We start from the raw sequence: 57522 nt of genomic DNA on the forward strand, positions 1-57522 counted from the left end.
CCGACAGTGGTCGTCGCTCCGTCTTCGGTCAGCGCGCCGGCATTCACATTGTGCGCCACAGGCACGTCGTCGACGATGGTGACGGTGACGGAGCTGGCGCCATGGGTGCCGCCAATGCCGTCGACCGCGACCGCGACAGTATCGGTCAGCGTGTTGTTGCCGTTGCCGGCAGCGTGGGTCTGCGCGGCATTGAGCGTGTAGCTGTAGGAGAAATCGGCTGACTTGCCGTCCGCCGCTACCGTCACGCCGGTGATCTTGAACGTGCCTTCGCCGGTGTTGATGGTCTGGTTGAGCCAGGCATTCAGCGCATGGGTCTGGCCGCCGATGGTCACCGTGGCGATGCCGTCGCTCGCCGTGACCTTGAACGCGCCGGTGTCGGTCTCCTTGTTGGTCGCAGCCTGCGAGCCACCCGCATCCAGACCGGCCTCGTACACGACGCTGGCGGCGCCATTAGCATTGGCATCGTTGCTCGGCGTTACCACGACCGTGGCGTTGTCGTCGGCGCCGTTGATGTTGAACGTGATGGTCTTGGTATCGGCATCGCTGTCCTTGTCGGTCAGCGTATAGTTGAACGATACGCTGATCGTCTGGCCGTCATGCAGCGCCTGCGTGGCGGGCTTGCTGTTGTCCAGCACGAAGCTCCAGGTGCCGTTGGCATTCTGCGTCAGCGTGCCGTAGTCGCCCAGGTTGACGGCGCCGCCGTTCAGCGTGGCCGTCGCCGTGCCCCAGCTGACCGGGTTCGCGGCCGCCGGGCCGTCGGCGCCGAAGATGTTGCCGTAGTCGCTACTCACGTTGCCGCCGACAGTGGTCGTCGCTCCGTCTTCGGTCAGCGCGCCGGCATTCACATTGTGCGCCACAGGCACGTCGTCGACGATCCGGACCGATAGCGTGTCCGGAGCCGAGACGTCTCCGTCGGTGTCGGTCACCGTCACCGGCAGGTCCTCGAAGATGAAATCGATGCCCACGAGGGGATGGGTCTCGCTGTGGACCAACGTATAGGTGTAGCTCACCTGGCCGGTGGCGGCGTCGTACCCAGTGATGGTCAGCGTGTTGCCAAACGGTGTGATGACGCTGATCGGATTCGATCCGCTGTCAGCCAGGGCGGTGCCGGGGATATCGTGGCCGGCGATTGTGAGCTTGCCGATGCCGTCGGGCGAGGTGATGGTGAAGGTGCCGGTACCAACCTCGCTGGCGTCGGCATCTGAGGTCAGGCCGTGTTCGTACACGATGGTGTCGCCGCCACCGACGGAAGGCGTCAGGTCGGTGATCGACGGCGTTGAGTCGGGCAGGAGGCTCGCAAACAGCTCGCGATGATCCGGCTGCCCAAATTGCAGGTCCGTCGGCGGCAGGAGCGCCGAAAGGCCGAAGCCGTCGCCGATCCCGCCGGCAGGCTGTTCGAAATTGCCGCCGGCGCTCGAGGTCGAACCTCCCGGACCCGCCGAGATGGAACCATCCGTGCCGAAGGCGACATCGACATGGCTCGCTTCCAGCGCTGCGATCAAGGCCACGCGCGGCACTTCGACTTCGCCGATGATGAAGGTCGGCACATTCAGGGCACCGTCCTTGATGACGATGACCGAGCCGTCCGCCTGCTCGAGCACGAGGTTGTGACCGTCGACCTTGATGTTGTCGATCGAGACATTGGCGGGAAGCTTTACGACGTTGCTTGCGTCCGCGACGTATTCGTGCGGGGCATTTGCCGCTGGCGGAGCAGCCGCGGGCGCGCCGCCGCCGACATCGACCGGCACAGGCTCGGCTGCGGCCGGTGCTGTTTGAGCCGGAGCGGCCGCTTGCTCGGCCGGCGCGGCCTGGGCCACCAACTGGATCGAGGCCGTCAGGTCGTGGTGATCGTTGGAGACGGAATGCTCGTCCCACGAGTTCGAAACGTTGTCCAATTCAATACTGGTCGCCATAGCTTAAACCCCTCCGGCATTTCCCGGAAAGAGACAGGTGGCGGCTTGACTTTGCAACGGTCCGTCAATCCATTCTATATATTTGGATATGCGTTCGATGACTTTTTTTACGCTTGGTAAACTGTGAACATATAATCTGTTATATCATGCCTGGAATGCACGGCGCCTTGTCGCGAGTAACGCGAAAAACTTGGTAAATATAAGTATAAATACGTATAAAATTTTACACAAAATAGCAAAATCACTTTGCGGGAAAGTTATCCACCTTCCTTTCCAGTAATTTGAGACAAGATTGGTAGCGTCCACGGTCAAAGGTGGGCGTCATGAAAAAACAAAAGAATGCTCCGGGGAAGCGCGAACTCAAGTTGCTTCTGCTGGCACTGGGGATAGCCGGCTCGGCGCAGCCGGCCCTTGCCGGGCCAGCCGTCAGGGATTTCCTGCCCGAAACAGCACTGCTTGCGACGGTCCAGGCGCCGTCTGGTCTCGGTGGCATTTCGCTGCAAAGGTACCGGCCCTGGCAGCCGGCCGCCCCCTACCGGATCAGCCTCGTCCTGAACGGCTACAGTCCCGTTCCGGCGCAAGACGGGTCCGCCGCCGCGATGGCGCAGGAAGCCAGGGGTGTCGACCCGATTCAGACTGCGTCGATTATCCCGGGGGTGTTCGGATCGGTTGCGCTGTCCATGCGCAATTTTCCGGTTTCGGCGCGCTGGGCACCGGTCTACCAGGCCATAGTCGATTGCACCGCGGGCAGTCCCTGTGATCACGAGAGCCCGGCTTTCGTGGCCATGGTCTCGGCTGCCCAAGGCAAGGGGTTCGTCGAGAAACTGTCGTTCATCAACAGCGGCATCAACCACCTGATCGCCTACAGGAAGGACAGTGTCGTTTATGGCAAGCTCGACTACTGGGCGAAGCCTTCGGAAATCCTCGCCAATCGCGCCGGTGACTGCGAGGACTTCGCAATCCTCAAGATGACGGCGTTGCTGAGGGCCGGCATTCCGGCACGCAGCATGTCGCTCGTCGTTCTCCAGGACCGCAAGCGAGGTTTCTTCCACGCCGTGCTTGCGGTGAGCACTGCAAGCGGCGCTTACATTCTCGACAGTCTCGACAATACGGTGCTCAAGGACAGCGCGCTTCCGGACTATCAGCCCCTGTACTCGTTCAGCACCGACCGGGCATGGATCCATGGATCCAGACCGGGGGCCGCGCAGATGGCCGACGTCAAGGGCGGTTTCGAAACCGTCGCGCCTGGCGAAGGCGCGCAGACGGAAGTCAAGTAAAGACAACGCGCGGTCGCTTTTTGTCCTGGCCGAATGCCCAGAGCAATTCCAGGAAAAGTGCATAGGGCTTTCCGCCGGGAATTGCGCCAAGACAAAGAGATGGAACGGCGAAACGATAAGCCGCTCTAACCGTTGAAGACAAAAGCCATCAGCAATTCCAGGTCCAGCGCCGGCGCCCGCACCACGTTCAATTGGCCTCGGTAACGGCGCTCGCCGGCGCCGATCACAAATCCGCTCGCAACGGCAACGTCGCCGTTGGTGTCGAGGCGCGCGAATATATCCGCCACGTTGAGATCCAGCGCCAGCTTCAGGTCCTGCCGCGTGTCTCCGTCGAACGCCGTCGGCAACTGCCGTTTGACCAGTTGCTGGAACGGCGCATTGAACGTCACGATCTTCTTCGTCGATGCCAAGGCGAAAGCCGGCGACGGACAGGCAAGCAGAATGGCGTTTACCGTCCTGATCGACGCAAGCCTGTGCAAATTCAGGTTTTCGTGTCCCAACGCGCGTATGCAGGCCACCCGAATTGCCGAGGTCAGGTTTCCTTTCTCCGCGTGACTTTCGGCGATCTCGTCGACCAGCATGCCGATGGTGCATTTGCGGCTCTCGGCCATCTGTTTCAGCGAAAGCCAGAAAGCCCGTTCCAGACGGATGCCGCGCCTTGTGCCGCCGCGCGCCACGACGCGGAACTCGAGCTCGAAATCGTCTGTCGGGAGCGGCAGAAGCAGACGGTCTTTCGGGGGCGGGGGAGAGATGGCACTAGCGCTCACTCATTGCCTCCTGACGTGCTTTGTTGATCGGCTTCAGCAGGTAGCTCAGGATCGTCTTGCGCCCGGTCTTGATATCCACGGAACAGATCATGCCGGGGATGATCGAATATGCCTTTCCGTCTCGCTCCAGTGTCGATTTGTCGGTTGAAACGCGCACCTGATAATAGGGCTCGCCCGTCTTCTGATCGACCAGGCTGTCGGCGGTTATGTTGGAAACCTTGCCTTCGATACCGCCAAAGATCGAAAAATCGTAAGCCGTGACTTTTATCAGGGCATCCTGATCGGGGCGGATAAAGGCGACATCGCGGGGCGAAACACGCGCTTCGACCAGCAATGTCTCGGAAGTGGGGACGATGCCGGCTACGACAGTACCGGGCTGGACGAAGGCGCCGACGGTGTTCAGTTCCATCGTGTTGACGATACCGTCCACCGGAGAACGGATATCCGTTCTCGCGACTTTGTCAGTCGCGCCGCGAATGGTTTCGTCCACCACCGAAAGATCGGCCAAGGCCTGCGTCAGGTCATCGAGTGCTTCCTGCTTCAACTGCAGCCCGAGTTCCTCGACCTGGAGCTGCGCCTCGGTGATCGCCGACTTGGCTTTCTTTATCGTCTCGCCGGCCAGGTTCAATTGGCCGTTGAGTTCGGTTTGCTCCTGCTCGACCTTGAGTTGCTCGGTCCTTGCCATCAGACCTTTCTTGACCATCGCCTCGACCAGCTTCGCCTGCTGGTCGCTCACAGCCAGGTTTTTTGTCAGGCGGTCGACATTGGCGTTCGCCTCGTCGAGTTCCTTTTCGCGCTGGTCGAGGCGCGATTTGAGCACGGACAGCTTGTTGTCGAAGTTTTCGCGCCGGGCAACGAGGAGATTTTGCTCGTTGTCGCAGATTTCCGGCGCCACCGACTGAATGTCCTGCGGACACGGAAACGATCCGGTGATGCTGCCGCTCTGTTCGTATTTGAGCCTGGCGATGCGTGTTTGCAGGGCCCGCGCCTTGGCTTGCTGTTCGCCGAGGCTGGACGTGTTCAAAGTATTGTCGAGACGAATGATGAGGTCGTTCTTCCTGACGACCTGCCCCACCTTGACAGCGATTTCCTGAACGACGCCCGGCTCGCTGGCTTGGATGACCTGGGTCTTGGAGGCCGGTATGACCTTGCCATCGCCACGCGCGATCTCGTCGACCTCGGCGAATGATGACCAAGCGACAAAGGCGACGAAGAGCGCCGCTATGATGAATATGGACGCCGTCGCAAAAAGCGGCGGGCGGTCTTCCCTGGCAAGCATTTCCTACGCCTCGTTATCATATCGGTTTCAGCCCGATATAATTTGTTCATTCAGGAATTCGTTCTCTGCAGCGCCTGAATGACTTGTTCTTTTGGTCCATCGGCAACGATCTTTCCTTGCTCGACAACAATAAGGCGATCAGCCAATTCGAGCATGCTGAAGCGATGCGTCGAGACGATCAGCGTCGTGTCGCGGTCAAATGCTGTCTTGAGTTGTTTGATCAGCTGTCGTTCCGAAGCCAGATCCATCGAGCCGGACGGTTCATCCAGGAAGACGATCTTCGGCTTGGTCAAAAGCAGCCGGGCAATCGCCACCGTCTGTCTCTGCCCGCCGGAAAGATTGGTGCCTCGCTCGCCGACATTCATGTCGTAGCCACGCGGATGGCGAGAGACGAACTCGTCGACGCCTGCGGCTTTTGCGGCTTCGATAATCTGTTCGTCGGTCGCCTCGGGAGATGCCATGAGCAGGTTCTCCTTCACCGTGCCCGAAAACAGATCGCCAGCTTGCGCAACGATGCCCACTGCGGCGCGCACCTCCGAAGGGTGATACTGGCGGATGTCGATGCCATCCAGCAGCAGCTCGCCGGAACTCGGCAGGAAAAGCCTTCCGATCAGGCGTCCCATCGTCGTCTTGCCTGACCCGATGCGGCCGATGATGCCAATACGCTCCCCCGGCTTCACCGAGAAGTTCAGGCCGGACAGAACCTCGTTTTCCGATCCGGGATAGACGAAGCCGACATTCTTGAACGTCATCGCTCCATTGCGGATCGGGCGATTGACAAAGCCCACCGTGTCCGGCCGGTCCTCCGGCTGGGACATGATGGAATTCACCATTCTCAAGGAGAGCATGGCCTGGCGAAATCTCGACAAGGTGATCGCGATCTGACCGAGCGGAGCCACGGCCCGGCTCGCCAGCATCACCGTTCCGATGATGGCTCCTGTCGAAACGTGCCCTTCCGAAAAGGCATAGGCTCCGGCCACGACCAGGGCGACCGTCACAAGCTGCTGGATGGCCTGGGTGATGTTGCCGGCCGCCGCCGAGAGCTGCTTGATCTTCTCGGAGGTGTTGGCCGCATTCTTCGAATGCTCGCCCCACTTCCTCAGCAAATAGGCTTCGGCGCGCAGGGATTTGATTGTTTCCAGCGTGGAGATGGACTCGACCAGCAAGGCCTGGCGCTGGGATGCTTCGTTCATCGAGGCGGCGACCCGCTTGCCGATGCGACGTTGCGTGACGAGGCCGACGATTACCGACGCCACGAATGCCAAGGCCGGTATGACGACCAACCAGCCGCCGATCGCGTAGATGACCAGCAGGAAGATGAAGACGAAGGCCGTGTCGATGAAGACGCTGATGGTGTTGGAGGTGAAGAACTCCCTGACGAACTCATATTGAGTGACACGGTTGGCATATTCGCCTGTCGAGCCCGGGCGCGCGGACAAGGATGAATTCAGCACCTTCTCGAACAGCAGATACGATATCCGCAGGTCCGCCTTGCGCCCGGCATAGTCGATGAGCGAGGCCCGGGCCGTCTTCAGCATCAGGTCGAAGAGAATGACGGCGCCGATACCGATCGCCAGCACCCAGAGCGTCGATATCGCCTTGTTCGGCAATATGCGGTCATAGACGTTCATGGTGAAGATTGGCGAGGCGATGGCCAGCAGGTTGATGAAGATCGCCGACAGCACGACCTTCGAATAGGTGCGCCAGAAAGCGCCCATCGTTCCCGTCAGCCAATGGCGCCGTTCGATCTGCTGCGCCGACCCGACCTTCATGCCTTCGGTGGCGTTGGCATAGGTGATCGAGAAGGATACGCCGCCACTGATGTAACTTGCGGCCAGTTCGGATTTGCCGACGGTCGTGCGCCCGTCTTCCTGCGGCGCCGTGAGATACCCGTCGCCGTCGATTTCCGCCAGCAGGGCGATCGGCAACTGACTGACACGGAAGAGAATTGCCGGAAGATCGACGCGGCCGCGCAAGAAGTCGCGATGGTTGAATTCGCGGGTCTCGAGACCGATGCGTTCGGCAAGATGCCTGATCTCGGCGACCTCGATGCGCGTGTCCGAAATCGGCACCCCGGCAAACAGCACGGTCTCCGCGCTCGGCCTGCCGAGATAGGCGGCGACCGCCGAAAAGCAGGCCTTGAATGCCTCCTTGGGCGACAGAATGTTTGGCTGCTGATTCACGACCCGCCCGCCAGGACCCTCAACCCTCGTTACACCGGCTCATTTCTTCCTGACCGGGGCAAGGATGTCGAAGGGTATATCGTTCGTCTGTTCCGACGGGGTCCGGGCATAGGTTTCGGTATCCGCGGTCGCCGGAACGGCAAATTCATCCTTGGCGTAGGCCGTGGCCTGCTTTGGCGGATGGATGTCCATCGTTTTCAGCAACTGCCCGGTCGCCGCCAGAAGCCGATATTGGGCAAAGAGGGATGCGTAGGACGCGGTGTCGGCCAGCGTGGCTGTGTTGAACCGCGTATTCTGCGCATCCAGCACGTCGAGCAGCGAGCGCTGTCCGACCTTGAACTGCTCGCGATAAGAGGCAACCAGCTTCTCGTTGGCTGCGGCTTGCAGCTTCAGGGTCTTTGCCAGGTCGGCTTGCCGGAAGCGGCGATCCCACGACGTGCGAACGGCCTCTTCGATCTCCCGCAGAACCTGATGCAGCCCAAGCCGCTGCTCGCTGGCGCGGCGGATTTGCTCCTGCTCATTCGCCTTGTCGATGCCGCCCCGGTACAGGTTCCAACGCAGCACCAGCCGTGCCTGCAAGTCGGACGTGTCTCCATTGTCGCCGTCAATGTCGTATCCGGCCCGGGCAGTGCCTTCGGCGACGATCGAAGGGCCGTATTTCGCCCGAGCGGCGTCAACCTGCGAGGCGGCGGCGGCAATATCGCTATTGGCCATGTGGACGCGCGGATTGTTTTCCCGCGCAATGCCCAGCGCGTCGTCCAGGGACCTTGGCAGCGCGGAGGAAACATCGCCTGGCCGCGAGGCATTGGTCAGCGGTTTCCCGACGGTCTTGAAGAAGCGTATCCTCGAGGCCTCGAGTTCCTCTGAGGCTTCCTGCATGCGGGCCTTGGCCGCGAACAACCGCTCCTCGGCCTGTTGCCTGTCGGCTTCGTTCAACCCGCCGCCTGCTATGCCTTCCCTGATGTCGTGGAGAATCGCTTGATGAAAGCCCAGATTCTTCTTTGCCTCGGCCACGATCGAGCCCTGAAGCATGTATTCCAGGTAATCCTGGACAACCGAAAGTCCGATGAACTCGGATCGCTCCAGCACGCGGAACGAGGCGCCATCGACTCGTGAGGCCTGACGGTTGAGTTCGGCTCGCCTTGCGCCGCTATCATAGAGCGTTTGCGAAACCGTCAGATCGGTCTCCGCGGGATAAAGCGCGTCGTGCTCGATGGAGAGCGCGCGGCGGGTGGAGTTGTCCAGGCGGCGAGCGCCGGTAGATGCCTCCAGGTCGACGCTTGGGAGATAGAGCCCCTTTGCCTGCCGCAGCTCGAACTCGATCGCCTCGCGGTTTTCGATGGCCTGGCCGATTTCCGGATTGGATTCAACCGCAACCGCCATGGCTTCCTTGAGTGTCAGCGCATGCGTGCCCCAGCTCAGCATGGTAGCCGCCATCAAGAGGCCAACGCCCATGGCCTTGGTTGACAGACCTGTCGTTTTCATTTTCCCACCCGCGTTTCCCCGCGCTTTTTAAGAGCGCCCCAGCCGGGCTCGGCGCCTGGCTTTGTTCGCTATCTTACAAATTAACGTGGACGTTTCATTATTAAGCTGTGACTAAATGATAGATTTTGGGCAGACGGCCAAAAAATGTAGCAAAAATAGCACACATTTGAGATGTTGGCGGGATCAAGTGCCGGTGTCGAAACTTGAAGCACCGCAACAAGATATGGAATGTATGCAAATAAGGTTGCTCTTGCGGAGGCAATAAGGGCACCCTCATCAATTCGGGTGCAGTAGGGGCTGGTCCGGCCCATCCCGACTGCCAACATCTCGCGCCTGGCGCGGCGTTTTGAGCAGGGCCGATTCGGTGCGTGCTCAGTCTCAATGAATGTCTGCGCTTGGCTGGGGTTCTTGGAAGCTTTTCGAACTTTCTGGATCGCGCCGGCAGCCCGAGTTGCAGTTGCTTATGGACAAGGTGGGTCAGTAGATTCGACCTTCGGGTAAGAGGCGTCGACCTCTGGCACGTGTGCCTTGCTGATAGCGCGCGTCAGCACGAGCGCTTAAGCATTCCCAACGACAGCTTTGCGCCCATGCAGGCAGCAGCATACGTCAAAACAACGCTTAAAGCGTGTCGTCTGAATCCGTTTCGACGTGACGCTCGGCTCTGCCGCCCCATTCCTCGGGCGCGACATCGGCGATCGTTTGCGAGAAGGTCCAGGCGTGACCGGCGAGATCGCGGCAGGAATATTGCCGTTCGCCATAGGGGTAGCTCGTCGGCGCGGTCAGCGCCATGGCGCCACGGCGCATCGCGCGGCGGTGGTGCGCATCGACATCCTCGACACGCACCATGACCGAGAATTCCTCGGGCGGCGGCACGGATCCGCCGCTCTTCAGGGTTATGACCACGACGGCGCCGTCACGGAAGCCGAGTTGGGCGCGATGATTGCCGATCGTCAGCCGCAATTCGAATCCGAAGGCTTCGCAGAGCCAACGACTCGCCGCCTCCACGTCTGAGTAGGCAAGCACCGGTATGACCGTATTGGCAGGCATGGAGCGGTTCTGCATGGGCGAGCCTCCTTCCGGCGTCGATGACGGCAGCGCCGAGTTTCAATTATAGGGCGACCGGCATTGCTGCCGAGGGCCGTCATAGGGCTGGTAGCTGTTATCCCAGGCGCGGTAGGAGCGGTAGCGATCGTAGCACCAGCGCACATGGGCGGCCGCCAGGCGCGCCGCGGGGGGCGGGGGTGGCGCGACCGTGGCGGCCCCCACGCCGGCCGCGAAGGCGGCGGCCGGGAACCAGTAGCCATTGTAGTAGCGGTAGCCGGGCCGCACCCGCCAATAGCCCCGGTAACCATTGTAGTAATAGGCGCCGCCGACGACGTAGAAGCCGCGCCGGTACCAGATCGGCGTTGCCTGGCTCGTCACGGACGTCGGCGCTGCCGGCGCCGCAAGCGGCATGGCCTCGGCCGGCGAGGCAAGGGCCGTAGCGCTGAGCATCACGCCGCACAAAGCAGTGATCGTTCTGTTCATCGATTGTCTCCTCTGGTCTGGTGTGGTCACTGGCGCCGCAGCGCCCGCAACTCGGTGATCGACAATGCTTTGTCGCCGTCGGTGTCCGCCTGCAGCAGCCTGTCGGGGAGGGCAGCCGTAAATTCGTCGCGCGAGATCTTTCCGTCGCCGTTGCGGTCCATGCGGCTTGCTTCGGCCTGCAGGCCGGTGAACCGTGCAGCCTGCACATCGCGCTTCGACTTGATCTCTTCGATTGCCGCCCGCACCTCGCCAGGCTCGAGCACGCCATTGTGATTGGCGTCCAACCGGTCGAACATCCGCGCCCGCGCTGCCTGGATTTCGCTGAACTCGAGCTTTCGGTCGCCATTGGTGTCGATGCGTCGGAACGCCTCCCTGGCGCCCTGGTCGGCAGCGAACGCGCTGCAGCCGCACAGAAGCAGTCCCGCAAGGGCGGTCACGATCTTGGTCATCTGGGTCTCCGCTGTAATCGACGGCCCGCCGCGGACCGTCCTTGCAGCGTCTCCTACGCAGGCATTCGATGACTCCTACGCGCCGCCTGCGTTTTTTTCGCGAGTTCGACGCTCGGGACACTGACGCTAAGTGGGCCAACGAAAAAATCCGGCCGCCGGCGTAGGAGTGCGAGCCGGGCTGCGTATTGACCGACAGTCGCTCACCCCGCGACGTCACAATCGAAAGGGACAACTCATGAAACGCTCAGCGATCTTTGCGTGCCTGCTTCTAGGCCTCACGCCGATCTGCGCCGCCGCGGCGCAGGACATCCCCGGCCAACGCATCCTCCAGCGCCTCGACACCAATAGCGACGGCGCGATCTCGAAGGACGAGATCCTTGCCGCCCGCGAACGCATCTTCAAGAGGCTCGACCGCAACGGCGACGGAATCATCGACGAGAAGGAGGTCGAAACCGCCCGGCAGGCCGTAGAAGACCGCGCCGAAGCGGCCGAGGCCCACCTCGGCAATCGTTTGCGGCGCATGGACAGGAATGGTGACGGCAAGGTCACCGAGAACGAGTTTCAGGCGAGCACGCCGCTCTTCGATCTCGCCGACCGCAACGGCGACGGCAGGCTCTCCGCCGACGAGATCGCGACCATTCGCAACATCGTCTCCGCTCACGCCAACTGACGCGCGACCTGGAAGGAAAAACGTGACATGATTTCCATAGCGAAACTTGCACTGCTAAGCCTCGGCGCAGCGGTGGTCTGGTCGGCGGCTTCCCCTGCCTCGGCGGAAGACTGGACACGCAAGACCGCCCGTGGCGGCGAGTTGAGCCGCAGTGTCAGCCGGGACGGCAACATCTATACCGGCTCGACGACGCGAATTGGACCGAACGGCGGCACTTACACGTCCGGTTCCACTTGCAAGGCCGGCGTTGTTGACCGCTGCTCCAGGAGCTATTCTGCCACGGGGCCGAACGGCAAGACCGTTTCGGGCCAGCGCTATTCCGCGGCCGGGCCGTTTCGCGGCCGTTCGGTCGGCAGCTTCACGGGCCCGAACGGCAATACGGTCCGCGGCTTTCGCCGCTGGCGCCGCTGACATCTGGTGAGGGACTTGACGTCGGAATTCGCCCTTCTGCCGAGCCGGATCGTCGCGGTTTTCGTCCTCGCCGTCGATGCTTCGTCAACCGGTGCCGGCCGCCGTGCCGGGTGAAGCGTCCCGCGGCGATGACGAGCTTCTGGCCCACATCGCCGCGGGCGGTCAGGCGGCTTTGTCCGAGCTCATGGCCCGCCATGGCCGTGGGCTGCGGACGTTCGCCACGCGCTATCTCGGCCATGCCGCCGATGCCGAGGATGTGGTGCAGGAGGTGTTCGTGACCGTCTGGAAGCAGGCCGCGCGCTTCGATCCCGGCAGAGGACGCGCCTCGACGTGGCTCTACCGGATCACGGCCAACCGCTGCATCGACCAGCGCCGGCGCCGCGCGCTGCGCAACTTCTTCGGGCTGGACGACATCGGCGAGGAGCCCGCCACGCCGGAAGTAAATGCCGAGACCGCGACGGCCGCTAGGCAGGAACTGGCGATCGTGCGCAATGGCCTGTCTCGCTTGCCGGAGCGCCAGCGGATGGCGCTGCTTCTGAGGGCCGTGGGCGAGCTTGACATCGGCGGAATAGCCGAGGTGATGGGCACCAGCGCGGGTTCGGTCGAGCAACTGCTCGTGCGCGGGCGTCGCACGCTCAAGGATCATTTGGCAGATGCGGCCCAGGGCCGCGAAAGGAAGTCCTCATGACACGCGAGGAATTCGAGAAGAACCGGCGCCGCTTCGGCGACGATATCGATGCCTGGCCGGCACCCTTGAGGGGACCGGCTCTGGCGTTCATGGCGCTTGACGGCGATGCCGGCGCCGACGCGGCACTCGACAGGCTCGTGCGGCAGGCCGCGCTGGTCGAGAGCGACGATGATGCTCTGGCGCGCGAGGTGATGGCACGGATCCAGCGTGGCGCGGCGCGGCCGTCCCTGCTCCTGCGCTTCCTTGTTGCGCCGGCGGGCCTCGCCACTTGCACCGCCGCTGTCCTCGTCGCCGCGACGGTCGCCGGCTACCAGGTGGCGCGCCTTCAGGACCAGCCCCAGGATTCCGAACTTCTGGCGCTCGCTGCGGGCGCCAGGCTTGCAGATGATGGAGGGTCGGCGATCGCGGCCGACCCGGGCGAGGGGGACCAGCTATGACCAAGCGCTCATGGATCTGGGCGGCCGTGCTGGTTGTGCTCGCGCTGTCGCTTGCCCTCAACTTCTTCTTCATCGGCTATGCCGCGCATGGCCTGCGCCAAGCGGCCGTTGCGCGCGAGTTGCTGGCGGAGGTCGCGGGCGCCTACTCGCCAGAGGTGCGCAAGGAATTCCGCACGGTCATGCGCGACAACCGCGCCCGCACGTTCGAAGCGCTGCGGCAGCTGCGCGCGGCGCGCGCTGACCTGACGGCGGCCGAGAAGGCGCGGCCCTTCGACGAAGCGGCGGTCAGCCAGGCGATGGCCGCGGTGCGCGCCGCCACGACCAATCTTCAGGCAACGGTGCAGGATTATCTGCTTGCCGCCATGAAGAACGTCAATGCGAAGCCGGCCGGCGGCGGATGAGCGGTCGCCGCACTCGCGGCACAATTGCCGTGACCTATTTCAACATCGGAAACACGATGACGGTCCAATGCGGCACGACGGGCTTGTCCTGATATTGCTCTGGCGCGAGCTGGTCGCCGGCCTGCGTGCGATGCGGCGCCGCGATCTTGCCTGGATTGCGTTCGGCGGCAGTGGTCTTCCGGCCTATGCGGTCGCCAATATCGTGATCGCCTTGGATACTGGGGCGCCGAAACTCCGCCACGACCAACTTCTATGGACTGTCGGCCTGCCACTTGCCTTGGCGGTGCTCGGAGTGCTCGCCGGCAAAGCGGTGTCCGAGCTCTGCCTTCAACGCGCCTTCGCGCCCTTCCTCAGGGCGCTGCCGCTTGCGCCCGGCAGCGCTGCCATATGGCCGGCGTGGCGACGCTCGTGCTCGCAGCACCGCTCGTGCTGTTGGTTGCCGTTTCGGCCGGCCTTGCCTGCGCTGTGATTGGCAAGCCGTTGGCGCTCGCCGGGGGCTTGGGCGCTGCGATCATCGATGCCAGGTCGAGTACAAGCGGCTCGAGGATCGGCTGCACGCCATGTATCTCGACAAGCTCGATGGCCGCATCGACAACGCGTTCTATGACCGGATGTCAGCACATGGCGAACCGAACAGACGCGGCTGTTTCCCGAGATAGAGCGCCATGGTAGCGCCGAAGAATCATACATGGAGGACGGCATCCGGCTGTTGGAACTGGCGCGCAATGCCTGCCGACTGTCTGTGAAACAGCCTGTGCACGAGAAAAAGCGACTCTTGAATCTCGTGCTGTCGAACTGCCAATGGGACAAAGGCGAGGGTCACGCCGTATTCAGGCAACCCTTTGATCTACTTGCGGAAACGGTCGCGTCCGGAGCAGCAACTAGCGCACAGCAAACAGCGTTGCCGACGGGGAGTCCAGTTTGGCTGGGGCGCCAGGATTCGAACCTGGGAATGTCGGTACCAAAAACCGATGCCTTACCACTTGGCGACGCCCCAGTAGCCGTCAGAGTCGCTGTGCGGGCGCGTTATTAGCAGAGCAGCCGAAAAGCACAATGCTTATGAGCGACCGCGAAGGCACTCAGCTGACCAGCAGTGCGATTGCCGCCAGATGATCCACAAACGGACTATACGGACCACACAGCCAACTCGTTGCCGGCTGGGTCGACAAAGTGGAAGCGTCGGCCGCCCGGGAATGCGAATATCGGCTTGACGATCGTTCCGCCGGCGCTTTCGACCGCGCCAAGGGTTTCTTCCAGATTCTCACTGTAAAGCACGGGCAGCGGCTTGGCCGGCGCTTCTTCTGCATCGGCCTGAAAACCTCCGTCCAGCCCCTCGGCAAAGGCCGAATAGGTTGGTCCATAGTCGGTGAACGACCAGCCAAAGGCGGCACTATAGAAGCCTTTCATCCGGTCCAGCGTGCCGCCGGTCGCCGGCATTTCCAGATAGTCCAGTTTTCCAGGCTGTTTCATGAGGCACCTCTTTGTTCCCTTTATGTTCTAAACATCGAACCGTGAGGTGGCAAGTCTTTTTGACGCATCCCGGAGGATGGCTTTTTCTTAATCGATTGTAGCGGCGAAACGGCTTGCCGGGGCGCTTGCCTTTCGCACTGCAGCATCATATCGCTCCAAAGTCGGACACGGGCGGAAGTTTCCGTTTCGCCAATCTTTCCAGTCTCCTGCAACCGGAGAGCAAAGCATGACCAAATGGGTTTTCACCTTTGGCGATGGTGCGGCGGAAGGCCGTGCCGGCGACAGGAATCTGCTGGGCGGCAAGGGCGCCAATCTGGCCGAGATGTGCAGCCTGGGCCTGCCGGTGCCGCCGGGCTTCACGATCACCACCGAGGTCTGCAATGCCTACTATGCCAATGGCCGTACCTATCCGGCCGGATTGGAAGCCGACGTCGCCGTCGCGCTCGACCATATCGGCCGGCTGACCGGCCGCCGGTTCGGCGACCCGTCGAAGCTGCTCCTGGTTTCGGTGCGTTCCGGCGCCCGGGCGTCGATGCCCGGCATGATGGACACCGTGCTCAATCTCGGATTGAACGACGAGACGGTCGAGGCGCTGGCCTCCGATTCCGGCGATGCGCGATTTGCCTATGACAGCTACCGCCGTTTCATCCAGATGTATTCCGATGTCGTCATGGGCCTCGATCACGAGGTATTCGAGGAAATCCTGGAAGACCAGAAAGCCAGCCTCGGCCATGAGCTCGACACCGAGCTGACGGCCATCGAATGGCAAGGCGTCATCGCGCTCTACAAGGCCAAGGTCGAGGAAGAGCTGGGCAAGCCGTTCCCGCAGGATCCGCACGAGCAGCTCTGGGGCGCGATCGGCGCGGTGTTTTCGAGCTGGATGAACAACCGCGCCATCACCTACCGGCGCCTGCACGATATTCCCGAAAGCTGGGGCACGGCGGTCAATGTCCAGGCCATGGTGTTCGGCAATATGGGTGAGACCTCGGCCACCGGCGTTGCCTTCACCCGCAACCCGTCGACCGGCGAAAAGCAGCTCTATGGCGAGTTCCTGGTCAACGCGCAGGGCGAGGATGTCGTTGCCGGCATCCGCACACCGCAGAACATCACCGAGGCGGCGCGCATCGCTGCGGGCTCCGACAAGCCGTCACTGCAGAAGCTGATGCCGGACGCCTTCCGGTCCTTCGTCACCATCTCCGACAGCCTGGAAAAGCACTACCGCGACATGCAGGACCTCGAATTCACCATCGAGCGCGGCAAATTGTGGATGCTGCAGACAAGGTCCGGCAAGCGGACCGCCAAAGCGGCGCTCAGGATCGCCGTCGAGATGGCCAGGGACAGGCTGATCACCAAGGAAGAGGCGGTCGCGCGCATCGATCCGGCTTCGCTCGACCAGTTGCTGCACCCGACCATCGACCCAGAAGCCGCGCGCGACGTGATCGGTGTCGGCCTGCCGGCGTCTCCCGGGGCCGCCACCGGCGAGATCGTCTTTTCCTCCGGCGATGCCGAGGATCTCAAGGCGCAAGGGCGCAAGGCGATCCTGGTGCGCATAGAGACCAGTCCGGAAGATATCCACGGCATGCATGCGGCCGAGGGTATCCTGACCACGCGCGGCGGCATGACCAGCCACGCCGCGGTGGTCGCGCGCGGCATGGGCAAGCCTTGTGTGTCCGGCGCCGGCTCGCTGCGTGTCGATTACAGGGCCGGCACGCTGATCTCGATGGGACAGACCTTCCGCAAGGGTGACATCATCACCATCGACGGCGGCAACGGCCAGGTGCTCAAGGGCGCCGTGGCGATGCTGCAGCCGGAACTGTCAGGCGATTTCGCCGCCATCATGGAGTGGGCGGACGCGGTGCGCCGCATGAAGGTGCGCACCAACGCCGAAACGCCGCTCGACGCCCGCATGGCGCGCTCCTTCGGCGCCGAAGGCATAGGGCTATGCCGCACCGAGCACATGTTCTTCGACGGCGCCCGCATCGTCGCCATGCGCGAGATGATCCTGGCCGACACCGAGAAGGACCGGCGCGCCGCGTTGGCCAAGCTTCTGCCCATGCAGCGCTCGGATTTCCTGGAACTGTTCGAGATCATGGCCGGCCTGCCGGTGACGATCCGCCTGCTCGATCCGCCGCTGCACGAATTCCTGCCCAAGACCGAGGCCGAAATCGCCGAAGTCGCGGCCGTGATGAATGTGTCGCCCGACAAGCTTAGGCAGCGCACCGAGGCGCTGCACGAATTCAACCCGATGCTCGGCCATCGCGGCTGCCGGTTGGCCGTGTCTTACCCCGAGATCGCCGAAATGCAGGCGCGCGCCATTTTCGAGGCGGCCGTCGAGGCCGGCAAGAAAGCCGGCGCACTGGTGGTGCCCGAGATCATGGTGCCGCTGGTCGGCCTGGTGAAGGAACTCGATTATGTGAAGGCGCGCATCGATGCGGTCGCCAAGAGCGTCATGGACGAGAGCGGCGTCAAGATTGATTACCTCACTGGGACCATGATTGAGCTCCCCCGCGCGGCGATCCGCGCCCATGTCATCGCCGAGACGGCCGAGTTCTTCTCCTTCGGTACCAACGACCTCACCCAGACAACCTTCGGCATCTCGCGCGACGATGCGGCCTCCTTCCTGGAAACCTACCGCCAGAAGGGCATCATCGAGCAGGATCCGTTCGTCTCTCTCGACATTGACGGTGTCGGTGAACTGGTGCGCATGGCGGCGCAAAAGGGCAGGGCGACGCGGCCCAGCATCAAGCTTGGCATCTGCGGCGAGCATGGCGGTGATCCTTCGTCGATCCGCTTCTGCGAGGAGGTCGGGCTCGACTACGTCTCCTGCTCACCCTATCGCGTGCCGATCGCCAGGCTGGCTGCGGCGCAGGCCGCTGTGCAGGCGGCAAAGGTAGGACACGGATAGACCGGTACGAAGCTTGCGGTTTGTATGAAAACTCACGCGGACGTACTGGCGACATGAGCGCAATCTCGACATTGTTTGCGATCAATTTGCGGATGACCGCCAATTGTCTCCGGAAACAGACGTTTTAGATGTCACCCGCTCCGTTCCGCTCGATCCTGATTATTCAAACGAAGTTCATAGGCGATATCGTCCTCGCCTCGACGCTCGCCGGAAACCTGCAGCTCGAATTTCCCGGTGCCAGGATCGTGTTCCTCTGCGAAGCCCACTTCGAGAGCTTCGTGGTTGCGCATGGCATCGCTTCCGAGGTGGTTGCGTTCAGGCGAGCCCGCATTCGAGGCAACCCGCTGGAGCGTGGAAAAGAGCTCTATGCCGTGGTGCGGGCGCTGCGCCGCTTCCATTTCGACCTGACGATCGATTTGACCGATTCCAAGACCTCTCGGGTCGTCAGCGGCTTCGTCAACGCCAGGACACGTATCGGCTACAATCCTCCCGAGAGGCCGCTGAAGCTGTTGGAGAGGCAGCCCGCCAATGTGTTTGCCAGACCATTTGGGTTTGGCGGCCAGCATTTTGTCTATCGCTACCTCTCCCCGCTTGAAGCGCTCGGCATCGATCTGCGCGTGACGGTACCGAGCATCCAGCCGTTGCCGTCCGAGGCCGCGAAAGCCTTGGTGCTTCTGGACGGGCACCATATCCACTCGAACGCCTTCGTCGCCGTCCATGCGGGCGCGAGTTTCAAGGGCCGGCAATGGCAGCCGGAACGGTTTGCCCAGGCGATTGACGAGATTGCGGCCGAAACCGGACTGGGTGTCGTCCTGGTGGGAGGGCCTGACGAACGTGAAACCGCCGCACGGATCGTTACCGGGACGGCGGCGCCGGTGGTCGATCTGGTTGGAGCGCTGTCACTCGAGAGCCTGCTGGCGGTCCTGGAACGGGCCCGGCTGTTTCTCGGCAACGAAAGCGGCCCTATGCACATGGCCGCTGCCGCGGGCACCCCGGTTGTCGGCCTTTTCGGCCTGACGCATCCGGCACGCTGGGGACCTGTCGGCGTGCCCAGCATCGTGCTCCGGCCGCCAATGCCGTGCGATTGCGTGGCCAGGGATTTGTGTCGCCGAACCGATCCCAGCAAGGCGTGCTGCGTCTGGCGTCTTGAGGTGAAGCCGGTGGTCGATGCGGTGCGCGAGATCCTCGCACGCACCGAGCTGGAAAAGGAACGCGCTGTCCGAGGGCAATGGACCGGCCGGACTGTCGCCGAATGACGCGTTCACCAAGCGGAAGGTCAAATTGCCGCGTCATGCGTTTTTCTGCTATCCCTCGTCCGATTTTCGCCTTCATGCGGGTTTTGGGATAGCGGCTTGAAGTCGCGGGTCGGGAATTTGGTTTGATGCATCTGCTGCAAAAACATGTCTGCATGATCGCCGTGTCGGTGGCGCTGATATCCAGCGCCCATGCCGCGCCGCTGGTCGAACCCACGCTGCACATCAAGCCGGCTGCAAGCGGAACCGGCCGCGTTGCGCTCACGCTCGATGCCTGCGGCGGCAAGACCGACACGCGCATTCTCTCGGCGCTGGTGGAGAACAAGATACCGGCCACCATTTTCGTCACCGGCATCTGGCTGAAGCGCAACGCCGATGCCGTCGCGATCATGCGGGCGCATCCCGACCTGTTCGAACTGGAAAATCACGGCGGTCGCCATGTTCCGGCGGTCGACACGCCACGGAAAATCTATGGCATAAGCAGCGCCGGCAGCCCGGAGGCTGTGCTCGCCGAGGTCGAGTCAGGGGCCGCGGCTCTGGCTACGACCGGCGAACCGGCGCCGAAATGGTTCCGCGGCGCAACCGCCGAATACAGCCCCTCGGCCATCGCGATGATCCGCAAGCTCGGCTTCAAGATTGCCGGCTTCTCGATCAATGGCGACGGCGGCTCGCTGCTCGGCGCCAAGGAGACGGCCAGGCGTATCGCCGCGGCCAAGGATGGCGACGTCATCATCTCTCATATCAACCAGCCGACCCATGCCGCAGGCGAGGGCGTTGTGCAGGGCCTGCTGGCACTCAAGGACAAGGGCATGACCTTCGTGCGGCTCGACGACGCCGATGGGACGGGCGATCACGGTACCACCGAGTAGGGCTGTTCAGTGTTTGATGGAATCGCCGAACCGCTCTAACGACTGGGCCTGATCTGAATCTCAATGCACCCGTAGATGCGTCGGGCCGAAGCGTTCAGTCCGGCTTGGCTTCGATGGTGACCTTGCTGGCGTAGAACGCGCCGTGGTCGCGGATGTCGGCCATCTCGTCGAACGGCTGCCGGTAGGCCCACATCGCGTCCTTGCCCGCTTCGCCCGCCGGCAGCACGCTCCAATAGCTGGCGTCACCCTTGTAGGGGCAGTGGGTCGAGTGGTCCGTTCGGCTGAGCTTGTCGAAATCGATGTCGGCGAACGGAACGTAGAAGGCTGCGGGGTAGGGGGCCTCCGTCAGCACCTTCGCCTTCGTGGACGACGCGATGACCGTATCGCCGGCGCGGACCGTGACGGTGCCGGAATACGGCTCTATCGTGATGACCTTGTCGGGATTGCGTTGGAAGCCGGGTGCCGGGTTGGCGATCTTGTCCATGCTGGTTCTCCTTGCCCCGACCTTAAGTGTGGTGGGCGGCCGGATAGAACAAGGCCCGTGGTGCAAGACTAGCCTTCGCGTTGCCGCGGAAATCAGGCGGCGGTTTTGAAGGCGTCCATCAGCCCTGCATAGGCGGCCGCGATGCCCGCCACCGGGTTGCTGCTTCTCGAAATGGTCTCGACTTTCAGCGCCCCGCCGCCGGTTGGCAAGGTGAGCAGCAGGAACTGGCGATTACCGCCATCGCCGACGGATGCCGCCGCGACATGCTGGCCTTCCCCTTCGTTCTGGACGCACATCTTGAACAGCAGCGTGCCGCCGACCGCTTCGAGCGCGCCGCCGACAACTTCGACGAACTCGTCTTCGGAAACAGTCTTTTCGTCCGGCACCAGATCGGCCAGGCTTTCGGCAAGAGTACTCTCGAGAACCTTATCGTCGAGCGCGTCCATGCGAACCTCTTTCAGTCGCCAATCGCACCCCTTTGCCCGTTAACGAAGATTAACGCCGACGATGGCCGGATTATGGCACTTTTTGCGGTTGGTCCGATCACGAGAGTTTGCGCCGGCGTAATGTATTTGAAGCCCCTGCCATTCGAATGGCAGCAGGCCAGCCAGGCAAAATCAAAAAGCGTCCGGATTCAATCATTTGCCAAATACAGGCCGAACTCCGACTTTCGTCAGCCGCGCCGGTGGGTGGCTGGACAATTCGCCGGTTCGCTTCACAATGCGGTCAAAAGCGCGAGGCGAAAAGCTCGGGGCAAAAAGCGTCAGGGAGGGAACGGCATGCTGGGACTGATGCAGGAATGGCCGCTGCTGTGCCACAAGCTGATCGACAATGCCGAAAGGCAACATGGTGTGCGCGAAATCGTGTCGCGTTCGATCGAGGGGCCGATCGTGCGCACCACCTACGCCGACATCCATCGTCGTTCCCTCAAGGTCGCCCAGCGCTTGGAGCGCGACGGCTTTGCCTTGGGCGACCGCATCGCGACGCTGGCCTGGAACACCGCCCGCCACATCGAGGCCTGGTATGGCATCATGGGCATCGGTGCTGTCTACCACACCCTCAACCCGCGCCTGTTTCCCGAACAGATCGTCTGGATCATGAACCACGCCGAGGACAAGGCCGTCTTCGTCGACCTTACCTTCATCCCGTTGCTGGAGAAAATCGCGGGTGCCGTCCAATCGCTGAAGAAGGTGATCGTGCTCACCGACAAGGCGCACATGCCGCAAACGACCCTGCCCGGTGTCGTTGCCTACGAGGACTGGCTTGACGAGGTCGATGGCGACTTCGCCTGGAAGACCTTTCATGAAGGCACCGCGGCCGGCATGTGCTATACGTCCGGCACGACGGGCGATCCGAAGGGCGTCGTCTACAGCCATCGCTCGAACGTGTTGCACGCCATGATCGCGGCCATGCCCGACGCCATGGGCCTGTCGGCGCGCGACACGATCCTGCCGGTTGTGCCGATGTTCCACGCCAATGCCTGGGGCCTTGGCCAGAGCGGTCCGATGACCGGCGCCAAGCTGGTCATGCCAGGCTGCAAGATGGACGGCGCCTCGATCTATGAGTTGCTCGATCAGGAGAAGGTGACCTTCAGCGCCGCCGTGCCGACCGTTTGGATGATGCTGCTGCAATATCTGGAAGAGACCGGCAAGACGCTTCCCTATCTGAACAAGGTCGTTATCGGCGGTTCGTCCTGCCCGCGCGCACTGATGACGAAATTCCAGGACAATTACGGTGTCCAGGTCATCCACGCCTGGGGCATGACCGAAATGTCGCCGCTCGGCACGCTATGCACCTTGAAGCCGGACTATGCCAGCCTTGACGGCGAGGCCCGGCTCGACGTCCAGAGCAAGCAGGGTTATCCGCCCTTCGGCGTCGAAATGAAGGTGACCGATGACGAGAACAACGCGCAGCCCTGGGACGGCAAGACGTTTGGCCGGCTCAAGGTACGCGGCCCGGCCGTGGCCCGCGCCTATTATGGCGGTGCGGGCGCGGAGCAGTTCGATGAGGAAGGCTGGTTCGATACCGGAGACGTCGCTCATATCGATGCTGGCGGCTACATGCAGATCACCGATCGCGCCAAGGACGTCATCAAGTCCGGCGGCGAATGGATTTCGACCATCGACCTGGAGAATCTGGCCGTCGGCCATCCCGATGTAGCGGAAGCGGCGGCCGTCGGCGTCCAGCATTCGAAATGGGGTGAGCGGCCCTTGCTGGTCGTCGTCGCCAAGCCGGGCAAGGGACCGACCAAGGCCGAGATTCTGGATTTCATGGATGGCAAGGTGGCCAAATGGTGGATGCCGGACGACGTCGCCTTCGTCGGCGAGATACCGCACACCGCCACCGGCAAGATCCAGAAGACCACCTTGCGTCAGCAGTTCAGGGACTATCGCTTGCCGACGGATTGAGGGGGATGTTGCGTGTTTCGGCTTCAAGCCGCCGCAAAAAGGCACTAGACCTCCATCCGGGTTGGGGCAGCGCAGAGAATAATGGTTAGCATTCCCGAACGGCAAACGTCGAAGGCTGCCGGCTGGTCGCGGCGCACGGCCGCCTTTTCGATGGTTCTTTTGCTGACGAACTTTGTCGGCCATCGCTTCGGCCTCGTCCAAACGCCGGTGTTCCTGTGGGTGCTGGGCATTGTCGCCCTGCTGGCTGCGTTGGCGCTGCTGTTTGCCGGCCTGGCCTTTGCGAGGCTGTGGAATTTTGGTGACCGTGGTGGCCGTGATCTCAGCGTCGGCGTCTTGCTGGCGCTGCTGGTGCTCACCCCCTACGGCGTTGCCGCCTACTGGGCGACGATCTATCCGCCGCTGCGGGACATCTCGACCGATTTCGACGAACCGCCCGCGCTCGATGTCGGTGACCGGACCAAGGACATGAACGTGCTGTCCCCGCCGACGCCGGGTGAGCAGACGTTGCAGACCGACAGCTATCCATTGGTCACCGCGCGCAGCTACGACCTGCCATTCGAGACCGTCGTCAATGCCGTTGAAACCGTGCTCGACCGGCGAGGCTGGGACCTTTCGGAGCCTTATCCCGAACTCGCCGGACAGACAGAGGTGACCATCACCGCCGTCGCCCCGAGCTTCGTTCTTGGCCTTCCTGCGGACGTCGCCATTCGCGTGAGGGATGACGGCGACACGGTCATCGTCGACATGCGGTCGGCCTCGCGCTACGGCCGCCACGACCTTGGCGACAATGCCGCGCGCATCACCGATTTCCTGGCGGAACTGGATCAGGAAGTCGCCGGCCAGGTCGGCGCGGCGCCGGCCGAGTAGCCATGTCCGGGCGAATTCACGCTCGCGACAATGGCATGATCAACGCGTGGGTGGTGGGCAGGCCTATCGGCCCGGCGTGAAGATGCCGTCGATGGCGGGGGCGGCGTCCGTCGCCACCACGCCGCGCGCCACCAGGTCCTCCAGATGGGCAAGCACCGACAGGCCGGCGGCGCCGTGCAGCCGGGGATCGGTATCCCTGTAGATCGCCTTGACCATGTCGGGAATGGTCCTGTCGCCGGCTCTGATCCGCTCCAGTATGGCTCGTTCGCGCATCTTGCGATGGGTCTTCAGCCCGCGCATGAAAGCGCGCGGCGCCGCTACCGGTCCACCATGGCCAGGCAGCAGCAGGCGATCGCCGCGCTCGATCAGCCGGTCCAGCGATGCCATGTAATCGGCCATTGCCCCGTCCGGCGGCGCGACGATGGAGGTTGCCCAACCCATGACATGATCGGCTGAAAACAGGATGCCGGTTCCTTCCAGCGCGAATGCCGCGTGATTGGCGGTGTGGCCGGGCGTCAGGACCGTCCGGATCGCCCAGCCGTCGCCGCTGACCAGTTCACTGTCCAGCAACGCGATGTCGGGAACGAAAGCGGTGTCGGCGCTGGCGTCGAGCGCATTGGTTTCGCCGATATGCAAGGGCCTCGCCGGTCGGTGCGGTCCTTCCGCCAGCACCAGGGCGCCGGTGTGCTCCTTCAACCGGGCCGCCAGCGGAGAATGGTCGCGATGCGTGTGGCTGACGAAGATGTGGCTGACCGGCCGTCCGGCGATTACGTCGAGCAAGGTCCGGAGATGCGACCCGTCATCCGGTCCGGGATCGATCACCGCCAGCGTGTCGCGTCCCACGACATAGCTGTTGGTGCCATGAAAGGTGAAGGGACTGGGATTCCGGGCCGTGACGCGCTGCACGTCGGGGGCCACGCTTACGCCCTGGCCATATGCGGGGTCGAAGCTGGTATCGAATTTGAGAGCCATGTCGGCGCATTGTTCCAAGAACGGCAAAACCGATTGCCGCATAGCACGCAAGCCAATATAGGAAAATGCAAGACCGCGATTTCTGGTTCGCGGCAAGATTGAATTGGGGAAGACCATGACAACCGCAACGACGACGCGCCCGCTTGTTTTTCTGGCCTTGCCGCAGGAAGGTGCTGCGCGACTGGCGACGCAGTTTTTGCTGGCGATCGCCGGCACACTGCTGTTGACCCTTTCGGCCAAGACCAAGGTGGTGCTCGGGCCTGTCGATATCTCGATGCAGACGCTCGCCGTCTTTCTGATCGCCGCCGCCTTCGGCATGCGGCTCGGCGTCGCCACCCTGCTGCTCTACATGGCGGAAGGCGCGATGGGCTTCCCGGTCTTCCAGGGCACGCCGGAAAAAGGCATCGGCATCGCCTACATGCTGGGCTCGACCGGCGGCTATCTCGCCGGCTTCGTGGTAATGGCGGCGATTGTCGGCTGGGCCGCCGACCGCGGCTGGGACCGTCATCCGATCAAGCTTTTCAACGCCATGCTGGTTGCCGAAGTGGTGATGATGGCGATGGGTTTTGCCTGGCTGGCGCTGCTCATCGGCCCGGAAAAATCCTGGCAGTTCGGCGTCGTGCCGTTCATCGTCGGCGACCTGATCAAGGTCGCTCTCGCGGCCAGCCTAGTGCCGGCCGTCTGGTCGTTGCTGAAGCGCTCCTGATTTGAGAGCATCCGGCCCGGATCACTCCGGGCCGGGGCTTGGCCTGCGATGAGCTCGGGCCTGTTCCCCAGGCATGTCACGGACGGGCGTTTCTGATGAAGGTTCTGGTCACCGGCGCCGCCGGCTTCATAGGCTATCATGTCGCCAGGCGGCTCCTGGAGCGTGGTGACGAGGTTGTCGGCATCGACAGCATCAACGACTACTACGACCCCGACATCAAGCAGGCGCGGCTGCGGCTGCTGGCCGAGGCGAGCCGCGGCACCAATGCCGGCTATCATTTCATCCATGGCAATCTTGCCGACCGTGGCGTGGTCGATGGCTGCTTTGCCGACCACGCCTTCGACCGGGTGATCCATCTCGCCGCCCAGGCAGGCGTCCGCTACAGCCTGGAAAATCCGCGCGCTTATGTCGAGAGCAACATCGTTGCTTTCACCAACATGCTCGAGGCCTGCCGCGGCAGCCGCGTCGGGCACCTGACCTATGCCAGCACCTCCAGTGTCTACGGCGCCAACACCGACATGCCGTTTTCCGAGCATCGCCCGGCCGACCATCCCTTGCAGTTCTACGCCGCCACCAAGCGCGCCAACGAACTGATGGCGCACAGCTACAGCCATCTATTCGGCCTACCGACCACGGGGCTGCGTTTCTTCACCGTGTACGGTCCCTGGGGGCGACCTGACATGGCTCTGTTCCTGTTTACCAGGAGCATCCTGGCCGGCGAGCCGATCAAGCTGTTCAACAACGGCAACCACACGCGCGACTTCACCTATGTCGAGGACATCGCCGAGGGCGTGATTCGCGCCAGCGACAGTCCCGCCGCGGCCAACCCGGCCTGGGATTCCAGCCATCCGGATCCGGCGACCAGCAGTGCGCCCTGGCGCATCTTCAACATCGGCAACAACAACCCGGTGAAGCTGACCGCCTATGTCGAGGCGCTGGAAAACGCGCTTGGCCGCAAGGCCGTGGTCGAACTCTTGCCGCTGCAGGCCGGCGACGTGCCCGACACCTTCGCCGATACTTCGGCGCTGCAAGCGGCGGTCGGCTACCGCCCCCGCACCTCCGTCACCGAGGGGGTAGGGCGGTTCGTCGAGTGGTACCAGGATTATTTTGGGCGGGCGTGATGAACGCGCTCTTGGCCGCGTAGAGGCCGGCTCCCGGTCGAAAAAGACCAGGACCAAAAATATGTGCTAGTCTCCCAAGTCATCAGACGGTGGGGATTGCCATGTTGGAAACGGACAAGCTGTTCGCGGGCTCGATCCCGGAAAACTACGATCGCTACATGGTGCCTTTGATTTTCGAGCCGTTCGCCGTCGATATCGCGCAACGAGCCGCGGCTCTGTCGCCGGGCGCGGTCCTGGAAATCGCCGCGGGCACCGGGGTCGTCACCCGCGCATTGGCGCCAAGATTGGCCCCTGGCGCAAGCTATATGGTGACCGACCTGAACCAGCCGATGCTCGACTATGCCGCCTCACGACAGACACCCGACAGCCGCATCGAATGGCGCCAGGCGGATGGGATGGCGCTCCCGTTCGAGGATGCGGCCTTCGATCTCGTCTGTTGCCAGTTCGGTGCGATGTTCTTTCCAAACCGCACCTCCGCCTACCGCGAAGCCAGGCGGGTCTTGAAGCCGGGAGGACGGTTCTTGTTCAACGTATGGGATCGCATCGAGGAGAATGTGTTCGCCGATGACGTGACCAATGCGCTGGCGCGGATTTTTCCCGACGATCCGCCGCGCTTCCTGGCACGCACGCCGCACGGCTACCACGATAAGGCGCTGATCCGTCGCGACCTGGAGGATGCGGGTTTCTCCGACGTTGCGATCGAGACGACAGCCGAACAAAGCCGCGCATCCTCGCCGCGCCTTCCGGCCGTCGCTTATTGTCAGGGCACCGTTCTTCGCAGCGAAATCGAGGCCAGGGACGCTGGAAAACTGGACGCCGCAACCGACTACGCGGCATCCGCCATTGCCGACAGACATGGCAGTGGCGAAGTTGCCGCCAAAATCCAGGCGCATGTAATCATGGCTGTGGCCTAAATGTTGGTATGTCTGCCCTACGGTGATCGGGGCCTCGGCCTTGCCAAGATTGGGATCAGGCGGGTCCGGCCGAAGCGGGAGGCGCCCGTCGATGGACGGTATTCAACATGGCCGACACGTTTGTCGTGTGCCGCATTGACAAGCCAATGCATGAAACCTAAGCACAGGCACTCAGGGCCGGGGGGCTTTGGCATGTCGAGGAGAGCTTCTTGAAAGGAATTATCCTTGCTGGAGGCAGTGGAACACGTCTTTATCCACTAACATTAGCAGTCTCTAAGCAAATTCTTCCCATTTACGACAAGCCGATGATCTATTATCCGCTGAGCGTGTTGATGCTCGCGGGAATACGAGAGATTCTGATCATTTCGACGCCTCGTGATCTGCCGGCTTTCCGTGCTTTACTCGGCGACGGATCGGACTTCGGGCTGGCACTGTCTTACGCCGAGCAGCCGCAGCCCAATGGCCTCGCGGAAGCCTTCATCATCGGCCGCGATTTCATCGGCAAGGACAGCGTGTCGATGATCCTGGGCGACAACATCTATTTTGGCGACGGGCTGTCGCAGCTTTGCCGTGCCGCGGCATCGCGCCAGAGGGGGGCTTCGGTGTTCGCCTACCATGTCGAGGACCCCGAACGCTATGGCGTGGTGTCTTTCGACAAGGCGACCGGAACCGCGCTGACGATCGAGGAAAAGCCACAGAAGCCGAAGTCCAACTGGGCCGTCACCGGTCTCTATTTCTACGACAACGACGTCGTCGACATCGCCCCGACCATTCGTCCTTCGGCGCGTGGCGAGATCGAGATCACGGCGGTCAACAATGTCTATCTCGAGCGCGGCCAGCTCCATGTTCACCGGCTGGGCCGCGGCTATGCCTGGCTCGACACCGGCACCCATGACAGCCTGCACGAAGCCTCTTCCTTCGTGCGCACGATCGAACATCGCCAGGGCATCAAGGTCGCCTGCCCGGAGGAGATCGCCTTCGAACAGGGTTGGCTGACGGCGGACATGGTGCTGGAGCGCGCGACCCGCCTGGGAAAGAACGAGTACGCCGCCTATCTGCGCCGGCGTGTCGCCGATCTTTCGGAGGGCTAGATGCTGGAGGTGAGATCCCTGGGCATCGACGGGGTGCTGGAAATCGTTCCGAAACGCCATGGCGACGCACGCGGCTTCTTCATGGAAACCTACAATGCCGAGCGCTTTTCGCGGGCCGGCATCGATTTGACGTTCGTGCAGGACAACCACTCCTATTCCGCCGCCCCGGGCGTCCTGCGCGGGCTTCACTACCAGCTTGCGCCGCGCGCCCAGGACAAGCTGCTGCGCGTCATCCGTGGCAGCATCTTCGACATCGCGGTCGATATCCGCCGCGCCTCGAAAACCTTCGGAAAATGGGTCGCGCTGGAAGTGTCGGCCGAAAAGGGCAATCAGATCCTGGTGCCAAAGGGTTTCGCGCACGGCTTCGTCACGCTCGTGCCCGACACCGAGGTGCTGTACAAGGTGACCGACACCTATTCTCCCGAGCATGACCGCTCGATCCGTTTCGACGATCCCGCCATCGGCATCGAATGGCCGTCGCTGGCCGGCGGGTTCCAGCTTTCCGACAAGGACCTCAAGGCGCCGCTGCTGGCGGCGGCCGAGGTGTTCGCCTGATGGAGCGTGTGGTGCATAAGGACGGCGCGATGAATTTTCTGGTGACGGGCGGTGCCGGCTTCATCGGTTCGGCGGTTTGCCGGCATCTGTGCGCCAACCCGGCCTACCGGGTGACCAATCTCGACAAGCTGACCTATGCGGGCAACCTGGCCTCGCTGCGGCCGATCGAGAATGTCCACAATTACAGCTTCGCCCAGGCCGATATCTGCGACGAGAGGGCGGTGCTCGATCTTCTGCGCCGCGACGATATCGACATCGTCATGAACCTCGCCGCCGAGAGCCATGTCGACCGCTCGATCGACGGCCCGGGCGCCTTCATCGAGACCAACATCGTCGGCACCTACAAGATCCTCAATGCCGCGCTGGAATATTGGCGCGGCCTGTCCGGCGACAAAAAGGGCCGCTTCCGCTTCCATCACGTCTCCACCGACGAGGTGTTCGGCGACCTGCCTTTCGACGGCGGCATGTTCGTCGAGGAGACACCCTACGCGCCGTCCTCGCCCTATTCCGCCTCGAAGGCGGCTTCGGACCATCTGGTGCGCGCCTGGCACGAGACCTACGGCCTGCCGGTCGTGCTTTCCAACTGTTCGAACAATTACGGCCCCTATCATTTCCCCGAGAAGCTGATCCCGCTGGTCATTCTCAACGCGCTCGACGAAAAGCCGCTGCCGGTCTATGGCGCCGGCGCCAATGTGCGCGACTGGCTGTTCGTCGAGGATCATGCGCGTGCCCTGGAACTCGTCGCCACGAAAGGCCATCCGGGCGAGAGCTACAATGTCGGCGGCAATTCGGAACGCACCAACCTCGCCGTCGTCGAGACGATCTGCGACCTGCTCGACACCAGGCGCGCGCGCGCCGGCGGCAGGCGCTATCGCGAACTGATCTCCTTCGTCACCGACCGCCCCGGCCACGACCGCCGCTACGCCATCGACGCCACCAAGATAAGCCGAGAACTCGGCTGGACGCCGAGGGAGAATTTCGACAGCGGCCTTGCCAGGACGGTGGACTGGTTCCTCGACAACAAATGGTGGTGGGGGCCGATCCGCGAACAGCGTTATGCCGGCGAAAGGCTGGGCGAAGCACGCAAGGTGGGCGCGTGAGGCTCCTCGTCACCGGACGCGACGGCCAGGTCGCGGCGAGCCTGCTGGAGGCCGGCCGCGCGGGCACGGAGGTCGTCGCCCTCGGTCGCCCGGAGCTCGATTTGGCAAGACCCGACACCGTCATCGACGCCATCGCGGCGGCGAAGCCCGATATCGTCGTGTCGGCCGCCGCCTACACCGCCGTCGATCAGGCCGAGGACGAGCCCGATCTGGCCTTTGCGGTAAACGCGACCGGTGCCGGCAAGGTGGCCGAGGCCGCGGCGCGGCTCGGCGTTCCCGTCATCCATCTTTCGACCGACTATGTCTTCGACGGCGCCAAGGCCGATGCCTATGTCGAAACTGATACGCCTGCACCGCGTAATACATACGGTGCCTCCAAGCTCGCTGGTGAACAAGCGGTGGCCGCTGCCAATGCGCGCCATCTGATCCTGCGCACGGCATGGGCATACAGCCCGTTCGGCCGGAATTTCGTCAAGACGATGCTGAAGCTTGCCGTCGACAGGGACGAGATCGCCGTCGTGGCCGACCAGTGGGGAAATCCCACTTCAGCGCTTGATATTGCTGACGCAATCTTGCATGCGGCAGCGATGTTGCATCCCAGAACGGGCTTTTCGTCCTTCGGTGTGTACCATTTGGTGGGAACAGGCGAGACCAATTGGAGTGGTTTCGCGCGTCATATCCTGGACACAAGCCGCGTGTTTGGTGGCCCTTGGGCGCGGGTACGAGACATTGCTACAGTAGACTATCCGACCAAGGCGCGCCGCCCCCCCAATTCTAGGTTATCTACGGCGAAGTTCACCGCAACCTGTGGTTGGACGGCGCCCGAATGGCAGCAATCGACAAAAGAAATCGTATCTCGTCTCCTGAACGGTCAGACGGGGCACGCCAGCAACGTGTGAACCGCCAGCGTCACGGAGAGTCTTGATGAGCGTTCAATTATTCGTACCGAGTTTCCGCATCGAAGAATGCCTTGCGGGTATCCGTGAGTGCCTGGAAAAAGGATGGACCGGATTAGGCTTCAAGACCGCTGAATTTGAGACGGCGTGGAAGAACTATACGGGTCTCTCACACGCCCATTTTCTGAATTCCAATACGGTTGGGCTTCATCTGGCTTTCCAGTTGTTCAAGTCCAAATATGGATGGAATGATGACAGTGAGGTCATCACCACGCCGTTGACGTTCGTGTCGACAAATCATGCCATTCTATATGCTGGCCTCAAGCCGGTATTCGCTGATGTTGACGAGTATCTCTGCCTTGACCCGCAAAGTGTGCTTGAGCGGATCACCGAGAAAACGAAAGCATTGATATTCGTCGGCATGGGAGGCAACGTTGGTCAGTATCAGAAGATATTGGAGATTTGCCGCGCGCGCGACATCAAACTGGTGCTCGACGCTGCCCACATGTCAGGCACCCGCGTCGACGGCAGGCACATCGGTGGTGACGCTGATGTATCGGTGTTCAGTTTCCAGGCGGTCAAGAATCTTCCAACCGCCGATTCCGGAATGATTTGTTTCAAGGAAGCGGAGGACGATGAGCGCGTCCGCAAGCTCACCTGGTTGGGCATCAACAAGGATACATATGCGCGCACCGCTTCCCAGGGGGCCTACAAATGGATGTATGACGTCGAGGAGATCGGGCATAAATATCACGGCAATTCGATTATGGCCGCGATTGCCATCGTCCAGTTGAAATATCTCGATATCGACAATTCCTTTCGGCGGCAATTAGCGGTTTGGTACCGCCAGAACCTGCAAGGCCACAATCATGTTCACGTTGTGCCTACTGCGCCAGGTTGTGAATCTGCCCAGCATCTTCTGCAGATACGGGTCCAGAATCGAGACAATCTGATGCTTGCCCTCAACGAGCATGGCGTATATCCGGGAGTTCATTATCGTGACAACACGGACTATCGAATGTATTCTTTCGCTGCCGGCACTTGCCCGAATGCGACAACGGCAAGCCAGGAAATCATCTCGTTGCCGCTGCACCTTCGTATGAGCAAGGCAGATGTCGATTTGATTTCCGACTTAGTTCTCAAATACGCTCAATGAAACCACAGATCGCCCCTTTCGGAGACGGCACCGTCGTTTTGAGGCTCGTGGAGGAGCGGGATCTCAGGACGATCCTCGACTGGCGTAACCGCGACGAGGCACGTGTCTGGTTCAAGAATTCCGACAAGATCGATCTCGCCGCGCACATCGCCTGGTATAACAGCTACCTTAGAAAACAGAATGATCTTTTCTTCCTGGTACAGGCGGACGGGCAACCAGTCGGCCAATGTGCCATTTACGACATCGACAAAGATGCCAAGAGGGCTGAAGTCGGCCGATTTCTGGTCGCGCCGGAAATGGCCGGCAAAGGCTATATCCGTCGTTCTTGCGCAGAGATCGTCCGCTTCGGCACGCAATTCCTGCGTCTCTCCTATCTTTTTCTAGACGTCATGGAGCAAAATACGAAGGCTATTCGTCTCTACACACGTCAGGGCTTCCTGGAAGAAGGCCGCTCCGGCGGCTTGATCCGTATGGGGTTTGGGCAAGACAGCGGTTCATGACTAAGGCGCAACTTTACGCGGAGCGGAGAATCATCGAATCGGGCAGCTATGCGAGTCCAACATGATTAGCGTTCTGATGATTGTAGAAGCAAAAATCGCGACCACGTATTTGCTTGAGCAAGTCATGAGTGCTTGCCGCGCACATGGCGTCGATCACGAGGTAAAATTCCTTAGCGAGCTTCAGATCGAGGACTTTACCTCGGATAAGATTCCGATGTTTGTGCGGTGTGCGGACCCGCTGATGTTATTGTGGGCACAAATGCTGGCCGACGCAGATAAATCGTACGCATATTATATTGATGACAATTTCTGGCGGATCACTGGAAACGGTCCGCTCGCCGCGTACTATCGGCACCCGCTGGTTAGAAAGTCGCTGAACTTTGCGGTCTCTCATGCTGAAACCGTAATCGTCAACTCCTCTGAGCTGGCAAGATTCGTGTCACGGTTGAACAATCGCGTAGCGGTTTTGCCGACGTTCTTCGACTTTTCACTTATTGACGGTGTGTCGCTATCCTGCACTGAGGAGATCCGGATCGGTTTTGCCGGAAGCCCCTCGCGTGTCGACGATCTGGACTTGATATCACCGATCATTGAACCGATCCTCGATCGGTTCCCACAGACAGTGTTCGAGTTCGCTGGCGTTCTTCCAAGGGGAGTTGAGGTAGGAACGAGGGTCCGCTTCTTTCCGCATATTGGGGACTACGACGCTTACATCAAATTCCAAGCGTCGAGAAATTGGACGATCGGCTTGGCGCCTCTGATTGATCATGAAGCAAACCGCAGCAAGACTGACAACAAGTATCGCGAATACAGTGCCTGTCATATAGCAGGTATATACTCGGACATACCTCCATACATGGATGTCGTAAAAAATTCTGTCACAGGTATTTTGGTTGATAATAGGCCTGAGTCATGGCTTGATTCGATCTCTTACTTGATTGAAATGCCAGAAAAGCGAATTAAAATTGCGAGTATGGCCTTTAGTCACGCAAAATCAAAGTATGATGTTCGATCAATTTCTGATGAATGGGCGCGTGTGTTTATACAAATTGGTGAGCGCGAGCAACCGAATGTAAAATCTCTTAAGCGACGCAAATTCAGGCTTAACAAAATATGGAGAAGAGTAGAGCGATATTGGATTAGTTTCTTAGTCATTCATCACGAAGGAGGTTATTCCCTTGTTGCGCGGTGCGCTGCAAAAAAGGTACTAAAGAGAGAGTAGTGTTTTCTTTTCTCATGGCTCAAGCCGCTCTTGACAGGCGATGCGGCCGCATGATTTTTAGCGAGAGGGGCAGCGGCGGAGACTCGCCATCCCGATCAGAGCATCCTACCAGCCCACGCCGAGCAGCGCTATCATGCGGTGGTAAGGACCGCTTGCCACTGCGTGAACTCAAACAAAACGGACTCCGGCATGCCCGGTGCGGTTCATGAAACATAGCTATTCTAGTGCGGATAAGAGCAGACTGCTCCGAGATTCTATGCGCTCGCTACTGCTGCATCGCGTCTGGTTCTTCATCGGCGTGCAAGACATCAAGCGTCGCTACCGCCGTTCGTTCATTGGTCCATTGTGGATCCTTCTCAATCTTGGGGTATACGTGGGTGCTATTGGCTTTGTTTATGGCGTCATGTTCGGGCAGGATCTGAAGGCCTTTCTCCCGTATTTGATGCTAGGTTTCGTCACCTGGGGGATGATTTCAGCGTCTATGGTCGATGCCGCGATGGTCTTTGTGGGCGCCGAAGGTTATATCAAACAGTTTTCCTATCCAAAGCAAATCTACATCCTGCGGGCGCTCGTCAGCAACAGTATGAACTTCGTGATGGGTCTGACAGCGGTGGCTGTCGTGCAGCTTTTTCTGGGCACTTTCGAACCTACCGGATGGCTGTTAGCTATCCCAGGTCTTCTTCTGCTCTATATAACTTTGCTGGGGCATACAACAATTTTTGCTTATCTTGGGACTGCCTTCCGTGATCTTCCGCATGCCTTAGCGGGTGTGCTGCAGGCTGTGTTCTATCTGACCCCGATCGTCGTTCCTGCCAGCGTTCTCAAGAACCACGGACTAGAAATCGTTTATCTCGTCAATCCGATCTATCACTTAATTGACGTCGTTCGTCGTCCAGTCTTGACTGCTAGCTTGGCGCCGCTGTCGACCTATGGCTTTGTGTTTGTCTATATTCTGGTGGTGTATTTCATAGCCTGGTATGTCGCTTCACGTTTGGACAAGAAAGTGGTGTTGCTTCTTTGACTCAGAACTTCATACGACTAAGGGACGTCGGCCTACGTTTCACTGGCGACATGAACACCGATGGCCTCATAGGCTGGCTCACCAGAAGGCGAAGCGGTGAACGGACTTCCGGCACCTATAATGTCCTGGCCCTGGAGGAGGTGACTATTGCTATCGGACAGGGAGAGCGGGTGGGGCTTATCGGCTTAAATGGCGCGGGCAAGAGCACTCTCTTGAAGGTGATGGCGGGCATCTATATGCCCACCAGCGGCATCGCGGAAACTGAGGGGCATGTTTGCCCGATGTTCGAGTTCGCCACTGGTTTTGAGATGCATCAAACTGGCCGCGACAATATCCGTATCCGTGGGTTGTTGCTTGGCATGACGCCGGAGGAGATTGAGGCCAAACTGCCTGAGATCGAGGATTTTACCGAGCTTGGCGAATTTTTGGAATATCCCGTCCGCACCTATTCGGCGGGCATGTTCATCCGCCTCGCGTTTGCCGTCTCAACCAGCATAAATCCAGAAATCCTACTCATCGACGAGGTCATGGGAGCCGGCGACCTTCGCTTCGCGAAAAAAGCAAAACGCCGCATGTTCGAATTCATGGAGCAAGGCAAGATTCTTGTCTTTTCGTCCCATAATTTTGATTTATTAAAAAGTTTTTGCAGTCGAACCATATGGTTGGAAAAAGGCCGGGTCATCATGGATGGCCGGACCGACGATGTGATCGCTAAGTATGAATCGTCACAGAAATAATCAGTTCCGCGGCAGCGGACCAATACTTCTCGCCCGCGGAATCTGGTTTGGGAGATAAGATGAAATTTGGCGATTGCGGTCACGATCTTTCCGTAAGACGGATAGAAAAAAGGAATTCAGCACCGAAAGTGACGGTGATCCTTCCCACATTTGCGCGGGCTAACGGGCTTCTGCAGCGTTCGATTGAGAGTGTCCTTTCGCAAAGCTATGGTGATTTCGAACTCATCATCGTCGATGACGGTTCGCGGGACGGTACCGCCGACGTGCTAAATGAGTACCATCTTGCAGATTCCCGGATCATCATCCACTCATATAAGCATAACAGCGGTCTTCCGGCTCTGCGCGTGAACCAGGCTGCTCTTCATGGTCGTGGCAAGTACATCGCATATCAGTTTGATGATGATCATTGGGCAGACGAAAGCTTGAAAATGCGCATGGAATGGATAGAGCGCCAGTCCGTTCCCAGCGTGGTCTACGGCAGCTGTGAGTTTTACAAGGCGACAGACGAGATTGAGACCTTCCAGGGGATACTCGGGCAAGAATTTAATTATGCCCTCCTCATGAATGGGAATTACATCGCAAACAACACCGTGATGCATCATGCTGCGCTGTTTGAGAAATACGGCATGTACGATCCCCATTTGGTGAACAGGCGGTATTCGGACTACGATCTCTGGCTGCGTTTCGGAAAGGCAGCTCCTTTCCATTGGATAGACGCACCCTGCTCAACGGTAAGAGCCAATATGGTACATTCACTCGGTCGTGATGTTCCTGCTGATTTTACTCGTCATAGGAAATACCTGTTGCTGCCCCGGGATAATTTACTAAAGCCCGCCGCGATAGCGAACTATGATCTGATTTCGACCGATCATTGGGGCAGCCGCTTTTCAAATCAGGAGGTCCGACGTTATTATAGAAAGGAGGTTCTACCTTTCCTCTCCAAGTTCAATGACTATTGTAGCCCTTCGGAATTGGCTGTAGCAGCGTCTGGAGCCATGGCGCACAAAGCCGTCTTGGTGACAAAGCCGGATTATAGCACCTCAGTCGACGTCACTATCCGGAATTTCGAGAGCCTTGCTGGTCAGCGGGGTTTCGCCAGTACCTTCGTGAAAGAAGGAGATGTTCCATCCTTTGATACTTCTGATACCGACATCGCCATTCTGTATCGTACTGTAGGTGCGGCAAAGGCGCTTGTAGGTAAGCGTGTTCCCTGTGCCTATCTCATGGATGACAACATGCTTCGCTTCCATGAAGTGGGGCTTGAGCATTCCTCTATTGCACCTGGCACGCCGGCATACCGCAGCATAGTGGCCCAGATAACCGGTGCTGATGCTGTGGTCGGATATAGCGATGAAATCATAGAGGATTTTAGAAACTATAATGCTCATGTAATTCAATTGAAAACAAATATTCCGCGTCGATATATAGAGCGACGGAAATACGACCGCTCTGGAAAGCTTCGTATCGCGATTTTTAGCGGTAAGTTCCGCAGACCAGTGATTGCTAAGCTCTGGCCAGGACTTCAGCGCGTCGCCTCCCGTTATAGGAATAATGTCGAATTTCATTTCTGGGGCATAGATCCGGGAGATTTTCCTGCTCTGGATTGCGATGTCCATTTCAAGCCTTTCACCCATTCGTACGACGGCTATCTTGGGGAGTTACGCAGCACGTATTTCGATCTTTCGCTCACGCCTCTTGAAGGCGGAACACGCACAGAACGGAGTAAGAGTCCTGTCAAACTGTTGGAGTCGGTCGTGGCAGGTGCAATTAGCGTGATGAGCGATGTAGCGCCCTACAGTCGCTTACCGGATGCGGTTTGTGTCAAGGTCAGCAACCAACCTGAGACTTGGGCAGACGCGATTGAAGGCCTGCTCACGCTCACGGCGGAGCAACGCGACGAGATTTTCGAGCGAGCGCGGACTTATGTTGAGAGCTGCTATACTACGGAGATGCAATACTACGACTTTTACGGTGCTCTCGCCGCAACGGAGCTCCATGCTCGTTTGAAAGAGAGAGCAGTTCTCTATTCTTTTCATGAGGTTGCTCTAGGGGGGGCAACCCTTCATTTGCTGCGGCATGCGGCGCTCGTAAGTTCATTTGGTTTCAAGGTTGTCGGCCTTGTCCAGCGCAATGCGAACTTTGGGGCGGAATTTGCCCGCCGCTGGAGCGAGGCGACCAACGACGCTCCACTTTTGGAGGAGAACTGGCCCTCTGGCGCCTGCAGAACCGATCCCGCCAAAGTACGCCCACGAGACCAGTCAGACACCCAGGCTGCCCAGCGGATTCGAGAGAAGATATGCGATCTGCATATAGGTCTGATGCATTTTGCCACCTGGCAGCCAGCCATGACGGCGCTGGGTCAGGAACTTGGCGTTCCAGTCGTGGCAAGCGTTCATCAATACTATGACGGAGCCGATGCTAGGGCTTTCGCCCATGTGGCCCATTGCTCATCAACAACGCACGCTGAAAGATGGGAGACCGCATCTGGGGTTCCAATACGCCGGATCGTTTGCCCCGTCGACCAGGCCTATTTCTCGCTTTTCTCGCCACGGGAGGATCGGAACTTTGCCATACAAAATCCGCTGCAGATAGTCGTCTCGGGAACGCTGCAGCCCCGCAAGAATCAACTCGCTGCCATCAAGGCGGCTCTACTTCTGCGCAAAGCTGGACTTGGCGTCACGGTCCACGTGATCGGCTACGACGGCCTCCACTCGGATTACGCGAAGACGTGCCGCGATTATGTGGCGGAGAAAGATCTGGAGAACCACGTCATTTTTCATGGATTCGTTTCCGATCCGGAACGTTTCTACGCGAGTTGCGACATATTACTTATTTCCGCGCTGGACGAATCCATGCCGCAGACCATGCTGCAGGCGATGGCGTCGGGTGTCGCTGTTATATCGCCTAGCGTTGGGGGCGTATCTGAATTGATCAAGCATCGCTACAACGGTTTGATCGCCAAGGACGCATCCCCCGAAGAACTGGCGAATGCCGTCAAGGAATTTCTGCAGTATTCAGCTGCACGGAGAGCTGACATTTTGCGCAGTGCCAATCGGACGATAGGTTTTCTGGGGCGCTCAAGCTATGTCCGCGCGGAATTGATGGACCTCTATCTGAGCGCTTTCAGCAGGTCGGCGTCCGAGAAGTCGACCGAGGCGATCACTGATATCTCGATGGTCCGACTGGGTATGCTCCCCAGGAGCTTCGAGCCCGCTGCGGCTTCCACAATTGCCAGGCTCCACTCGGAGGTGGAAGCCCAACATTTCTCGCGTCCGCTCAGGCTTGCGAGAGCCGTCAATTGGCGGCCGAGTAAGGTGTGGGATACGATTTCCCCTCTCTTCGCTCCGCTTGATCTGTTCAGCCGCCAGCACTTTGGCCGGACGCGACGTGATGAACTGCGCCTAAGTGAGGATATTTCGGGCATTTCCTACCGGGAGTACACCGTCCATTTTGCGCTTCCCTCCCTGGCGACCATCCATCTCGGTATTGTGCCGCTTGTTCGAGCGTCGGCCGGGCTTGTAGGCATCGAGATCGTGTCAAGCAAAGACAAGATTCTCGATTCGACGGCGCGCTCCCTCGCCGATATTGAAGAGGGGCTGCCCGTGAAATTCTCGCTGAACACGCCTCTCCATGACCTTCAGGCAGGATGGCACCTGAGAGTCTTCGCACGAGAATCGGACGTACCAGTCACCATCTATGAAGTAGTGCGGCCAGCGGCGCTCTACGGCGCGCTAAAGCGGTTCCCTTTCGCTAAGTTCGAGTAATGGCCGGCACCGCATGTTGGACGCGCCTCTTCGTTTCCCTTCTGATCGTGGAGGCGGAGATCGCCAGATTTTCGAGAACCGAGGCGTCGCGTACGTACAAGTACGTGAACATCGGGAAGCGCGGGCCTAAATCGCGCTTAGGAATTGTCAAGAATGGCGCGTAACAATGTAGGCTTGCCCGCCGGAGCGAAGGCTAACGGACTCAATGGTGCCTAGATTCCTAGGCCCCAAGGTGCGGACGGTTTTCCGAATAAAAGCATCTGGATATCGTCGGTGTAAAAACTGAACGCCACTAATCGTCTCGTAATTTTCAACTATTTCCTGTCCGTCGCTCGGCCAAGTCGTGAAGATGCATGTTTTTCGTGTCACACGAAGCAATTCGGCGATGAACTGCTCTATCTCTGGGATATGGCCGAGTACCTCGAAACACAAGACCACATCGAATTGCTGATCTCTGAAAACGAGCTCATAGCCATCCCCGAAAAGAAATTCGCCTTCTGGGAAACCTCCTCTCGCTATCTCCAGCATTTTCACAGATGAATCGACGCCCTTATAGCTGGCACCACCTGGTAGATTCCTGACGAGCTTTTCGTAAATGAGGCCGGTTCCGCAGCCAACTTCCAAAATGGACAGTGCGGGAGGAGCAACATGATGCAAGACAATATCGATTAGCTCTTGGCGATGAGCATCTTCGGTTGGCGAATTTTGCCAGATCGCCTGAATTTCATCCGCAATTCCATCAACATCCCAATTGTCCCAATCTCGACTCATTGGCCACTTCCTCTGATTATAAATCTCTGGTCAAGGGTCCCAGCAGCATGTGTCTAACCGGCAATCTGGGAATTGTCAGGGCATGGCTTGCCATCAGCGCTGACCGGTCCCATTGGGACGAGAGGTCGTTACGATGTTCACTTTGAGGCGGGTTTTGAAAGGCGTCGGCTGTTGAGCATGTAGTATCTGGCCATTGGCTCATCAAAAAACATCTGGCTATGCCTCGTCACCCGCAGTATGCGATACAGCAGGCGGGGGCCGGAGATGCTACTTGGAAGTGTACGAATGATTCTCGTGTTCACACTTTGCTGGTGGTTTCGCCGACAGCCCGGAGTTTAGTACCGCCTAATGAATACTTCCCTGGAAGCTGTGTTCGGACTCAGGCCCGGTATGCGGCGCGCCTTCATCATGGTCCAGGACGTGGTCATGGTCCTGGTCGCGGTCGCGCTCAGCCTCGTCCTGTCGCGGTCGGATCTTTCGTTCGGGGCGCTCTCCACGGAGGGGCTTCTCACCTGGGCAAGCATCGTGCTCATCAGCCATCTCCTGTTCAGGTATTGCGGGCTCTACACCACGGTCTGGCGCTTCGCCTCGACGCCTGATTTCTTCAACATCCTGAAGAGCTGCGCGATCCTGACATTCGTGCTCTACGCCGTTTCGCTGGTCGTGCGTTCCTTCCAGCCGGTCGCGGGCCTCAACGAGCGCCAGTTCATCGTCTTCCTGCTCGTCTCCTTCACCATCATCTCGGCGCCCCGGCTGTTCTACCGCTTCCTACGCGACGGCGCGAGCTGGGGTATTTTGAACGGCAAGGCCGACAAGACGCGGACCAAGCAGGCCCTGTTCGTCGGGCGGCTCGGCGAGGCCGACCTGATCATTCGTTTCACGCGCACGGCGCAGCCCGCCGACCATTCCATCGCCGGCATCATGGCGACCGAGCGTGGCGCGCCGCTGGGCACGCGCATTCAAGGGGTTCCGGTGGTGGCGACCCGGCCGCGCCTGATCGATGTCCTGGAGGATTATGCGACCGGCAGCAAGAGCCTCGATCTGCTGATCTTCGGCAGCGGCGCCGAGCATGAGATCGAGGAATATTCCGAGCTGGTCCGCGTCGCGCGTCACGGCGACATCGGGGTCGTGCAGTTCGCGGGGCTTTCACAGGTGGGCCAGGAGGGCAAGCTCGTTCTCGATGCCGTCGAGATGGAAACGATCCTGCGCCGCCCGACGGTGCCGTCCGACATCGAGCGCATCGGCGCCTTCGTCGGCGGCAAGCGCGTCCTGGTCACGGGAGGCGCCGGCTCCATCGGGCGCACGCTGGTCAAGCGGTCGTTGGAGCTTGGAGCCGAGGCCGTGCTGGTCGCCGACAATTCCGAATTCGGCATCTTCCAGTTGAGCCAGTATGTCGACGAGAAGGACCATGATCGCCTCAAGGTCCGCATCGTTGATGTCGCGGACAGGCGCCAGATGACGCGCGTCGTCACTGAGTTCAAACCCGACATCCTCTTCCATGCCGCGGCGTTGAAGCATGTTCCATTGCTGGAGGAGAACTGGGAATCGGCCATCCAGACCAATGTCTTCGGCACGCTTGTCTGCGCCGAGGTCGCCGCCAGGTGCGGCGTGGCGCAATTCGTCATGGTCTCCAGCGACAAGGCCGTCGATCCGACGTCCGTGCTCGGCATGACCAAGCGGGCCGCCGAACAGATCGTCAGCGCCTTGCATGGAACGCCGGCCGGCGAACCGGGCGGCCGCCGAGCCGCCACCAAGTTCATCGCGGTGCGCTTCGGCAATGTCTTCGGCAGCAATGGCTCGGTGGCGACCATATTCCAGGCCCAGATCGAGGCCGGCGGGCCGGTCACCATAACGGACCGGCGCATGACGCGCTATTTCATGACTGTCGCCGAGGCCGTCGACCTCGTCATCATGTCGGCGGCCGATGCCGCGTCGCGGCCGGCCGACCAGGACTACGCCGTCTACATGCTCGACATGGGCAAGCCCGTGCCGATCGTCGAGGTCGCCGAAACGATGATCCGCATGGCGGGAAAAAGCCCCTATACGGACATCCCAATCCGCTTCACGGGCATCCGGCCGGGCGAAAAACTCCACGAGACCCTGCACGGCGAAGACGAGGAATTGGTCGAGCTCAGCATTGCCAAGATCTTTGGCCTCAGCACCGATGTCGCCCGGTGGTCGGATGTCCAGGCAGCACTCGCGGCGCTGCAGCAATCCATGAAGAGCCAAGACAAGGCGGCCTCGCTCACCATCCTGGCCGATCTCGACCGCGCGACGAAGACAAGGGCGAACGCGCAGCAGGACGCGGTCCCGAAGACGGCCGGGCAGGCGAGCTAAAGCAATTCCAGGAAAACCTCGCGCGCAAGGCGTTTGACATCAGTGGATAAGACAGATCTGCGCATTGCGGTCCTGATGGCCACGAAGGACGGCGCCGCCTTCATCGACGAGCAAATACAGTCGCTGCTCGCGCAGTCCCATCCTCTGATCGACCTCTGGGTATCCGACGACGGCTCCGTCGATGGCACGGTTGCCATCATCGAAGCCTGGAAGCCCCGCTGGGCAAAAGGTCGGATAAATCTGGTCGAGGGGCCGCGGCAAGGCTTTGCCGCCAATTTCCGGTCGATGATCCTCGACCCGCGCATCGATGCGGATTGTTACGCCTTCAGCGATCAGGACGATGTCTGGGAGCCCGACAGGCTTGAAAGCGCCCTTGACTGGATGCAGGCATTTGACGCGGAAGTCCCGCTGATGTTCTGCTCGCGAACCGCGACCATGACCGAAACCGGAAGCCTGGTCGGCCATTCGCCGCTGTTTGGCCGTCCGCCGACCTTCCGCAACGCGCTGGTGCAGAGCATTGCCGGCGGCAACACCATCCTGCTCAACCGTGCCGCGCGCGATCTGTTGGCCAGGGCCTCCGCCCGCACCGGTTTCGTCAGCCACGACTGGTGGGCCTATCTTGTTGTCACCGGCGCCGGCGGCGTCGTCCGCTACGATCCGCGGCCATTGGTACGCTACCGCCAGCATGCGGCAAACCTGGTCGGCGCCAATGCATCGTGGCAGGCGCGGATCTCGCGGCTCGGCCGCCTGTTCAAGGGCCAGTTCGCGGACTGGACCGATGTCAATCTTGCCGGCCTTGCCGTCAATCGCGATCTCCTTACGAAGGAGGCGCTGGCATGCCTCGACCTGTTCGCGAAAGGTCGGCAAGGCAGCCTTTTCCAACGCCTTGGCGCGCTGCGCAAAAGCGGCGTCTATCGACAGACTTTTGCCGGGACGCTCGGGCTCTATCTCGCCTTCGTGCTGCGTCGTATCTGAATATCGAGACGGCGTGGCGCGCTTGGTCAGGAAGGCGACCTCGTGCTACCGCGTGAAGCCCTGGCAGGGAGCCCTATCGGCCACTCATGAAGACAGACAAGAAAATCTTCGATCTCGCCGGTGCGGCTGTGCTGCTGGTGGCAACCTCTCCCATTCTGTTGCTTGCCATTCTTGCCGTCCGTGCATCGTCACCTGGCCCGGTGATTTTTTCCCAAACGCGGGTTGGCCGCGAAGGCGCGCTCTTTCGCTGCCACAAGTTGCGGACGATGTACCAGGGCACGCCATCCTTGCCCTCGCATGAAACCCCGGTGAGCGCCGTGACATCGGTTGGAAAGGGCTTGCGGAAATTCAAGCTCGACGAGTTGCCGCAGCTCTGGAATGTCCTGCGCGGTGAAATGAGCCTGGTTGGGCCGCGCCCCTGCCTGCCGACCCAGACGGAACTGATCGAATGCCGCAGGCGGCTGGGGGTTTTGCGGGCTCTGCCCGGGATGACGGGCTTGGCCCAGATCAGGGGCATCGACATGTCGAACCCGCAACTTCTGGCCGAAACCGATGCCACCTATCTCAGGACCGCGTCGTTCTGGCTCGACCTTCGGATCCTGTTTGGAACGCTTTATCGCGGCTGAGCTGCCGCGCTATCTCGGTCAGCCGCTCCAGCGTGCTGGTTTCCGGCGCCCAGCCTTGCGAGGCAAGCAGCGAAGGGTCGCATATCTGTGTCGCGGTCAGGCCGTCCCAGACCGCCCGCTTGCCAAGCAGTAAGGCGGCAGCCCGCATCGGCCCGGCCGGCACTGTCATCAGGCGCGTCGGCCTACCGAAACCGCGGCGAAAGGCACCGATGATGGCAGCGACGGAAACCGGCGGCACGTCGCTGGCGGTATAGATCTGACGAAGCGGCTGCGAATGGCAAAGCAAATGCCACACCGCCCGTGCCGCCGATTGCGATGACAGCAGCGAGCGGTTTGCCGTCAATGCGCCTGTCGGCATCGGCAGAGCCGTATCGGCGAGCCGCATCAGCGTCGCCAGGTTTCCTTTCATGCCGATCCCGTAGACCGGAGGCAGCCGCAATATGGCGGCGTCGGTGCGGCCATGCGAGGCATAGGCGCCCAGCACCGCAATTTCCGCTTCGCGCTTCGAGCGCCCGTAGGCGTCTTGCGGTTCGGGGACCGTGTCTTCGTCGATCGCTGCGCTGGCACGCGCGCCGATCACGGCCCGGACCGACGAAAGATGGATGAACCGTCCGCTTGCCTGCGTGGCTGCGGCATGCGCCAAACGTGCGCTCAATTGGGCGTTGGCTGCCAGAAAATCGGCTTCGGTGGCATTGCCCTGGTCATTGTTCAGACCCGCGCAATGGACGATATCCGTAACGTCCCTGGTCAGCGCCAGGAAAGCCGCGGCCGGTGCATCGAACCCCGGCATCAGCACGGCGTCGGTCCCCGCATCTAGTCTCTCCGGCTGGCGGGAGGCGAGGCGAAGCTCGACACCGGCCTCACGAAGCCGATGGACCACTTGGCGGCCGATGAAGCCCGTCGCGCCCGTAACCAGGACTTTCATCGTCTCGCCCGGACCGGCTATTGGGCGACTGGCGGAGATGCCAGGCCTTCCACTGCTGGAGCGGCTTGGCCCTTCGCTCGTGACATCGCCTGGGTTTCCACAACTGGTGGAAGGGCTTGCCCTTCCACCAACGCAACCTGGCGCCCACAGGCAAGATATGTTCCCGACACCAGGAAGACCATGAAGACCGAGTCCAGAATGTCATGACCGATCAGGATGCCCGTCATTCCGGCGGTCAGATAGGTGATCACGACGGCGACAATCATGGTGGCACCAAACCGCTCGATCGGATCGGTGCTGTCGCGAAGGACCCGGGCGGCATTTCTGGCGGCAACCACAAAGATCGCTGCCAGCGTCACCGCACCCAGGATCCCGGCCTGCACCAAGGCGGTCAGGAAGCCGTTGTGGAAATGATTGAAACCTTCATCCATCCCGAACTGATCCTGAAAGCCCTGCTTGATCAAGAGCCGGGTGGCGCCCACTCCATGTCCGAAAAATGGCATCTCACGAAATGCCTTCAGCCCGATGTCCCAAAGGGCGACGCGCGATCCCAAAGCTGTCGCGTAGTCACCGTGGGCCGCCAGCGCATCCCAGTCGGAGTGCAGAAATTCGACACGCCCCGCTATCGTCTGGAACCCGAAAACCGCGATCGTGACGGCGATCGCGGCCAGCAGCAAAAGCACGCGAACGGCATTTCTACCTCTCAGCCTCTGCTGGTTGATCAGCAGAACGGCGATACCGGCAATCAGCAGTGCCAGCCAGACAATGCGCGTACCGGAGTAGATGATGGCGATCGTTCCGCCGAGTGCGGCGCAGATGAGGGCGATCCTGTATCTCTCTATGCCGGATAGTGCAGCGGCCACGCAGGTCACCACCGCAAGGCAGAGGACCTCAGCGAAAACGATCGCATTCCCGGCCCCGCCCTCGGCGCGTATACCAAGCCGATACTGCTGGTAGACCGCCAGCAGCAACGCGCCAAAACAGGCCGCCATGCTGGCCAGCACAATGATGCGGACGAGCATTGTCTTTTGCGAAATGCTCCAGGTCGAATAGGAGATGGGAAAAAACAGAAAGGTGATCAGCGGGATAAGATGCCGCGCGTCCTTGACGATCGCGTGGTTGACGAGGGACGCCAGGACATTGCTTGCGCAATAGGCATAGATCGCGATCGTCAGCGCCATCATCGCCCGGTCGACATTGAAGCGTCTTCTCTTCAAGGCAATCAACAGGACGGACCACAGGCCGCCACCATTGAACACGAAGCTGACCACCGATCCCAGGACCGGAGGGGAAAAGAAGCAGAGAATGGAGAAGTAGATATTGATCCGCGAAGGCGTGAATTGCTGCCTTATGGGTGAAAGCCGGTTCAATTTTCGGACCTGCTATCCAGAGAAATTTTATGCGGCACATCGTGTTTGGCCAAACCGAATGCGCTCGCCTCGAAACTGCCCCATGCTTCATCACGCACTTGCCCGCTCTCGAAAAGCGTATAGCGGCTGGGTCGCTGTTTCGATAGTGCGCCAGGATCGATTGCCGCCGAAATCCCGCAGTCGGGCCCAACTGACCCCTGCAGCGTCGCCGCAGCGTCCCTTACAGGCAATATTTTCCCTGCCTTTTCCCGGCCGGAGGGCTTTCAAGCAGAAATTTCCGGGTTTTGCCACAAGCATGGAAAATTCATTCCCGAACGGACTGCTGCCGGGCTCGTCTTGCATTGTTCTGGGCCGCGACGATCTGCTAGAACGCCCGCACGAAACACTTTGTCCAGAAGCGAAGCTGAACCGGGCGCAAAAGGCTCGATGATTTGATGCAGGACCTTCTGTTGCAAGGCATGAGAGAACGCTCACGGTCCATGATATCAGCGCTTACGCATCTGCAGCGGCTTGAAGCCGAATCCATTCACATATTCCGCGAGGTCGCGGCCGCCTTCGCCAAGCCGGTCATGCTCTATTCCGTCGGCAAGGATTCGTCGGTGCTGATGCATCTGGCGATGAAGGCGTTCTATCCGGCCAAGCCGCCATTCCCCTTTCTTCACGTCGACACCACCTGGAAATTCCGCGAGATGATCGCATTTCGCGATCAGATGGCGCAGAAGTTGGGCTTCGACCTTCTGGTTCATGTCAACGAAGACGGCGTGCGCGACAACATCAATCCGTTCGATCATGGTTCGAACACCCATACCCATGTGATGAAGACCGTGGCGTTGCGCCAGGCGCTCGACAAATACGGCTTCGATGCGGCCTTTGGCGGCGCCCGTCGCGACGAGGAGAAGTCGCGCGCCAAGGAGCGCATCTTCTCTTTCCGCAATGCCCAACATGTATGGGATCCGAAGAACCAGCGGCCCGAAATGTGGAAGATTTTCAACACACGTATCGCGCAGGGAGAATCGATCCGCGTCTTTCCCTTGTCGAACTGGACCGAACTCGACATCTGGCAGTACATTCTGCAGGAAAACATCCCGATCGTACCGCTCTATTTCGCCAAGCAGCGGCCGGTTGTCGAACGCGATGGCATGTTGATCCTCAAGGACGATGATCGCATGAAGCTGCTGCCTGGCGAGGTCGTGGAGGACCGGTTGGTGCGGTTCCGCACGCTTGGCTGCTATCCGCTGACCGGCGCCATCGAATCCGACGCCGACACGCTCGAAGCCATCGTTGGCGAGATGCTGACGGCACGCACATCCGAACGGCAGGGTCGCCTGATCGACCGCGATGAAGCCGGTTCGATGGAAAAGAAGAAGCGCGAGGGGTATTTCTGACCATGCGCCACATCATGGCAAAAAGCCTCGCTCCCACGGACGGCGTCCGCGATTATCTGTCCGCGCAGGAGAAGAAATCGCTGCTGCGCTTCCTGACCTGCGGTTCGGTGGATGATGGCAAGTCGACGTTGATCGGACGCCTGCTGTCCGACACCAAGCAGATTTTCGAGGATCAGCTCGCCGCGCTCGAACGCGATTCGCGCAAGCACGGCACGACGGGCGACGACATCGACTTCGCGCTGCTGGTCGACGGCCTCGAGGCTGAGCGCGAGCAGGGCATCACCATCGACGTCGCCTACCGCTTCTTCGCCACGCCAAAGCGCAAGTTCATCGTCGCCGACACGCCCGGCCACGAACAATACACCCGCAACATGGCGACCGGTGCCTCGACCGCCGATCTGGCGATCGTGCTGATCGATGCCCGGCAGGGGGTGCTGCGCCAGACAAGGCGCCATTCGATCATCGCCTCGCTGCTCGGCATCCGCCACATCGTGCTGGCGGTCAACAAGATCGATCTCGTCGATTTCGACCAGGCGGTCTTCGACAGGATAGTAGAGGACTACCGGCAGTTCTCACGCGATCTCGGTTTTCAGACCATCGCGCCGATCCCGATGTCGGCCCGCTACGGCGACAACGTCAGCGCCCGCTCCCAAAACATGCATTGGTATTCCGGCCCGACACTGATCGAGCATCTCGAAACCGTCTCGGTCGACGAAGCCACGGCCGAGTTGCCGTTCCGCTTTCCGGTTCAGTACGTCAACCGCCCCAATCTCGATTTTCGCGGTTTTGCCGGCACCATAGCGTCCGGTACCATTGCGCAGGGCGACGAGGTCGTCGTCGCCAAATCGGGCAAGTCCTCGCATGTCAAACGCATCGTCGCTTACGGCGGCGACCTCAAACAGGCGGTGGCCGGCCAGGCCATAACGCTCGTCCTTGACGACGAGGTCGAGGTTTCCCGGGGCAACATGCTGGTTTCGCCGGCCGCACGGCCGCAGGTCGCCGATCAGTTCGCCGCCAACATCGTCTGGTTCGACGAGCATGCGCTTCTGCCGGGCCGGTCTTATATCCTGCGGACCGAGACCGATCAGACCAGCGCCACCGTCACCGACTTGAAATACCGCATCAACGTCAACGATTTTGCCCATGAGGCGGCCAAGTCGCTTGAGATGAATGAAGTCGGTATCTGCAACATTTCGACGCGGGCGCCGATCGCCTTCGATCCGTTTGGCGAGAACCGTACCACTGGCGCCTTTATCCTGATCGATCGCATCAGCAACGCCACGGTTGGCGCAGGCATGATCGTGCACTCGCTCCGTCGCGCCGAAAACATCCATTGGCAATCGCTCGATGTCGGCAAGCGCGTGCGCGCCGACATGAAGAACCAGCGGCCCGCCGTGTTCTGGTTCACCGGGCTTTCGGGCTCCGGTAAGTCGACCATTGCCAACCTGTTCGAGAGGAAGCTGTTCGCCACTGGCCGCCATACCTATATTCTCGATGGCGACAATGTCCGCCACGGTCTCAACCGCGACCTCGGATTCACCGACGCCGATCGCGTCGAGAACATTCGCCGCGTCGCCGAAGTGGCCAAGCTGATGGCCGACGCCGGGCTGATCGTCATTGTCTCGTTCATTTCGCCGTTCAGCGCCGAGCGGCGCATGGCCAGGGAATTAATGGCAGATGGCGAGTTCATCGAGGTGTTTGTCGACACGCCGTTCGAGGAATGCGCCAGGCGTGATCCGAAGGGCCTCTACGCCCGCGCGCTGAATGGCGAGATCAAGAATTTCACCGGTGTCGATTCTCCTTACGAGGCACCGGAGAAACCGGAGATCCATCTGAAGACGCTCGGCAAGTCGGCTGAAGAGATGGTAGATGCCCTGGAACACTGGCTGAACGAGCGTGACATTGCCGAAGACCAATATGACAATGGCGGCGGCATCTGACGACACGTCGATGCTTGAAATCTTCGAGCAGCTGGCGCTAGCCGCCGGGCGCGAGGTCATGCGTGTGTTCCACGCCGGCTGCGCGGTCGACCGCAAATCGGATTCCTCGCCGGTGACCGAGGCGGACCGCGAGAGCGAGAAGATCATCCTCGCCGGCCTGCGCGCGGAATTCCCCGACATTCCCTGCGTGGCCGAGGAGGAAGCGGCGGCCGGTGTCATGGCGGGCGAACTTGGCGAGGCCTTCTTCCTCATTGATCCGCTTGACGGCACCAAGGAATTCGTCAACCGGCGCACCGACTTCACCGTCAACATCGCGCTGGTCCGCCATGGCGTACCGGAAGTCGGCGTCGTCTTCGCGCCATGCAGCGGCCGCTTCTTTTCCGGTCTGCCGGGCAGGGCGGAAGCCCTCGAAGTCGATGGCGACTACCAGATCGTTTCTCGCCGGCCGATCTCGGTGAGAACGGCCGCGACGCCGCTGGCCGTGGTTGCCAGCCGCTCGCACAATACGCCGGAAACCGAAGCCTATATTCGCGACCTTGGTGCTGCCGAGATCGTCTCGGTCGGTTCGTCGCTGAAATTCTGCCTCCTTGCCAATGGCGAGGCGGATGTCTATCCGCGCTTCGGCCGCACCATGGAATGGGACACGGCGGCGGGTGACGCGGTGCTGCGCGCCGCCGGCGGCACGACACGCACGCTGGACGGCAAGCCCTTGGCCTATGGCAAGCGCAACCAGGCCGATGACGAGGACTTTGCCAATCCGCATTTCATTGCCAGCGGCAGGGTTGCAACCGGAGGACGTATCGAACGTTGAGGTGCCTCCGTCGATGACCTATCCTGTATCGGCGTTCCCTGAGTCGGTAGTTGAATGTCCTTTTTTCAGAAATGCCATACCGTCATTTTGGGCGGGTTTCCGGTATGGACCAGCAGTCGTGACGAAATAGTCCTCAGGGTGTTGCTGGGCCTCTACGCCCTCTCTCCCGCCCTTTTCGTCTTCATCGAAATGTCTCCGACGGCCCTGGCACTTGTCGCGGGTGTCATGGGCGCTCTTGCCCTTTTGACGAAGGGTGCACGCTTTGGCCGGGCAACGACAGGCCTTGCCGTCACTCTGGCCCTGTTGTCCGGCTTTGTCCTGTCGAGCGCCCTGTGGTCGGTCAGCCCGAGCCGCTCTCTCATGGCGGCGAAGGACGTCTTTGGCTACTCGGTCGCCGCCATCCTGCTATTCGAGTGCATTCTGGCGCTTCCGAGCGCTCAACGCGACCGGCTCGCGCGGGTCTCATTGGTCGGCATGCTGATCGGCCTGGTGTCGGTGATGGGTTGGGAACTTTATTTTGCGTTTTTGACCGAAGATCCACGATTTGTGGGAAATGTTTTCACCCTCCACAAGATCACGGTCTACGGAGCTTTTTTTGCCGTCATATTTCTTACCCAGCCGAGGCTGGTCTGGAAGGGGCTCGCGGCTCTCTTTGCCGTGCTGACATTGCTCTACGGTCAATCGACCGGCGTCAATCTGGCGATTGTCTTCGTGGCGGCGATGTTTGTCATGCCCGCGAAATGCCGCCAACACGCCTTGGTCGGATTCTTCGCCGTCTACCTGTTTCTTGCCCTGATCGCCCCCTTCGTCGTCTCGCCGCTGTTCGCCTACCTCAAAACGACGGGATTGCTGACTTTCTATCCAGGAACGTTCGCGGCGCGCCTTGATCTTTGGCAGATGATCTCGCCCCACATTGCGGAGCAGCCGTTTCTCGGCCATGGCGCCAATACGATGAGAAACGCGGTCGGGGTTGTCGTGAGTCCAACATATTATGCGCAGGTGGATCTCCCAAGCGCACACAATATCGTATTCGATTTGTGGTACGAACTGGGAGCGTTGGGCATCATTGTGTACGGGCTGGTCCTGGGAGCGATCATAAGAATGATCGGCGGTTTGAGCGGCCCCGGACATTTCATAGCCAGCAGCTACCTGATCATAGCTGTGGTCGAACTGTCGGTCGACCATCGGATCTGGTTGTCATGGGTGCTGGGCACTTTGGTCTTCACAGCGGGCATCTGCATATTGCAGTGCCGTTCCGTGACCCGGCCGGGAATGGATGAGTGGATCACAAGACGCGCGGCGAGCTTCTCAAAATAACGGCGCGAAGCGCACGTCCTGCGCCCCGCCACCCTGTGCCGACGAAGTGTCGGCCTTCTGGTATCCGACGCCTATTCGGCCGCGGCCTGCGCCGAGTTCGAGCCGATATAGTTGCGGATGGTTTCGATGATCCGGTCCTGGTCGGCCTCGCTGAGATAGGGATGCATCGGCAGGCAGAGGATACGTTTCGGCAGGTCCTCCGAAACGGCAAGACCGGTCGGTGTGCGCGGATAGTCGCGATAGGCGATCTGCTCATGCAGCGGCTTGACGTAGTAGATGACAGACGGGATGCCCTTTTCGCTCAGATGCGCTCTAAGGCCGTCGCGTTTGGGCGTTTCGATCGCGTATTGCGCCCAGGCCGAGCGGCTGCCATCCAGGTTGCGGGCGGCGGTGACGATGTCGCCGAGGCCTTCTGCGTAGCGCTGGGCTACCACCTGCCGCGCCACCATTTCTTCCTCGAGGATAGCGAGCTTCTCGATCAGGATTGCCGCCTGCAGCGTGTCGAGCCGTGAATTGATGCCGACGCGGATGTTGTCGTACTGCGTCTCGCCCTTGCCGTGGAAAGCAAAGGAACGCAGCGCGTCGGCCAGAGCATCGTCATTGGTGAACATCGCGCCGCCGTCGCCATAGCAGCCGAGTGGCTTGGCCGGATAGAAGCTGGTCGAGCCGACATGGCCGAACGCGCCGCACATCCTGCCTTCTAGCGAGCCACCCATGGACTGGGCGGCATCCTCGATCACCAACAAGCCTTCGCGATTGGCGATAGCCATGATCGCCTCATAGTCGGCGGCAAGACCGAACAGGTCGACAGGGATGATCGCCTTCGGCTTCAGTCGGCCTTCCTTCTTGATGGCCGCGATCGCCGCCTCGAGGCTGGCGATGTCGATGTTGTAGGTCTTCGGATCGACATCGACGAAAACCGGCTCGGCCTTGGCCAGGGCCACCACTTCCGCGGTGGCGGCGAAGGTGAAGCTCGGCACGAACACCGCGTCACCCGGGCCGATGCCCGCGGCAAACAGTGGCAAAAGCAGTGCGTCGGTGCCGTTGGCGCAGGCAACCACGTGCTTGACGCCGACATAGGCGGCGAGCTTCTTCTCGAATTCGGCGACCTGGGGGCCAAGGATGTAGCGGCCATCCTCGACGACGTGGTCGATCGCGGCTTTCAGCCGGTCGCGGATTCGTTCGCGCTGCGCGCCAAGATCGATGAACTGCATGTCGGCCTCAATACCTGCCAATAACCGGCCCGCTGGTACCAGACTTGGCGCGGCTGAAAAAGCCGGCTGCGGACCGGGCATCGGGTGCAAGTGTCGCAGCCCGTTACCGTGTTTTGCCGGCGCATTGCCCCAAAAAACCCGGAATCCGGGCTTGGCGGTGCAATTCAGGGCCATTTTTATCGCGGTTTTCCGGCGCATCGAAACATAAAGTGATCGCGTCGGAGAGTCGATCAGCTGATCTCGTGCCGCCAAGGGGGATTGGCGCCGGCCCGTGATACCGTCACTGCCGCCGCCTTGGCGCCGAGCGCCAATGCTTTGCGGATGGCATCTTCGGACAGGCCGGAAATCGCCGCCTTCGTCAACAGGCCTTGCTCATGCAGGGAGGCAAGGATGCCGGCGTTGAACGTGTCTCCGGCGCCGACGGTGTCCACCACCTTCACCGTCTCCGGCATGACTGTGACACGGTGCTGCTTGCTGTAGCCAACGGCACCTTGGCTGCCATGCGTGACGACGATCAGCTTCGGGCCGCGGTCGAGCCAATTGCGCACGACATCCTCGTGCGAACCGGCTTCGCCGAACCAGTTTAGGTCCTCGTCCGACAGTTTGACGATGTCGGCCATCGCCATCATCTCCCGGATGCGTCCGAGGTGCTTGGCCTTGTCGGGGATGAAGTTCGGCCGGATGTTGGGATCGAGCATCATCACTCGGGCCTCATGCTCGCGCCGCATGAATTCCTCATAGGCCGAGCCAGCCGGCTCCGAGATCAGGCTGATGGCGCCGAACAGCATCGCCTCGATCTCGCCGCCGAGTTGCGGCAGGTCATCGATGGTCAGCATGCGCCCGGCCGTGTTCTCGTCATAGAAGGTGTAGGTCGCCTGGCCGTTGTTCAGCCGCACGAAGGCCAGTGTCGTCGGCCGGGGCGAGGTGTGCGCGTAGGTTGAACTGACCTTGCTTGCCCCGAGCGCCTCCCTGAACTGACCGCCGAACAGGTCGGACGACAGGCCCGAGAAGAAGCCGGCCGGCGCGCCGAGCCGGCCGAGCGCGATCGCCGTGTTGAAGACAGCGCCGCCGACATAGGGAGCAAAGGCCGGCTCACCCTGCGTGGTGGTGCGCGGCAGCATGTCGATCAAGGCTTCGCCGCAGCAGAGGATCATGGCTTCTTGGTCTCCGGCGGATAGATCACGCCCTTGCGGATGATGATGTTGGCGTAAAGCCGCGGCTCGCTTGTCGCGACGATGGCATGCGCAGATTTGACCCGTGCATAGAAGTCGGCGCCGGCCAGCGCAACCACCTTGCGGCCCGGCGCGCGTTTGGCGCAGATAGCCTCCATTTCGCGATGGACCGGGTCGGCAAGCGACGGATCGCCTTTCACCGAGGCGCGAAACAGCGCCTCCGGAACGACATCGTCGACCGGAAGCAGCGTCAGTACCGCGTCGAGTACGGGAATGAGGGCATGGCCGTCGGTCCGGATAAGGCGCCTTGCCTGGTCCTGCGCCGGATAGTTCCCGTCGACGAGGGCAATCTCGTCACCATGGCCCATGGCGCGCAATGTTGCCAGAAGCTCCGGACCAAGCAGCGCCGGAATCCCGATCAGCATTTCAGGCGCTCCTGGAGATCGTCGTCGAACCGATCAGGAAGCGTTCGGAAAGCGGCAGGCTGGCGCCGCCGAGCGCCCGGGCATGGATGCCCACGCTTCCCTCGCGGACAGCCGGAAGTTTCAGCCCTTCGCCGTCTATAGCGGCGATTGCCGTCACCACCGCCTCGACCAGCCTGTGGCGCACGGCCTTCGGCATCCAGCCGTCGATCACCGCGGCCTCGAAATCGATGACCGAGGACGCTGCGACGATGGCGTAAGCGAGCGCCTGCGAGGCGCTGGCGATCCACTCGTCGAGTTCGGCGCCGATCTCACCCCAATCCTCGGGTGAGGTCCACAGATACGACGCCTCGACGCCACGCGCGTTGAGTGTTTTTTCGAGCATGGCGATCGAGGCCACGTCGATCAGCTGGGTCGGCTTTCCATCCGGCCCGGGCACGGGCATGGAGCCGAGCGCGCCGGCATTGCCGGTGGGGCCGCCGAAGAGCCGGCCGTTGAGCACAATGCCGCCGCCGGCAAAGGCGCCGATGTAGAAATAGACGAAGTCCCGCGCCGCGCCCGTCTGGCCGAAGACCAGTTCGGCGCCGCAGGCGGAGGTGGCATCGTTCTGCAGATAGACCGGAAAATCGCACTGCGCCTGGATGTCGGCCCTGATGTCGCGGTGGCGCCATTCGTCCATGACGTCGCGAGGCGCGCCGGCCGTGTCGGCCCAGTTCCACAGTTCGAACGGCATGGCGATGCCGAGTCCGGCAATGCGCTTGTCCTGCGTCGGTGTCAGCTCGCCACGCATCGTCTTCATGCCTGCCGTGACGAACTCGACCGTCTCGCGTGGGGCAGGGTAGCGGTAGGAATGCTGCAGCATCGCGCGCACCTGCCCGAGGAAATCGATCAGCACGAGTTCGGCGCTGCGGCGGCCGATCTTGAGGCCGATGAAGAGGGCGCCTTCGGGATTGAGCGCCATGGGGATCGAGGGCTGGCCGATCTTGCCGCGCAAAGGCGCCTGGCGCACGAGCAGGCTCTCTTCCTCCAGTTCGCGCATGATGACCGAGACCGTCTGTGCCGAAAGCCCGGTCATGCGGGCGATGTCGGACTTCGCCAGACTGCCATGCTGGCGCACCAGCGAAAGCACCAGGCGCTCGTTATGGTCGCGCATGCCGCTCTGGTTGGTGCCGCGGTGAATGAGGCTCTCATTCGCTTCGGGCGAACCATGCCTCGCAGTGGCGGTCTCCACCCTGTTCCTCCCGTCGTTTCCCCGGCAATGCTTTTGGGCCAGAATGAGTGAAGCACGCAAGGCTGTCAATAATAAATAAGAGTGATTTAATTATTGACAGATGCCTTGGTCTGGTGTCTGTTTGATCGGGCATCCGCGCTGGGAGAAGTCGCTTGGATGTCGTACGGTGCCGGTTGGCCGGCATTCGAAAATGTTCCACTGGGAGGAAATCGTGACCAATACAAAATTGTTGAAGTCCACCGTTTTTGCGGCGGCCGCGCTGGGTCTGATGGCGTTCGCTTCGTCCGCATCCGCCGCTGGCGTCGGCGCCTGCCTGATCACCAAGACCGACACCAATCCGTTCTTCGTCAAGATGAAAGAGGGCGCGACCGCCAAGGCCAAGGAACTTGGCGTCGATCTCAAGACCTATGCCGGCAAGATCGACGGTGACAGCGAGAGCCAGGTGGCGGCGATCGAAAGCTGCATCGCCGACGGCGCCAAGGGTATTCTGATCACCGCCTCCGACACCAAGGGCATCGTGCCGACGGTGAAGAAGGCGCGCGATGCCGGCCTGCTTGTGATTGCGCTGGATACGCCGCTCGATCCGGTCGACGCCGCCGACGCGACCTTCGCCACCGACAATCTGGAGGCCGGCAAGCTGATTGGCGCCTGGGCGGCCGCTACACTGGGCGACAAGGCCAAGGACGCCAAGATCGGCTTCCTCGACCTGACCCCCTCGCAGCCGACCGTGGACGTTCTGCGCGACCAGGGCTTCATGATGGGCTACGGCATCGACGTGAAGGACCCCAACAAGATCGGCGATGAGACCGATCCGCGCATCGTCGGTCATGATGTGACGAACGGCAACGAGGAAGGCGGCCGCAAGGCGATGGAAAACCTTCTCCAGAAGGACAACACCATCAACGTCATCCACACCATCAACGAGCCGGCCGCGGTCGGCGCCTACCAGGCGCTCAAGGCCGTCGGCCTCGAAAGCCAGGTGCTGATCGTCTCGGTCGACGGCGGTTGCCCCGGCGTGAAGTCGGTCGCCGAAGGCGTCATCGGCGCCACCTCGCAGCAATATCCGCTGCAGATGGCCGCACTCGGCATCGAGGCGATCGCCGCCTTCGCCAAGGACGGCACCAAGCCGAAGCCGACCGAGGGCAAGAACTTCTTCGACACCGGCGTCAACCTCGTCACCGACAAGCCGGCCAAGGGCGTCAAGTCCATCGACACCAAGGAAGGCCTCGCCAAGTGCTGGGGCTGATACTGGCCTGACCGGAACAAAACCGATCGGCCGGGGGCTTGATCCCCGGCCGCATCGGGAGGACGATGCATCACTGTAAACGCGAATAATCCCGGCGACAGACCGGAAGGCGTGGACGGCGTCAGCGCGTGGCTGAAGCCCTACGGGGAGGAAACATGGCTCAAGCTCAAGAATTCGAGAAGGTTCTCTCGGCCAGCGATACAAGCGTAGCCGCTTTCGACGATCACAAATCAGCCGTCAAGCGCATCCAGCATTTTCTGCATTCGACGCCGGCCGCGGTGC

53 protein-coding genes and 1 tRNA gene (1 of these 54 only partly in view) are annotated in these 57522 nt (G+C 60.8%); 33 read left to right on the forward strand and 21 right to left on the reverse strand.

Annotated features, from left to right (window positions below):
• A partial coding sequence (locus LB543_RS24555; RefSeq protein ID WP_224615945.1) for a VCBS domain-containing protein occupies positions 1–1913 on the reverse strand: 1913 nt, incomplete at its 3' end.
• Between the two features lie 323 nt (positions 1914–2236).
• Between LB543_RS24555 and LB543_RS24560 the strand changes: the two genes are divergently transcribed.
• Positions 2237–3190: a transglutaminase-like cysteine peptidase gene (locus LB543_RS24560; protein WP_224615946.1), complete on the forward strand. Its 954-nt coding sequence runs from the start codon at positions 2237–2239 to the stop codon at positions 3188–3190.
• Between the two features lie 125 nt (positions 3191–3315).
• Here LB543_RS24560 and LB543_RS24565 read toward each other — a convergent pair whose 3' ends face one another.
• The 7 genes from LB543_RS24565 to LB543_RS24595 all read right to left on the reverse strand — a co-directional run bounded on the left by LB543_RS24565 (position 3316) and on the right by LB543_RS24595 (position 10880).
• A complete protein-coding gene (locus LB543_RS24565) occupies positions 3316–3957 on the reverse strand; it encodes a ribbon-helix-helix domain-containing protein (RefSeq protein ID WP_318013007.1) in 642 nt (213 codons plus the stop codon).
• A complete protein-coding gene (locus LB543_RS24570; RefSeq protein ID WP_224596618.1) occupies positions 3947–5236 on the reverse strand; it encodes an HlyD family type I secretion periplasmic adaptor subunit in 1290 nt (429 codons plus the stop codon). Before LB543_RS24570 ends, LB543_RS24565 begins: the two co-directional genes overlap by 11 nt.
• A 50-nt stretch (positions 5237–5286) precedes the next feature.
• Complete coding sequence (locus tag LB543_RS24575; protein WP_224615948.1) at positions 5287–7419, reverse strand: type I secretion system permease/ATPase; 2133 nt, start codon at positions 7417–7419, stop codon at positions 5287–5289.
• 39 nt (positions 7420–7458) lie between these two features.
• Positions 7459–8904 (reverse strand): TolC family protein, encoded by a 1446-nt coding sequence (locus LB543_RS24580; RefSeq protein WP_140761026.1) that lies wholly within the window; start codon positions 8902–8904, stop codon positions 7459–7461.
• A gap of 618 nt (positions 8905–9522) precedes the next feature.
• Complete coding sequence (locus LB543_RS24585) at positions 9523–9966, reverse strand: VOC family protein (RefSeq protein ID WP_224615949.1); 444 nt, start codon at positions 9964–9966, stop codon at positions 9523–9525.
• Between the two features lie 42 nt (positions 9967–10008).
• Positions 10009–10431, reverse strand: a complete 423-nt coding sequence (locus LB543_RS24590; protein WP_224615950.1) for a BA14K family protein — start codon at positions 10429–10431, stop codon at positions 10009–10011.
• Between the two features lie 26 nt (positions 10432–10457).
• Positions 10458–10880: an EF-hand domain-containing protein gene (locus LB543_RS24595; RefSeq protein WP_224615952.1), complete on the reverse strand. Its 423-nt coding sequence runs from the start codon at positions 10878–10880 to the stop codon at positions 10458–10460.
• 235 nt (positions 10881–11115) lie between these two features.
• On the opposite strand from LB543_RS24595, the gene LB543_RS24600 reads away from it, so the two are divergent.
• The 5 genes from LB543_RS24600 (at position 11116) to LB543_RS24620 (ending at position 13487) form a co-directional block, all read left to right on the forward strand.
• On the forward strand, positions 11116–11550 hold the full coding sequence (locus LB543_RS24600; protein ID WP_224615953.1) for an EF-hand domain-containing protein: 435 nt from the start codon (positions 11116–11118) through the stop codon (positions 11548–11550).
• A gap of 27 nt (positions 11551–11577) precedes the next feature.
• A complete protein-coding gene (locus LB543_RS24605) occupies positions 11578–11961 on the forward strand; it encodes a hypothetical protein (protein WP_224596608.1) in 384 nt (127 codons plus the stop codon).
• 103 nt (positions 11962–12064) lie between these two features.
• A complete protein-coding gene (locus LB543_RS24610; RefSeq protein ID WP_224615955.1) occupies positions 12065–12649 on the forward strand; it encodes an RNA polymerase sigma factor in 585 nt (194 codons plus the stop codon).
• Positions 12646–13086, forward strand: coding sequence for a hypothetical protein (locus LB543_RS24615; protein ID WP_224615957.1), 441 nt, complete (start codon positions 12646–12648; stop codon positions 13084–13086). Before LB543_RS24610 ends, LB543_RS24615 begins: the two co-directional genes overlap by 4 nt.
• The gene (locus tag LB543_RS24620; protein WP_224615958.1) at positions 13083–13487 is read left to right on the forward strand and encodes a periplasmic heavy metal sensor; all 405 of its coding nucleotides are present in this window, start codon (positions 13083–13085) and stop codon (positions 13485–13487) included. The genes LB543_RS24615 and LB543_RS24620 overlap by 4 nt, the downstream gene beginning before the upstream one ends.
• A 34-nt stretch (positions 13488–13521) precedes the next feature.
• On the opposite strand, the gene LB543_RS24625 is transcribed toward LB543_RS24620, so the two are convergent.
• The 3 genes from LB543_RS24625 to LB543_RS24635 all read right to left on the reverse strand — a co-directional run bounded on the left by LB543_RS24625 (position 13522) and on the right by LB543_RS24635 (position 14957).
• Entirely contained in the window at positions 13522–13728 is a 207-nt protein-coding gene (locus LB543_RS24625; RefSeq protein WP_140761007.1) for a hypothetical protein, read from the reverse strand.
• A gap of 681 nt (positions 13729–14409) precedes the next feature.
• A tRNA-Gln gene (locus LB543_RS24630) sits at positions 14410–14484 on the reverse strand.
• A 128-nt stretch (positions 14485–14612) separates the two neighbouring features.
• Entirely contained in the window at positions 14613–14957 is a 345-nt protein-coding gene (locus LB543_RS24635; protein WP_224615960.1) for a VOC family protein, read from the reverse strand.
• A 226-nt stretch (positions 14958–15183) separates the two neighbouring features.
• Between LB543_RS24635 and ppdK the strand changes: the two genes are divergently transcribed.
• The 3 genes from ppdK (at position 15184) to LB543_RS24650 (ending at position 19984) form a co-directional block, all read left to right on the forward strand.
• A complete protein-coding gene (ppdK, locus tag LB543_RS24640; RefSeq protein ID WP_140761000.1) occupies positions 15184–17862 on the forward strand; it encodes a pyruvate, phosphate dikinase in 2679 nt (892 codons plus the stop codon).
• A 128-nt stretch (positions 17863–17990) separates the two neighbouring features.
• Positions 17991–19118, forward strand: a complete 1128-nt coding sequence (locus LB543_RS24645) for a glycosyltransferase family 9 protein (RefSeq protein WP_224615961.1) — start codon at positions 17991–17993, stop codon at positions 19116–19118.
• 125 nt (positions 19119–19243) lie between these two features.
• Positions 19244–19984, forward strand: a complete 741-nt coding sequence (locus tag LB543_RS24650) for a polysaccharide deacetylase family protein (protein ID WP_140760996.1) — start codon at positions 19244–19246, stop codon at positions 19982–19984.
• A 94-nt stretch (positions 19985–20078) separates the two neighbouring features.
• Here LB543_RS24650 and LB543_RS24655 read toward each other — a convergent pair whose 3' ends face one another.
• Positions 20079–20468 carry a DUF427 domain-containing protein gene (locus LB543_RS24655; protein WP_140760994.1) on the reverse strand — a complete coding sequence of 130 codons (390 nt, stop codon included), beginning with the start codon at positions 20466–20468 and terminating at the stop codon, positions 20079–20081.
• 92 nt (positions 20469–20560) lie between these two features.
• On the reverse strand, positions 20561–20914 hold the full coding sequence (locus LB543_RS24660) for a hypothetical protein (RefSeq protein ID WP_140510466.1): 354 nt from the start codon (positions 20912–20914) through the stop codon (positions 20561–20563).
• Positions 20915–21247: 333 nt separating this feature from the next.
• On the opposite strand from LB543_RS24660, the gene LB543_RS24665 reads away from it, so the two are divergent.
• Entirely contained in the window at positions 21248–22876 is a 1629-nt protein-coding gene (locus LB543_RS24665; protein WP_224615963.1) for a fatty-acid--CoA ligase, read from the forward strand.
• Between the two features lie 81 nt (positions 22877–22957).
• Positions 22958–23743: a DUF1499 domain-containing protein gene (locus LB543_RS24670; protein ID WP_224615965.1), complete on the forward strand. Its 786-nt coding sequence runs from the start codon at positions 22958–22960 to the stop codon at positions 23741–23743.
• Between the two features lie 63 nt (positions 23744–23806).
• Here LB543_RS24670 and LB543_RS24675 read toward each other — a convergent pair whose 3' ends face one another.
• The gene (locus tag LB543_RS24675; protein WP_224615966.1) at positions 23807–24715 is read right to left on the reverse strand and encodes an MBL fold metallo-hydrolase; all 909 of its coding nucleotides are present in this window, start codon (positions 24713–24715) and stop codon (positions 23807–23809) included.
• 115 nt (positions 24716–24830) lie between these two features.
• Here LB543_RS24675 and LB543_RS24680 point away from each other — a divergent pair, with 115 nt between their 5' ends.
• The 13 genes from LB543_RS24680 to LB543_RS24740 all read left to right on the forward strand — a co-directional run bounded on the left by LB543_RS24680 (position 24831) and on the right by LB543_RS24740 (position 39498).
• Positions 24831–25421 (forward strand): biotin transporter BioY, encoded by a 591-nt coding sequence (locus LB543_RS24680; RefSeq protein ID WP_224596590.1) that lies wholly within the window; start codon positions 24831–24833, stop codon positions 25419–25421.
• Between the two features lie 95 nt (positions 25422–25516).
• Positions 25517–26542 carry an NAD-dependent epimerase gene (locus LB543_RS24685; RefSeq protein ID WP_140760983.1) on the forward strand — a complete coding sequence of 342 codons (1026 nt, stop codon included), beginning with the start codon at positions 25517–25519 and terminating at the stop codon, positions 26540–26542.
• 101 nt (positions 26543–26643) lie between these two features.
• Positions 26644–27456 (forward strand): class I SAM-dependent methyltransferase, encoded by an 813-nt coding sequence (locus tag LB543_RS24690; protein WP_224615968.1) that lies wholly within the window; start codon positions 26644–26646, stop codon positions 27454–27456.
• A gap of 209 nt (positions 27457–27665) precedes the next feature.
• A complete protein-coding gene (rfbA, locus tag LB543_RS24695; RefSeq protein ID WP_140760979.1) occupies positions 27666–28547 on the forward strand; it encodes a glucose-1-phosphate thymidylyltransferase RfbA in 882 nt (293 codons plus the stop codon).
• Positions 28548–29102 (forward strand): dTDP-4-dehydrorhamnose 3,5-epimerase, encoded by a 555-nt coding sequence (rfbC, locus tag LB543_RS24700; protein WP_224615969.1) that lies wholly within the window; start codon positions 28548–28550, stop codon positions 29100–29102.
• Between the two features lie 29 nt (positions 29103–29131).
• Positions 29132–30202 carry a dTDP-glucose 4,6-dehydratase gene (gene rfbB, locus LB543_RS24705; RefSeq protein ID WP_224616022.1) on the forward strand — a complete coding sequence of 357 codons (1071 nt, stop codon included), beginning with the start codon at positions 29132–29134 and terminating at the stop codon, positions 30200–30202.
• Complete coding sequence (gene rfbD, locus LB543_RS24710) at positions 30199–31101, forward strand: dTDP-4-dehydrorhamnose reductase (protein ID WP_224615971.1); 903 nt, start codon at positions 30199–30201, stop codon at positions 31099–31101. The genes rfbB and rfbD overlap by 4 nt, the downstream gene beginning before the upstream one ends.
• Before the next feature lie 25 nt (positions 31102–31126).
• Positions 31127–32254: a DegT/DnrJ/EryC1/StrS family aminotransferase gene (locus LB543_RS24715; RefSeq protein ID WP_224615973.1), complete on the forward strand. Its 1128-nt coding sequence runs from the start codon at positions 31127–31129 to the stop codon at positions 32252–32254.
• On the forward strand, positions 32251–32754 hold the full coding sequence (locus LB543_RS24720; RefSeq protein WP_224615975.1) for a GNAT family N-acetyltransferase: 504 nt from the start codon (positions 32251–32253) through the stop codon (positions 32752–32754). Before LB543_RS24715 ends, LB543_RS24720 begins: the two co-directional genes overlap by 4 nt.
• A gap of 61 nt (positions 32755–32815) precedes the next feature.
• On the forward strand, positions 32816–33976 hold the full coding sequence (locus LB543_RS24725) for a glycosyltransferase (RefSeq protein ID WP_224615976.1): 1161 nt from the start codon (positions 32816–32818) through the stop codon (positions 33974–33976).
• Positions 33977–34181: 205 nt separating this feature from the next.
• A complete protein-coding gene (locus tag LB543_RS24730) occupies positions 34182–34997 on the forward strand; it encodes an ABC transporter permease (protein ID WP_224615977.1) in 816 nt (271 codons plus the stop codon).
• A gap of 50 nt (positions 34998–35047) precedes the next feature.
• Positions 35048–35734, forward strand: a complete 687-nt coding sequence (locus LB543_RS24735; RefSeq protein ID WP_224615978.1) for an ABC transporter ATP-binding protein — start codon at positions 35048–35050, stop codon at positions 35732–35734.
• A 47-nt stretch (positions 35735–35781) separates the two neighbouring features.
• Positions 35782–39498 carry a glycosyltransferase gene (locus tag LB543_RS24740; protein WP_224615979.1) on the forward strand — a complete coding sequence of 1239 codons (3717 nt, stop codon included), beginning with the start codon at positions 35782–35784 and terminating at the stop codon, positions 39496–39498.
• A gap of 147 nt (positions 39499–39645) precedes the next feature.
• Here LB543_RS24740 and LB543_RS24745 read toward each other — a convergent pair whose 3' ends face one another.
• Positions 39646–40269, reverse strand: coding sequence for a class I SAM-dependent methyltransferase (locus LB543_RS24745; protein ID WP_224615981.1), 624 nt, complete (start codon positions 40267–40269; stop codon positions 39646–39648).
• A gap of 348 nt (positions 40270–40617) precedes the next feature.
• Between LB543_RS24745 and LB543_RS24750 the strand changes: the two genes are divergently transcribed.
• The 3 genes from LB543_RS24750 to LB543_RS24760 all read left to right on the forward strand — a co-directional run bounded on the left by LB543_RS24750 (position 40618) and on the right by LB543_RS24760 (position 44207).
• Positions 40618–42606, forward strand: coding sequence for a UDP-N-acetylglucosamine 4,6-dehydratase (locus LB543_RS24750; protein ID WP_224615982.1), 1989 nt, complete (start codon positions 40618–40620; stop codon positions 42604–42606).
• A gap of 42 nt (positions 42607–42648) precedes the next feature.
• Complete coding sequence (locus tag LB543_RS24755; RefSeq protein ID WP_224615984.1) at positions 42649–43581, forward strand: glycosyltransferase family 2 protein; 933 nt, start codon at positions 42649–42651, stop codon at positions 43579–43581.
• 86 nt (positions 43582–43667) lie between these two features.
• On the forward strand, positions 43668–44207 hold the full coding sequence (locus LB543_RS24760; RefSeq protein WP_140811791.1) for a sugar transferase: 540 nt from the start codon (positions 43668–43670) through the stop codon (positions 44205–44207).
• On the opposite strand, the gene LB543_RS24765 is transcribed toward LB543_RS24760, so the two are convergent.
• Together LB543_RS24765 and LB543_RS24770 are read right to left on the reverse strand one after the other, a co-directional pair.
• Positions 44146–45132: an NAD-dependent epimerase/dehydratase family protein gene (locus LB543_RS24765; RefSeq protein ID WP_224615985.1), complete on the reverse strand. Its 987-nt coding sequence runs from the start codon at positions 45130–45132 to the stop codon at positions 44146–44148. The genes LB543_RS24760 and LB543_RS24765 overlap by 62 nt on opposite strands.
• A gap of 17 nt (positions 45133–45149) precedes the next feature.
• Positions 45150–46502 carry an O-antigen ligase family protein gene (locus LB543_RS24770; RefSeq protein WP_224615988.1) on the reverse strand — a complete coding sequence of 451 codons (1353 nt, stop codon included), beginning with the start codon at positions 46500–46502 and terminating at the stop codon, positions 45150–45152.
• 479 nt (positions 46503–46981) lie between these two features.
• On the opposite strand from LB543_RS24770, the gene cysD reads away from it, so the two are divergent.
• Genes cysD through LB543_RS24790 form a run of 4 tightly spaced genes read left to right on the forward strand, consistent with a single transcriptional unit; the run spans position 46982 to position 51955 of the window.
• The gene (cysD, locus tag LB543_RS24775; protein ID WP_140763037.1) at positions 46982–47887 is read left to right on the forward strand and encodes a sulfate adenylyltransferase subunit CysD; all 906 of its coding nucleotides are present in this window, start codon (positions 46982–46984) and stop codon (positions 47885–47887) included.
• Between the two features lie 2 nt (positions 47888–47889).
• Positions 47890–49827, forward strand: coding sequence for a sulfate adenylyltransferase subunit CysN (gene cysN, locus LB543_RS24780; protein WP_224615990.1), 1938 nt, complete (start codon positions 47890–47892; stop codon positions 49825–49827).
• A gap of 10 nt (positions 49828–49837) precedes the next feature.
• A complete protein-coding gene (gene cysQ, locus LB543_RS24785) occupies positions 49838–50638 on the forward strand; it encodes a 3'(2'),5'-bisphosphate nucleotidase CysQ (protein ID WP_224616024.1) in 801 nt (266 codons plus the stop codon).
• Positions 50639–50692: 54 nt separating this feature from the next.
• Complete coding sequence (locus LB543_RS24790) at positions 50693–51955, forward strand: O-antigen ligase family protein (RefSeq protein WP_224615991.1); 1263 nt, start codon at positions 50693–50695, stop codon at positions 51953–51955.
• A gap of 71 nt (positions 51956–52026) precedes the next feature.
• On the opposite strand, the gene LB543_RS24795 is transcribed toward LB543_RS24790, so the two are convergent.
• From LB543_RS24795 to LB543_RS24810, 4 genes are all read right to left on the reverse strand, one after another.
• On the reverse strand, positions 52027–53169 hold the full coding sequence (locus LB543_RS24795; protein WP_224615993.1) for a DegT/DnrJ/EryC1/StrS family aminotransferase: 1143 nt from the start codon (positions 53167–53169) through the stop codon (positions 52027–52029).
• A gap of 230 nt (positions 53170–53399) precedes the next feature.
• Entirely contained in the window at positions 53400–54323 is a 924-nt protein-coding gene (locus LB543_RS24800) for a carbohydrate kinase family protein (RefSeq protein WP_224615995.1), read from the reverse strand.
• The gene (locus tag LB543_RS24805) at positions 54320–54766 is read right to left on the reverse strand and encodes an RbsD/FucU family protein (protein ID WP_140763018.1); all 447 of its coding nucleotides are present in this window, start codon (positions 54764–54766) and stop codon (positions 54320–54322) included. The genes LB543_RS24800 and LB543_RS24805 overlap by 4 nt, the downstream gene beginning before the upstream one ends.
• Position 54767: 1 nt before the next feature.
• Positions 54768–55994, reverse strand: coding sequence for an ROK family protein (locus LB543_RS24810; RefSeq protein WP_224615997.1), 1227 nt, complete (start codon positions 55992–55994; stop codon positions 54768–54770).
• A 190-nt stretch (positions 55995–56184) separates the two neighbouring features.
• Here LB543_RS24810 and LB543_RS24815 point away from each other — a divergent pair, with 190 nt between their 5' ends.
• Entirely contained in the window at positions 56185–57240 is a 1056-nt protein-coding gene (locus LB543_RS24815) for a sugar ABC transporter substrate-binding protein (protein ID WP_411908787.1), read from the forward strand.
• Between the two features lie 155 nt (positions 57241–57395).
• Positions 57396–57522: the 5' end (the start) of an ABC transporter permease gene (locus LB543_RS24820; RefSeq protein WP_140763009.1), read on the forward strand. The gene runs 935 nt beyond the window's last position; 127 of the gene's 1062 nt are visible here — the first part of the coding sequence; its start codon is at positions 57396–57398; its stop codon lies beyond the right edge, outside the window.

The sequence above is a fragment of the Mesorhizobium sp. ESP7-2 genome, assembly GCF_020164715.1.
Classification (GTDB): Bacteria; Pseudomonadota; Alphaproteobacteria; order Rhizobiales; family Rhizobiaceae; genus Mesorhizobium.

Coding starts and splice junctions, on each gene's coding strand:
- LB543_RS24560 (WP_224615946.1), top strand. CDS start 2,237: ATGAAAAAACAAAAGAATGCTCCGGGGAAGCGCGAACTCAAGTTGCTT.
- LB543_RS24570 (WP_224596618.1), bottom strand. CDS start 5,236: ATGCTTGCCAGGGAAGACCGCCCGCCGCTTTTTGCGACGGCGTCCATA.
- LB543_RS24580 (WP_140761026.1), bottom strand. CDS start 8,904: ATGAAAACGACAGGTCTGTCAACCAAGGCCATGGGCGTTGGCCTCTTG.
- LB543_RS24585 (WP_224615949.1), bottom strand. CDS start 9,966: ATGCAGAACCGCTCCATGCCTGCCAATACGGTCATACCGGTGCTTGCC.
- LB543_RS24590 (WP_224615950.1), bottom strand. CDS start 10,431: ATGAACAGAACGATCACTGCTTTGTGCGGCGTGATGCTCAGCGCTACG.
- LB543_RS24595 (WP_224615952.1), bottom strand. CDS start 10,880: ATGACCAAGATCGTGACCGCCCTTGCGGGACTGCTTCTGTGCGGCTGC.
- LB543_RS24600 (WP_224615953.1), top strand. CDS start 11,116: ATGAAACGCTCAGCGATCTTTGCGTGCCTGCTTCTAGGCCTCACGCCG.
- LB543_RS24605 (WP_224596608.1), top strand. CDS start 11,578: ATGATTTCCATAGCGAAACTTGCACTGCTAAGCCTCGGCGCAGCGGTG.
- LB543_RS24615 (WP_224615957.1), top strand. CDS start 12,646: ATGACACGCGAGGAATTCGAGAAGAACCGGCGCCGCTTCGGCGACGAT.
- LB543_RS24620 (WP_224615958.1), top strand. CDS start 13,083: ATGACCAAGCGCTCATGGATCTGGGCGGCCGTGCTGGTTGTGCTCGCG.
- LB543_RS24635 (WP_224615960.1), bottom strand. CDS start 14,957: ATGAAACAGCCTGGAAAACTGGACTATCTGGAAATGCCGGCGACCGGC.
- ppdK (WP_140761000.1), top strand. CDS start 15,184: ATGACCAAATGGGTTTTCACCTTTGGCGATGGTGCGGCGGAAGGCCGT.
- LB543_RS24645 (WP_224615961.1), top strand. CDS start 17,991: ATGTCACCCGCTCCGTTCCGCTCGATCCTGATTATTCAAACGAAGTTC.
- LB543_RS24650 (WP_140760996.1), top strand. CDS start 19,244: ATGCATCTGCTGCAAAAACATGTCTGCATGATCGCCGTGTCGGTGGCG.
- LB543_RS24655 (WP_140760994.1), bottom strand. CDS start 20,468: ATGGACAAGATCGCCAACCCGGCACCCGGCTTCCAACGCAATCCCGAC.
- LB543_RS24660 (WP_140510466.1), bottom strand. CDS start 20,914: ATGGACGCGCTCGACGATAAGGTTCTCGAGAGTACTCTTGCCGAAAGC.
- LB543_RS24665 (WP_224615963.1), top strand. CDS start 21,248: ATGCTGGGACTGATGCAGGAATGGCCGCTGCTGTGCCACAAGCTGATC.
- LB543_RS24670 (WP_224615965.1), top strand. CDS start 22,958: ATGGTTAGCATTCCCGAACGGCAAACGTCGAAGGCTGCCGGCTGGTCG.
- LB543_RS24675 (WP_224615966.1), bottom strand. CDS start 24,715: ATGGCTCTCAAATTCGATACCAGCTTCGACCCCGCATATGGCCAGGGC.
- LB543_RS24680 (WP_224596590.1), top strand. CDS start 24,831: ATGACAACCGCAACGACGACGCGCCCGCTTGTTTTTCTGGCCTTGCCG.
- LB543_RS24685 (WP_140760983.1), top strand. CDS start 25,517: ATGAAGGTTCTGGTCACCGGCGCCGCCGGCTTCATAGGCTATCATGTC.
- LB543_RS24690 (WP_224615968.1), top strand. CDS start 26,644: ATGTTGGAAACGGACAAGCTGTTCGCGGGCTCGATCCCGGAAAACTAC.
- rfbC (WP_224615969.1), top strand. CDS start 28,548: ATGCTGGAGGTGAGATCCCTGGGCATCGACGGGGTGCTGGAAATCGTT.
- rfbB (WP_224616022.1), top strand. CDS start 29,132: ATGAATTTTCTGGTGACGGGCGGTGCCGGCTTCATCGGTTCGGCGGTT.
- LB543_RS24715 (WP_224615973.1), top strand. CDS start 31,127: ATGAGCGTTCAATTATTCGTACCGAGTTTCCGCATCGAAGAATGCCTT.
- LB543_RS24720 (WP_224615975.1), top strand. CDS start 32,251: ATGAAACCACAGATCGCCCCTTTCGGAGACGGCACCGTCGTTTTGAGG.
- LB543_RS24725 (WP_224615976.1), top strand. CDS start 32,816: ATGATTAGCGTTCTGATGATTGTAGAAGCAAAAATCGCGACCACGTAT.
- LB543_RS24730 (WP_224615977.1), top strand. CDS start 34,182: ATGAAACATAGCTATTCTAGTGCGGATAAGAGCAGACTGCTCCGAGAT.
- LB543_RS24735 (WP_224615978.1), top strand. CDS start 35,048: ATGAACACCGATGGCCTCATAGGCTGGCTCACCAGAAGGCGAAGCGGT.
- LB543_RS24745 (WP_224615981.1), bottom strand. CDS start 40,269: ATGAGTCGAGATTGGGACAATTGGGATGTTGATGGAATTGCGGATGAA.
- LB543_RS24750 (WP_224615982.1), top strand. CDS start 40,618: ATGAATACTTCCCTGGAAGCTGTGTTCGGACTCAGGCCCGGTATGCGG.
- LB543_RS24760 (WP_140811791.1), top strand. CDS start 43,668: ATGAAGACAGACAAGAAAATCTTCGATCTCGCCGGTGCGGCTGTGCTG.
- LB543_RS24765 (WP_224615985.1), bottom strand. CDS start 45,132: ATGAAAGTCCTGGTTACGGGCGCGACGGGCTTCATCGGCCGCCAAGTG.
- cysD (WP_140763037.1), top strand. CDS start 46,982: ATGATATCAGCGCTTACGCATCTGCAGCGGCTTGAAGCCGAATCCATT.
- cysN (WP_224615990.1), top strand. CDS start 47,890: ATGCGCCACATCATGGCAAAAAGCCTCGCTCCCACGGACGGCGTCCGC.
- cysQ (WP_224616024.1), top strand. CDS start 49,838: ATGCTTGAAATCTTCGAGCAGCTGGCGCTAGCCGCCGGGCGCGAGGTC.
- LB543_RS24790 (WP_224615991.1), top strand. CDS start 50,693: ATGTCCTTTTTTCAGAAATGCCATACCGTCATTTTGGGCGGGTTTCCG.
- LB543_RS24795 (WP_224615993.1), bottom strand. CDS start 53,169: ATGCAGTTCATCGATCTTGGCGCGCAGCGCGAACGAATCCGCGACCGG.
- LB543_RS24800 (WP_224615995.1), bottom strand. CDS start 54,323: ATGATCCTCTGCTGCGGCGAAGCCTTGATCGACATGCTGCCGCGCACC.
- LB543_RS24805 (WP_140763018.1), bottom strand. CDS start 54,766: ATGCTGATCGGGATTCCGGCGCTGCTTGGTCCGGAGCTTCTGGCAACA.
- LB543_RS24815 (WP_411908787.1), top strand. CDS start 56,185: ATGTTCCACTGGGAGGAAATCGTGACCAATACAAAATTGTTGAAGTCC.